Annotated in this window: 59 protein-coding genes (2 of these 59 running past the window's edge); 28 read left to right on the top strand and 31 right to left on the bottom strand. The window is 73.9% G+C overall.

Annotated elements, in window-relative coordinates; translation table 11 throughout:
- The 8 genes from ACIQ9P_RS23890 to ACIQ9P_RS23855 all read left to right on the top strand — a co-directional run.
- Positions 1–340: the 3' end of a cobalamin biosynthesis protein gene (locus tag ACIQ9P_RS23890; RefSeq protein WP_402359557.1), read on the top strand. Its footprint begins 632 nt before the window's first position; the window shows 340 of its 972 coding nt (coding positions 633–972); its start codon lies off the left edge, out of view; its stop codon occupies positions 338–340.
- Positions 337–1,851 (top strand): cobyric acid synthase, encoded by a 1,515-nt coding sequence (locus ACIQ9P_RS23885; RefSeq protein WP_402359555.1) that lies wholly within the window; start codon positions 337–339, stop codon positions 1,849–1,851. Before ACIQ9P_RS23890 ends, ACIQ9P_RS23885 begins: the two co-directional genes overlap by 4 nt.
- The gene (locus ACIQ9P_RS23880) at positions 1,848–4,001 is read left to right on the top strand and encodes a putative cobaltochelatase (protein WP_402359552.1); all 2,154 of its coding nucleotides are present in this window, start codon (positions 1,848–1,850) and stop codon (positions 3,999–4,001) included. The genes ACIQ9P_RS23885 and ACIQ9P_RS23880 overlap by 4 nt, the downstream gene beginning before the upstream one ends.
- A 6-nt stretch (positions 4,002–4,007) precedes the next feature.
- On the top strand, positions 4,008–4,613 hold the full coding sequence (gene cobO, locus ACIQ9P_RS23875; RefSeq protein WP_402359549.1) for a cob(I)yrinic acid a,c-diamide adenosyltransferase: 606 nt from the start codon (positions 4,008–4,010) through the stop codon (positions 4,611–4,613).
- A gap of 63 nt (positions 4,614–4,676) precedes the next feature.
- Positions 4,677–6,086, top strand: coding sequence for a cobyrinate a,c-diamide synthase (locus ACIQ9P_RS23870; protein WP_402359546.1), 1,410 nt, complete (start codon positions 4,677–4,679; stop codon positions 6,084–6,086).
- A 237-nt stretch (positions 6,087–6,323) separates the two neighbouring features.
- On the top strand, positions 6,324–7,829 hold the full coding sequence (locus tag ACIQ9P_RS23865) for a M6 family metalloprotease domain-containing protein (protein WP_402359543.1): 1,506 nt from the start codon (positions 6,324–6,326) through the stop codon (positions 7,827–7,829).
- 261 nt (positions 7,830–8,090) lie between these two features.
- Positions 8,091–8,654: a hypothetical protein gene (locus tag ACIQ9P_RS23860; RefSeq protein ID WP_402359540.1), complete on the top strand. Its 564-nt coding sequence runs from the start codon at positions 8,091–8,093 to the stop codon at positions 8,652–8,654.
- A gap of 41 nt (positions 8,655–8,695) precedes the next feature.
- Complete coding sequence (locus tag ACIQ9P_RS23855) at positions 8,696–9,565, top strand: TIR domain-containing protein (protein ID WP_402359538.1); 870 nt, start codon at positions 8,696–8,698, stop codon at positions 9,563–9,565.
- Positions 9,566–9,580: 15 nt separating this feature from the next.
- Here ACIQ9P_RS23855 and ACIQ9P_RS23850 read toward each other — a convergent pair whose 3' ends face one another.
- The 6 genes from ACIQ9P_RS23850 to ACIQ9P_RS23825 all read right to left on the bottom strand — a co-directional run bounded on the left by ACIQ9P_RS23850 (position 9,581) and on the right by ACIQ9P_RS23825 (position 15,080).
- Positions 9,581–10,462 carry a hypothetical protein gene (locus tag ACIQ9P_RS23850; protein ID WP_402359536.1) on the bottom strand — a complete coding sequence of 294 codons (882 nt, stop codon included), beginning with the start codon at positions 10,460–10,462 and terminating at the stop codon, positions 9,581–9,583.
- A gap of 113 nt (positions 10,463–10,575) precedes the next feature.
- Positions 10,576–11,835 carry a sensor histidine kinase gene (locus tag ACIQ9P_RS23845; protein WP_402359533.1) on the bottom strand — a complete coding sequence of 420 codons (1,260 nt, stop codon included), beginning with the start codon at positions 11,833–11,835 and terminating at the stop codon, positions 10,576–10,578.
- The gene (locus ACIQ9P_RS23840) at positions 11,832–12,665 is read right to left on the bottom strand and encodes a response regulator (RefSeq protein WP_402359530.1); all 834 of its coding nucleotides are present in this window, start codon (positions 12,663–12,665) and stop codon (positions 11,832–11,834) included. The genes ACIQ9P_RS23845 and ACIQ9P_RS23840 overlap by 4 nt, the downstream gene beginning before the upstream one ends.
- Positions 12,662–13,570: a hypothetical protein gene (locus tag ACIQ9P_RS23835; protein ID WP_402359527.1), complete on the bottom strand. Its 909-nt coding sequence runs from the start codon at positions 13,568–13,570 to the stop codon at positions 12,662–12,664. Before ACIQ9P_RS23835 ends, ACIQ9P_RS23840 begins: the two co-directional genes overlap by 4 nt.
- 147 nt (positions 13,571–13,717) lie before the next feature.
- Positions 13,718–14,563, bottom strand: coding sequence for a class F sortase (locus tag ACIQ9P_RS23830; protein WP_402359524.1), 846 nt, complete (start codon positions 14,561–14,563; stop codon positions 13,718–13,720).
- The gene (locus tag ACIQ9P_RS23825) at positions 14,550–15,080 is read right to left on the bottom strand and encodes a hypothetical protein (RefSeq protein ID WP_402359521.1); all 531 of its coding nucleotides are present in this window, start codon (positions 15,078–15,080) and stop codon (positions 14,550–14,552) included. The genes ACIQ9P_RS23830 and ACIQ9P_RS23825 overlap by 14 nt, the downstream gene beginning before the upstream one ends.
- Positions 15,081–15,303: 223 nt before the next feature.
- Between ACIQ9P_RS23825 and ACIQ9P_RS23820 the strand changes: the two genes are divergently transcribed.
- Positions 15,304–15,909: a GNAT family N-acetyltransferase gene (locus tag ACIQ9P_RS23820; protein ID WP_402359518.1), complete on the top strand. Its 606-nt coding sequence runs from the start codon at positions 15,304–15,306 to the stop codon at positions 15,907–15,909.
- Between the two features lie 57 nt (positions 15,910–15,966).
- On the opposite strand, the gene ACIQ9P_RS23815 is transcribed toward ACIQ9P_RS23820, so the two are convergent.
- Positions 15,967–16,329: an ArsR/SmtB family transcription factor gene (locus ACIQ9P_RS23815; protein WP_402359515.1), complete on the bottom strand. Its 363-nt coding sequence runs from the start codon at positions 16,327–16,329 to the stop codon at positions 15,967–15,969.
- A gap of 113 nt (positions 16,330–16,442) precedes the next feature.
- Here ACIQ9P_RS23815 and ACIQ9P_RS23810 point away from each other — a divergent pair, with 113 nt between their 5' ends.
- Together ACIQ9P_RS23810 and ACIQ9P_RS23805 are read left to right on the top strand one after the other, a co-directional pair.
- Entirely contained in the window at positions 16,443–17,438 is a 996-nt protein-coding gene (locus ACIQ9P_RS23810; protein ID WP_402359513.1) for a zinc-binding alcohol dehydrogenase family protein, read from the top strand.
- 163 nt (positions 17,439–17,601) lie between these two features.
- A complete protein-coding gene (locus ACIQ9P_RS23805; protein ID WP_402359510.1) occupies positions 17,602–18,429 on the top strand; it encodes an arylamine N-acetyltransferase in 828 nt (275 codons plus the stop codon).
- 87 nt (positions 18,430–18,516) lie between these two features.
- Here ACIQ9P_RS23805 and ACIQ9P_RS23800 read toward each other — a convergent pair whose 3' ends face one another.
- Positions 18,517–18,933, bottom strand: a complete 417-nt coding sequence (locus ACIQ9P_RS23800; protein WP_402359507.1) for a hypothetical protein — start codon at positions 18,931–18,933, stop codon at positions 18,517–18,519.
- A 243-nt stretch (positions 18,934–19,176) separates the two neighbouring features.
- On the opposite strand from ACIQ9P_RS23800, the gene sigJ reads away from it, so the two are divergent.
- Positions 19,177–19,992: an RNA polymerase sigma factor SigJ gene (gene sigJ / locus ACIQ9P_RS23795; RefSeq protein WP_402359784.1), complete on the top strand. Its 816-nt coding sequence runs from the start codon at positions 19,177–19,179 to the stop codon at positions 19,990–19,992.
- A 25-nt stretch (positions 19,993–20,017) separates the two neighbouring features.
- Here sigJ and ACIQ9P_RS23790 read toward each other — a convergent pair whose 3' ends face one another.
- Positions 20,018–21,514 (bottom strand): PQQ-binding-like beta-propeller repeat protein, encoded by a 1,497-nt coding sequence (locus ACIQ9P_RS23790; RefSeq protein ID WP_402359504.1) that lies wholly within the window; start codon positions 21,512–21,514, stop codon positions 20,018–20,020.
- Between the two features lie 190 nt (positions 21,515–21,704).
- Here ACIQ9P_RS23790 and ACIQ9P_RS23785 point away from each other — a divergent pair, with 190 nt between their 5' ends.
- A complete protein-coding gene (locus ACIQ9P_RS23785) occupies positions 21,705–22,241 on the top strand; it encodes an RICIN domain-containing protein (protein WP_402359501.1) in 537 nt (178 codons plus the stop codon).
- 72 nt (positions 22,242–22,313) lie between these two features.
- On the opposite strand, the gene ACIQ9P_RS23780 is transcribed toward ACIQ9P_RS23785, so the two are convergent.
- A complete protein-coding gene (locus ACIQ9P_RS23780; protein WP_402359498.1) occupies positions 22,314–23,309 on the bottom strand; it encodes a serine hydrolase domain-containing protein in 996 nt (331 codons plus the stop codon).
- A gap of 667 nt (positions 23,310–23,976) precedes the next feature.
- On the opposite strand from ACIQ9P_RS23780, the gene ACIQ9P_RS23775 reads away from it, so the two are divergent.
- Positions 23,977–25,872 (top strand): CocE/NonD family hydrolase, encoded by a 1,896-nt coding sequence (locus tag ACIQ9P_RS23775; RefSeq protein WP_402359495.1) that lies wholly within the window; start codon positions 23,977–23,979, stop codon positions 25,870–25,872.
- Positions 25,873–26,005: 133 nt separating this feature from the next.
- Here ACIQ9P_RS23775 and ACIQ9P_RS23770 read toward each other — a convergent pair whose 3' ends face one another.
- The 3 genes from ACIQ9P_RS23770 to ACIQ9P_RS23760 are packed head-to-tail and all read right to left on the bottom strand — an operon-like array spanning position 26,006 to position 26,908.
- Positions 26,006–26,452 carry an NUDIX domain-containing protein gene (locus ACIQ9P_RS23770; protein WP_402359492.1) on the bottom strand — a complete coding sequence of 149 codons (447 nt, stop codon included), beginning with the start codon at positions 26,450–26,452 and terminating at the stop codon, positions 26,006–26,008.
- Between the two features lie 19 nt (positions 26,453–26,471).
- On the bottom strand, positions 26,472–26,675 hold the full coding sequence (locus ACIQ9P_RS23765) for a hypothetical protein (RefSeq protein ID WP_402359489.1): 204 nt from the start codon (positions 26,673–26,675) through the stop codon (positions 26,472–26,474).
- A complete protein-coding gene (locus tag ACIQ9P_RS23760) occupies positions 26,672–26,908 on the bottom strand; it encodes a hypothetical protein (RefSeq protein WP_402359486.1) in 237 nt (78 codons plus the stop codon). The genes ACIQ9P_RS23765 and ACIQ9P_RS23760 overlap by 4 nt, the downstream gene beginning before the upstream one ends.
- A 123-nt stretch (positions 26,909–27,031) precedes the next feature.
- On the opposite strand from ACIQ9P_RS23760, the gene ACIQ9P_RS23755 reads away from it, so the two are divergent.
- Positions 27,032–27,865 carry a helix-turn-helix domain-containing protein gene (locus ACIQ9P_RS23755; protein WP_402359483.1) on the top strand — a complete coding sequence of 278 codons (834 nt, stop codon included), beginning with the start codon at positions 27,032–27,034 and terminating at the stop codon, positions 27,863–27,865.
- On the top strand, positions 27,855–28,061 hold the full coding sequence (locus tag ACIQ9P_RS23750; protein ID WP_402359781.1) for a DUF397 domain-containing protein: 207 nt from the start codon (positions 27,855–27,857) through the stop codon (positions 28,059–28,061). The genes ACIQ9P_RS23755 and ACIQ9P_RS23750 overlap by 11 nt, the downstream gene beginning before the upstream one ends.
- Before the next feature lie 45 nt (positions 28,062–28,106).
- Here ACIQ9P_RS23750 and ACIQ9P_RS23745 read toward each other — a convergent pair whose 3' ends face one another.
- The gene (locus ACIQ9P_RS23745; RefSeq protein WP_402359480.1) at positions 28,107–28,649 is read right to left on the bottom strand and encodes a hypothetical protein; all 543 of its coding nucleotides are present in this window, start codon (positions 28,647–28,649) and stop codon (positions 28,107–28,109) included.
- Between the two features lie 210 nt (positions 28,650–28,859).
- On the opposite strand from ACIQ9P_RS23745, the gene ACIQ9P_RS23740 reads away from it, so the two are divergent.
- Genes ACIQ9P_RS23740 through ACIQ9P_RS23730 form a run of 3 tightly spaced genes read left to right on the top strand, consistent with a single transcriptional unit; the run spans position 28,860 to position 30,767 of the window.
- Positions 28,860–29,045, top strand: a complete 186-nt coding sequence (locus ACIQ9P_RS23740) for a DUF397 domain-containing protein (RefSeq protein WP_402359477.1) — start codon at positions 28,860–28,862, stop codon at positions 29,043–29,045.
- A gap of 53 nt (positions 29,046–29,098) precedes the next feature.
- A complete protein-coding gene (locus ACIQ9P_RS23735) occupies positions 29,099–29,860 on the top strand; it encodes an NUDIX hydrolase (RefSeq protein ID WP_402359474.1) in 762 nt (253 codons plus the stop codon).
- Positions 29,861–29,915: 55 nt separating this feature from the next.
- The gene (locus ACIQ9P_RS23730) at positions 29,916–30,767 is read left to right on the top strand and encodes an NAD(P)H-binding protein (protein WP_402359471.1); all 852 of its coding nucleotides are present in this window, start codon (positions 29,916–29,918) and stop codon (positions 30,765–30,767) included.
- A 12-nt stretch (positions 30,768–30,779) separates the two neighbouring features.
- Here ACIQ9P_RS23730 and ACIQ9P_RS23725 read toward each other — a convergent pair whose 3' ends face one another.
- Entirely contained in the window at positions 30,780–31,118 is a 339-nt protein-coding gene (locus tag ACIQ9P_RS23725) for a winged helix-turn-helix transcriptional regulator (protein ID WP_402359778.1), read from the bottom strand.
- Between the two features lie 147 nt (positions 31,119–31,265).
- Here ACIQ9P_RS23725 and ACIQ9P_RS23720 point away from each other — a divergent pair, with 147 nt between their 5' ends.
- Together ACIQ9P_RS23720 and ACIQ9P_RS23715 are read left to right on the top strand one after the other, a co-directional pair.
- Positions 31,266–31,673 carry a RidA family protein gene (locus ACIQ9P_RS23720; RefSeq protein WP_402359468.1) on the top strand — a complete coding sequence of 136 codons (408 nt, stop codon included), beginning with the start codon at positions 31,266–31,268 and terminating at the stop codon, positions 31,671–31,673.
- A gap of 68 nt (positions 31,674–31,741) precedes the next feature.
- Entirely contained in the window at positions 31,742–32,854 is a 1,113-nt protein-coding gene (locus ACIQ9P_RS23715) for a hypothetical protein (RefSeq protein WP_402359465.1), read from the top strand.
- 31 nt (positions 32,855–32,885) lie between these two features.
- On the opposite strand, the gene ACIQ9P_RS23710 is transcribed toward ACIQ9P_RS23715, so the two are convergent.
- Positions 32,886–33,188 (bottom strand): hypothetical protein, encoded by a 303-nt coding sequence (locus ACIQ9P_RS23710; protein ID WP_402359462.1) that lies wholly within the window; start codon positions 33,186–33,188, stop codon positions 32,886–32,888.
- A 246-nt stretch (positions 33,189–33,434) separates the two neighbouring features.
- Between ACIQ9P_RS23710 and ACIQ9P_RS23705 the strand changes: the two genes are divergently transcribed.
- The 3 genes from ACIQ9P_RS23705 (at position 33,435) to ACIQ9P_RS23695 (ending at position 36,042) form a co-directional block, all read left to right on the top strand.
- Positions 33,435–33,740: a hypothetical protein gene (locus ACIQ9P_RS23705; protein ID WP_402359459.1), complete on the top strand. Its 306-nt coding sequence runs from the start codon at positions 33,435–33,437 to the stop codon at positions 33,738–33,740.
- Positions 33,741–33,871: 131 nt separating this feature from the next.
- Positions 33,872–34,555: a hypothetical protein gene (locus ACIQ9P_RS23700; RefSeq protein WP_402359456.1), complete on the top strand. Its 684-nt coding sequence runs from the start codon at positions 33,872–33,874 to the stop codon at positions 34,553–34,555.
- A gap of 869 nt (positions 34,556–35,424) precedes the next feature.
- Positions 35,425–36,042: a TOPRIM nucleotidyl transferase/hydrolase domain-containing protein gene (locus tag ACIQ9P_RS23695; protein ID WP_402359453.1), complete on the top strand. Its 618-nt coding sequence runs from the start codon at positions 35,425–35,427 to the stop codon at positions 36,040–36,042.
- Positions 36,043–36,092: 50 nt separating this feature from the next.
- On the opposite strand, the gene ACIQ9P_RS23690 is transcribed toward ACIQ9P_RS23695, so the two are convergent.
- From ACIQ9P_RS23690 to ACIQ9P_RS23655, 8 genes are all read right to left on the bottom strand, one after another.
- Complete coding sequence (locus ACIQ9P_RS23690) at positions 36,093–36,611, bottom strand: hypothetical protein (protein WP_402359450.1); 519 nt, start codon at positions 36,609–36,611, stop codon at positions 36,093–36,095.
- A 114-nt stretch (positions 36,612–36,725) separates the two neighbouring features.
- The gene (locus ACIQ9P_RS23685) at positions 36,726–37,613 is read right to left on the bottom strand and encodes a hypothetical protein (RefSeq protein WP_402359447.1); all 888 of its coding nucleotides are present in this window, start codon (positions 37,611–37,613) and stop codon (positions 36,726–36,728) included.
- Positions 37,614–37,661: 48 nt separating this feature from the next.
- Positions 37,662–37,817, bottom strand: coding sequence for a hypothetical protein (locus ACIQ9P_RS23680; protein WP_402359444.1), 156 nt, complete (start codon positions 37,815–37,817; stop codon positions 37,662–37,664).
- 76 nt (positions 37,818–37,893) lie between these two features.
- Entirely contained in the window at positions 37,894–38,232 is a 339-nt protein-coding gene (locus ACIQ9P_RS23675) for a Uma2 family endonuclease (RefSeq protein WP_402359441.1), read from the bottom strand.
- Positions 38,233–38,291: 59 nt separating this feature from the next.
- Positions 38,292–39,176 carry a hypothetical protein gene (locus tag ACIQ9P_RS23670; protein WP_402359438.1) on the bottom strand — a complete coding sequence of 295 codons (885 nt, stop codon included), beginning with the start codon at positions 39,174–39,176 and terminating at the stop codon, positions 38,292–38,294.
- Between the two features lie 123 nt (positions 39,177–39,299).
- Positions 39,300–40,322: a TolB family protein gene (locus ACIQ9P_RS23665; RefSeq protein ID WP_402359775.1), complete on the bottom strand. Its 1,023-nt coding sequence runs from the start codon at positions 40,320–40,322 to the stop codon at positions 39,300–39,302.
- 14 nt (positions 40,323–40,336) lie between these two features.
- Complete coding sequence (locus ACIQ9P_RS23660) at positions 40,337–41,761, bottom strand: MFS transporter (RefSeq protein WP_402359435.1); 1,425 nt, start codon at positions 41,759–41,761, stop codon at positions 40,337–40,339.
- 5 nt (positions 41,762–41,766) lie between these two features.
- Complete coding sequence (locus ACIQ9P_RS23655; RefSeq protein ID WP_402359432.1) at positions 41,767–42,678, bottom strand: alkaline phosphatase family protein; 912 nt, start codon at positions 42,676–42,678, stop codon at positions 41,767–41,769.
- Between the two features lie 776 nt (positions 42,679–43,454).
- On the opposite strand from ACIQ9P_RS23655, the gene cobC reads away from it, so the two are divergent.
- Positions 43,455–44,915 (top strand): Rv2231c family pyridoxal phosphate-dependent protein CobC, encoded by a 1,461-nt coding sequence (cobC, locus tag ACIQ9P_RS23650; RefSeq protein ID WP_402359429.1) that lies wholly within the window; start codon positions 43,455–43,457, stop codon positions 44,913–44,915.
- Positions 44,916–44,957: 42 nt separating this feature from the next.
- Here the strand turns inward: cobC and ACIQ9P_RS23645 are convergent, their stop codons facing one another.
- The 3 genes from ACIQ9P_RS23645 to ACIQ9P_RS23635 form a co-directional block, all read right to left on the bottom strand.
- Complete coding sequence (locus ACIQ9P_RS23645) at positions 44,958–45,305, bottom strand: hypothetical protein (RefSeq protein ID WP_402359426.1); 348 nt, start codon at positions 45,303–45,305, stop codon at positions 44,958–44,960.
- A gap of 134 nt (positions 45,306–45,439) precedes the next feature.
- A complete protein-coding gene (locus ACIQ9P_RS23640) occupies positions 45,440–46,288 on the bottom strand; it encodes an MOSC N-terminal beta barrel domain-containing protein (RefSeq protein ID WP_402359423.1) in 849 nt (282 codons plus the stop codon).
- Positions 46,261–46,803, bottom strand: coding sequence for a hypothetical protein (locus tag ACIQ9P_RS23635; protein ID WP_402359420.1), 543 nt, complete (start codon positions 46,801–46,803; stop codon positions 46,261–46,263). Before ACIQ9P_RS23635 ends, ACIQ9P_RS23640 begins: the two co-directional genes overlap by 28 nt.
- Before the next feature lie 178 nt (positions 46,804–46,981).
- Here ACIQ9P_RS23635 and ACIQ9P_RS23630 point away from each other — a divergent pair, with 178 nt between their 5' ends.
- On the top strand, positions 46,982–47,623 hold the full coding sequence (locus tag ACIQ9P_RS23630) for a hypothetical protein (RefSeq protein ID WP_402359417.1): 642 nt from the start codon (positions 46,982–46,984) through the stop codon (positions 47,621–47,623).
- Positions 47,624–47,895: 272 nt separating this feature from the next.
- Positions 47,896–48,327 carry a GNAT family N-acetyltransferase gene (locus ACIQ9P_RS23625; RefSeq protein WP_402359414.1) on the top strand — a complete coding sequence of 144 codons (432 nt, stop codon included), beginning with the start codon at positions 47,896–47,898 and terminating at the stop codon, positions 48,325–48,327.
- A 115-nt stretch (positions 48,328–48,442) separates the two neighbouring features.
- Here ACIQ9P_RS23625 and glnII read toward each other — a convergent pair whose 3' ends face one another.
- The 4 genes from glnII to ACIQ9P_RS23605 all read right to left on the bottom strand — a co-directional run bounded on the left by glnII (position 48,443) and on the right by ACIQ9P_RS23605 (position 52,887).
- Complete coding sequence (glnII, locus tag ACIQ9P_RS23620) at positions 48,443–49,465, bottom strand: glutamine synthetase GlnII (RefSeq protein ID WP_402359411.1); 1,023 nt, start codon at positions 49,463–49,465, stop codon at positions 48,443–48,445.
- Between the two features lie 169 nt (positions 49,466–49,634).
- The gene (locus ACIQ9P_RS23615) at positions 49,635–50,771 is read right to left on the bottom strand and encodes an SCO1860 family LAETG-anchored protein (RefSeq protein ID WP_402359408.1); all 1,137 of its coding nucleotides are present in this window, start codon (positions 50,769–50,771) and stop codon (positions 49,635–49,637) included.
- Positions 50,772–50,945: 174 nt separating this feature from the next.
- The gene (locus ACIQ9P_RS23610; protein ID WP_402359405.1) at positions 50,946–51,623 is read right to left on the bottom strand and encodes a uracil-DNA glycosylase; all 678 of its coding nucleotides are present in this window, start codon (positions 51,621–51,623) and stop codon (positions 50,946–50,948) included.
- A 142-nt stretch (positions 51,624–51,765) separates the two neighbouring features.
- Positions 51,766–52,887, bottom strand: a complete 1,122-nt coding sequence (locus ACIQ9P_RS23605) for an amidohydrolase family protein (RefSeq protein WP_402359402.1) — start codon at positions 52,885–52,887, stop codon at positions 51,766–51,768.
- 99 nt (positions 52,888–52,986) lie between these two features.
- Here ACIQ9P_RS23605 and ACIQ9P_RS23600 point away from each other — a divergent pair, with 99 nt between their 5' ends.
- Positions 52,987–53,676, top strand: partial view of a pyridoxal-phosphate-dependent aminotransferase family protein gene (locus ACIQ9P_RS23600; protein WP_402359399.1) — the 5' portion only. It continues 405 nt past the right edge of the window; 690 of the gene's 1,095 nt are visible here — the first part of the coding sequence; the start codon lies at positions 52,987–52,989; its stop codon lies off the right edge, out of view.

Raw genomic sequence — 53,676 nt, 5'->3', positions numbered from 1 at the left:
GCTGACCGCGCTGCTGACGGTGGCCGCCGCGCCCGAACCGCGCACCGCCTGGCGGGTCTGGCGGCGGGACGGCTCCGCGCACCCCAGCCCCAACGCCGGCCAGGCCGAGTCGGCCTTCGCCGGCGCGGTCGGCGTCCGGCTCGGCGGGACGCTCCGGTACGGCGAGCGCACCGAGCACCGGCCGGTCCTCGGCGAGGGCCTGCGGCCGGTCGGGGTGGACGACATCGAGCGGGCCTGCGTGCTGTCGCGGCGGGTGGGCGCGCTGGCCCTGGGTACGACCGTCGCCGGGCACCTGCTGCTGCGGGCGGCGCTGAACAGGAAGCGGAGGTACCGGGCATGAGCAAGGCACTGCTGGTCGCCGGGACGACCTCGGACGCCGGCAAGAGCGTGGTCACGGCGGGCATCTGCCGCTGGCTGGCGCGCCAGGGCGTCGCGGTCGCGCCGTTCAAGGCGCAGAACATGTCGCTGAACTCCTTCGTCACCGCCGACGGCGCCGAGATCGGCCGCGCCCAGGCGATGCAGGCGCAGGCCGCCCGGGTCGAGCCGGAGGCGGCGATGAACCCGGTGCTGCTCAAGCCCGGCGGGGACGGCCGCAGCCAGGTGGTGCTGCTGGGCCGCCCGGTCGCCGAGGTCGGCGCGCTGGACTACCGCGAGCGCAAGCCGCTGCTGCTGGAGCGGGCCCTGGAGTGCCTGGCGGACCTGCGCGGCCGGTTCGACGTGGTGGTCTGCGAGGGCGCCGGCTCGCCCGCCGAGATCAACCTGCGGGACCGGGACATCGCCAACATGGGCCTGGCCACCGCGGCCGGCCTGCCGGTCGTCGTGGTCGGGGACATCGACCGCGGCGGCGTGTTCGCGGCGATGTACGGGACGCTGGCGCTGCTGTCGGCGGAGGACCAGCGGCACGTGGCCGGCTGGTTCGTCAACAAGTTCCGCGGCGACGCCCGGCTGCTGGCCCCCGGGCTGGAGATGCTGCGGGAGCTGACCGGGCGTCCGGTGCTCGGCACCCTGCCGATGCTGCCGGACCTGTGGCTGGACGCCGAGGACTCGCTCGACCTGTCCACCGTCGTCGACCGGACCGCCGCGCGCGGCCCGCTGGGCGCCGAGGTGCTGCGGGTCGCGGTGCTCCGCTTCCCCCGGCTGTCCAACTTCACCGACCTGGACGCGCTCGCCCAGGAGCCCGGCGTGCTGGTCCGCTGGGCCACCCGGCCGGAGGAGCTGGCCGACGCCGACCTGGTGGTGCTGCCCGGCACCCGGGCCACCGTCGCCGACCTCGGCTGGCTGCGCGAGCGCGGCTTCGAACCGGTGCTGAGGGCCCGGGCGGCGGCCGGACTGCCGCTCCTGGGCGTCTGCGGCGGCTACCAGATGCTGGCCCGCACGATCGTGGACGAGGTCGAGTCGAAGGCGGGTGCGGTGGACGGCCTCGGGCTGCTGCCGACCCACGTCCGGTTCGGCCCGGAGAAGGTGCTCGGACGGCCCGTCGGCGAGGCGTTCGGGGAACGGGTCGAGGGCTACGAGATCCACCACGGCATCGTCGCCGTGGAGGGCGGCGAACCGTTCCTGGACGGGTGCCGGGCGGGTTCCGTCCTCGGCACCACCTGGCACGGCGCGCTGGAGAACGACGGCTTCCGGCGCGCGCTGCTGCGCGAGGTCGCGGCGGCGGCCGGCCGGGCGTTCGTCCCCGCGCCGGACGTCTCCTTCGCCGACGCGCGGGAGGCCCGGCTCGACCGGCTGGGCGAGCTGATCGAGGAACACGCCGACACCGACGCGCTGTGGAAGCTGATCGAGGGCGGGGTGCCGGCGGCCGGATCGCTGCCGTTCCTTCCGCCCGGAGCCCCTGGGGAGCATGCATGAGTGACGTCCGATACCCGTTCACCGCGATCGTCGGCATGGCCGACCTGCGGCTCGGCCTGCTGCTGAACGCGGTCTCCCCGGCGGTCGGCGGGGTGCTGGTGCGCGGCGAGAAGGGCACCGCCAAGTCGACCATGGTGCGCGCGCTGGCCGGGCTGCTGCCCTCCATCGCGACCGTCGACGGCTGCCGCTTCGCCTGCGACCCGGCCGCCCCGGACCCGCAGTGCCCGGACGGCGCGCACGGCGGCGCCCCGGCGTCCGAGCGCCCGGCCGAGCTGGTCGAGCTGCCGGTCGGCGTCTCCGAGGACCGGATCGTCGGCTCGCTCGACCTCGAACGCGCGCTGTCCGAGGGCGTCAAGGCGTACGAGCCGGGGCTGCTGGCCCGGGCGCACCGCGGCGTGCTCTACATCGACGAGGTCAACCTGCTCCAGGACCACGTGGTGGACCTGCTGCTGGACGCCGCCGCGATGGGCCGCTCGTACGTGGAGCGCGAGGGCGTGTCGGTGCGGCACGCGGCGCGGTTCCTGCTGGTCGGCACGATGAACCCGGAGGAGGGCGAGCTGCGGCCGCAGTTGCTCGACCGGTTCGGCCTGACCGTGGAGATCGCCGCCACCCGGGAACCGGTGGAGCGCGCCGAGGTGGTCCGCCGCCGGCTCTCCTACGACGCCGACCCGGCCGCCTTCGCCGACCGCTTCGCCACCGACGAGCGGGCGCTCGCCGACCGGATCACCGCCGCCCGCGAGCTGCTGCCGCGGGTGGAACTGACCGACGCGGCCCTGCGGCAGATCACCGCCGTCTGCGCGGCGTTCGAGGTGGACGGGCTGCGCGCGGACATCGTGATGGCCCGGGCCGCCGTCGCCCTGGCCGCCTGGGCGGGCCGCACCGAGGTGCTGGCCGAGGACGTCCGCAAGGCCGCCCAGCTCGCGCTGCCGCACCGGCGGCGGCGCAACCCCTTCGACGCCCCCGGGCTGGACGAGGACCAGCTGGACCAGGTGCTGGAGGAGCACGCCGAGCCCGAGCCCGAGCAGCCGCTGCCGCCGCAGGAGCCCGAGGAGGACCCGGACCCGGAGGGCGGCCCCGACGGCCCCGAGGGTGACGGCCCGCAGGACGGCGGTCCCGACGGCGGCGGTGGCGGCGCGCCCGAGCCGTCCGGCCAGGACGGCCCCGACGGCCCGCCCGCCGAGGCGGCGGACGCCCCGGCCCCGGACGACGCCCCCGCCCCGCAGCCGGTCCCGCTCCAGCAGCCGTCCCCCGCCCGGGAGACGGCCCCGGTCGCGGCCGGCGACCCGTACCGCACCCGGCTGTTCGCCGTCGACGGCACCGGGCGCGGCGCCCAGGGCCGCCGCTCCCCCGCCGAGACCGACAGCGGCCACACCATCAGGGCCCGCCGCCCGCGCGGCCGCCTCGCCCGGCTGCACCTGAGCGCCACCCTGCGCGCCGCCGCCCCGCACCAGCTGGCGCGCGGCCGGTCCTCGCGGTCCCTGGTCCTGCACAAGGACGACTTCCGCGAGCAGGTGCGCCAGGGACGGGAGTCCAACCTGGTGCTGTTCGTGGTGGACGCCTCCGGCTCGATGGCGGCCCGGCAGCGGATGACCGCCGTCAAGGGCGCCGTGTTGTCGCTGCTGATGGACGCCTACCAGCGCCGGGACAAGATCGGCATGATCACCTTCCGGGGCGCGGGCGCCGAGCTGGCGCTGCCGCCCACCTCCTCGGTGGAGGTGGGGGCGGCCCGGCTGGAGTCGCTGCCGACCGGCGGCCGCACCCCGCTGGCGGCCGGACTGCTGCGGGCGCACGAGGTGCTGCGGGTCGAGCGGCTGCGCGACCCGGACCGCCGCCCGCTGCTGGTCGTGGTGACCGACGGCCGGGCCACCGGCGCGCGGGACGCCGTCGCCCAGTCGCACCGGGCGGCCGGGCTGCTGGCCGGGCAGGGCGTGGCGAGCGTGGTGCTGGACTGCGAGTCGGGCCCGGTCCGGCTCGGCCTGGCCCGCACCCTGGCCGACCGGCTGCGCGCCACCGCCGTGACCCTGGACGAGCTGCGCGCCGACGGCGTCGCCTCGCTCGTCCGCGACAGCCGCGGCGGCGGCCGCGGTGAGTACCGTCCGACCGCCTCCGCTTCTGCCCCTGCTTCTCCTGCTTCGCGAAAGGCGGCCTGAGCCGACATGCCCAAGGGTGTCCCCGAGAGCGTCCCCGACGACGGCCTGACGACCCGTCAGCGTCGTACCCAGCCGATCACCGCCGTGCACACCGGGCCCGGCAAGGGCAAGTCCACCGCCGCGTTCGGCATGGCCCTGCGAGCCTGGAACCAGGGCTGGTCGGTCGGGGTGTTCCAGTTCGTGAAGTCCGCCAAGTGGAAGGTCGGCGAGGAGAACGCGCTGCGCGTGCTCGGCGCCTCCGGCGAGGGCGGCACCGTCGACTGGCACAAGATGGGCTCCGGCTGGTCCTGGATCCAGCGCACCGGCGAGATGGAGCTGGACAGCGAGGCGGCGGCCAAGGAGGGCTGGGAGCAGGTCAAGCGCGACCTCGCCGCCGAGACCTACCGCTTCTACGTGCTGGACGAGTTCACCTACCCGATGCACTGGGGCTGGATCGACCCGGCAGAGGTGGTGGCCGTGCTGAACGACCGCCCGGGAAGCCAGCACGTCGTCATCACCGGCCGGTACGCGCCGGAGCTGCTGACCGGAGCGGCCGACCTTGTCACCGAGATGACCAAGGTCAAGCACCCGATGGACGCCGGCCGCAAGGGCCAGCGCGGCATCGAGTGGTAGCGCGCCGGGCCCGTCGGGCCCGCCGAGCGTCCCGGTAGTACCAGCGAGAGAAGCAGCAGCACCGTGAACATCCCCCGTCTCGTCGTCGCGGCGCCCTCCTCGGGCGCCGGCAAGACCACGATCGCCACCGGCCTGATCGCCGCGCTCGCCGCCCGCGGGCTGGCGGTCTCGCCGCACAAGGTCGGCCCGGACTACATCGACCCGGGCTACCACGGCCTGGCCGCCGGCCGGCCGGGCCGCAACCTGGACGCGTTCATGTGCGGGCCGGAGCGGATCGCGCCGCTCTTCCTGCACGGCGCGGCCGGGGCGGACGTGGCGGTGGTCGAGGGCGTGATGGGGCTGTTCGACGGCGCGTCCGGGCGTGGCGAACTCGCCTCCACCGCCCATGTGTCGAAGCTGCTGCGGGCGCCGGTGGTGCTGGTGGTGGACGCCTCCTCGCAGTCCCGGTCGGTGGCGGCGCTGGTGCACGGCTTCGCCTCCTGGGACCCGGAGGTGCGGCTGGCCGGGGTGATCCTCAACCGGGTCGCCTCCGACCGGCACGAGCTACTGCTGCGCGAGGCCCTGGAGGAGGGCTCCGGGGTGCCGGTGCTGGGCTCCGTGCGGCGTTCGGCGGCCGTCGCCACGCCGTCCCGGCACCTGGGGCTGATCCCGGCCGCGGAGCGTTCGGCGGAGGCCCTGCGGGCGGTGGCCGACATGGGCGCGCTGGTCGCCGCCTCGGTGGACCTGGACGCGGTGCTGGCGCTGGCCCGCACCGCGCCGCCGCTGGCCGCCGAACCGTGGGACCCGGCCCGCGAGGTGGCCCGGCTCGACACCGCGGCCGGTGCGGCCCGGCCGAGGATCGCGGTGGCCGGCGGCGCGGCGTTCTCCTTCTCGTACGCCGAGAACACCGAGCTGCTGACCGCCGCCGGTGCCGAGGTGGTGCCCTTCGACCCGCTGCACGCCGACGCCCTGCCGGAGGGCACGGCGGGCCTGGTGATCGGCGGCGGCTTCCCCGAGCTGTACGTCCGGGAACTCAGCGCGAACGGGCAACTGCGGTCGGCGATCGCCGCGTTCGCCGCCTCGGGCGGACCGGTCTCGGCCGAGTGCGCCGGACTGCTCTACCTCGGGCGGGAACTGGACGGCCTGCCGATGTGCGGGGTGCTGGACACCTCGGCCCGGATGACGGAGCGGCTGACGCTCGGGTACCGGGAGGCGGTCGCGCTGCACGACTCGGTGCTGGCGCCGACCGGCACCCGGGTGCGCGGGCACGAGTTCCACCGCACGGTCTGCGAGCCGGGCGCCGGCGAACGGCCCGCCTGGGGCTGGCGGCTGCCGGACGGGCCGCGCACCGAGGGCTTCGCGGGAGCAGCGGGAGCGGCGGGAGCGGCGGGAGCGGTGAACATTCACGCTTCGTATCTGCATCTGCACTGGGCGGGATCCCCGCAGCTCGCCGCCTCCTTCACCGCGGCGGCCGCCGCGCACCGGGCCGGCTGAGCGGGCCGACGGCGGATCCGACGGCCCTCCGGGTCTGGTGCTTTGGCCGCCCGGAGCGTCAGAATGGTGGCAAACAACCGCATATCGCCCTTTTCACAACCGGTACCGGCCAGACCCGACCGCCTTTCGGCGAGCCGACCGATTGCCGGCGACCGCCTACTCGACGGGGCGCCGAACACGCCCCCGCGGCGCCGCACACGCCCCGGCGGGGTGCACAGGCTCGAAGGAGCCGTCACCATGCGTCACACCTTAACCACCCTGCATCGCCACCCCACCCCCGTCGACCTCCCGCACGGCCTCCCCCACGACCGTCCGCATCCGTGCCCTGTCCCGCTGTCACCGACCGCGCTGGACGAGCTGTATGACGAGTACCAGGACCTGATCGGGTCCCGGCGCCTCCCGGACGGCATCTCCTTCGCCCAGTACTACCGCGTGCTGCGCTCCCAGTGGCGCGGCGAGAACGTCGTCGGCCTCGACGACGGCGCCCTCCGCCCCGGTCCGCGCGGCGACGCCCAGCTCATCGACCACCCGTCGGAGAAGCTCAAGGGAGTCGTCCCCACCAAGGTGCTCCTGGTGGACTTCCCCGACCGGCCGCACGACTCCTCCCACACCGTCGAGCACTTCGAACAGTTGCTGTTCAGCTCCGGAACGTTCCCGACCGGCTCGATGCGCGACTACTACCGCGGCGTCAGCGGCTTCGACCCCGCCGCTCCCGCCGACGGCGGCATCGACGTCCAGGGCGAGGTGCACGGCTGGTTCCGGCTGCCGAACCCACTCTCCTTCTACGCCAACCACATGTCCGGCCAGGACACCCACGTCCCGCACCGGAACGAGGTGGGCATGGCGGCCGACGCCGTGAAGCTCGCCCTCCAGCAGGGCGTGAAGTTCCCCGAGGAGCTCGACGTACTGGGCGAGGGCGCCGTCACCGCCCTGTTCGTCGTCCACGCCGGCCCCGGCGCCGAGGCCGTCCCGAAGGTCGAGCGGCCGGACGCCCTGTGGAGCGCCAAGTGGGCCTTCAGCCCCGGCTTCCCGACCGATTCGACCCTGACGATCCCCACCTTCCTCACCGTCCCCGAGGACTGCCGGGTCGGCGTCTGCTGCCACGAGTGGGGTCATCTGGCGGGCCGCTGGGCCGACTTCTACGACACCGGGGACCCGAGGGTGGAGGCCATCTCCAACGGCCTCGGCGACTACTGCCTGATGGCCTCCGGCTCCTGGGGCGGCCCGGACCGGGCGCACGCCGGTGACCGGCCGGTGTACCCGAACGGCATGCTCCGGATGTTCCACGACTGGACCAGGCCGCAGAAGATCACCAGCACCACCAAGGACGTCGTACTGCGCCCCGTCTCCGAGGGCGGCGACATCCTGCTCGTCCGCGGCCCGCGGATGGGCCCCGAACAGTACCTCGTGGTCGAGTACCGCCGGCAGAGCGGCCAGGACGCGTTCCTCCCGGACCAGGGCATCGCCGTCTACGTGGTGGACGAGTCCGTCGACAACGTCAACGACGAGAACCGCCTGGCCATCGAGCTGATGCAGGCCGACGGCCGCCGCGACCTGGCGGACGCGATCGTGCCCAACCGCGGCGACGCGGACGACCTCTACCCGTCCCTCGGCAACAACCTCCTCGGCGAGCACAGCACTCCGGCGCTGAACGAACCGGGCGGCGCCTGGAGCGGCGTCACCATCGAGGTCGCCGGCACCCCGGGCGACGACCGCATGGAGGTGAGTGTCACCGTGGAGTGAGCGTCACCGTCGAGTGACCCACCCCGTCCCGCCGGGGGCACGGCCCGCGACCGGCCCCGGAGCGCGCGGCGGCACCGCCGGTGGCTCCGGCGGGGCCGCCTCCTCGGACAACATCCCGATGCCCGGACACCCGGACTCCGCAAGCGAATTCGATAATTTTGTATGCGGATACTCCGTAGACCTACGAGCTTTCGCCGGAGAGTGGAAATGCCCCGGCGCGCCGTGCTTCAATACCGCACAAGCGGCGCCCTGGGGAGTCCGATGAACGCAGCGATGGTAACGGCCTGCGCCGGTGCCGTGATCGCCGTCCTGGCCCACTGGCTGAACCATCACGGAGAGACCCGCAGGTCTCGGCAACAAGCCCGAACCGACCGGGTCAGTAACCAGATCAAGGAGTTCTACGCCCCTCTTCTCGTACTGGCCGAGACCAACGAGAAGGCATGGGCCGAGTACCGCCGCCGATTCATGCCGCACCCCGGTCCGGAGCTGTGCGGTCGTCCGCTGCCGGAGCCGGACGAAGCGCGGTGGCGCACCTGGGTGGAGACCGTGTTCGCCCCGAACGCCCGGAAGATGCGGGAGATCATCACCGCACGGGGCGACCTGATCATCGGGGACGAGATGCCGACCGTCGTCCTCGACTTCTGCGCGCACGCCGCGACTTACGACGTCCTATTGTCCGACTGGGACGGCGCGGGCCCGGACAAGTCCGTCCTGATCCGCCACCCCGGCAGCCCGTTCCTCTTGTACGTCCGCGAGTCGCACGGCTCCCTCAAGGAGGAGCAGGCACTGCTGCTCAACACCGGGCGCGGCTGCGACCGGACCTGACCGCAATGGGCAGCGCATCGAACACTACGAGGGGAGACCCGATGAAACTGTTCCTGAGCTGGTCCGGGCAGCGCGCCAGGATGACTGCGGAGGCATTGCGATCCTGGTTGCCGGACGTCCTCCAGCACGTCGACCCCTGGCTCTCCAGCCAGGACATCGCCGTCGGCGGCAGGGCAACACAGGAGATCGCCACGAAGCTCTCCGAGGCGAACTTCGGGATCATCTGCACGACTCCGGAGAACCAGGGGTCCCCTTGGCTCAACTACGAGGCCGGAGCCGTTTCCAATCAGGTCGGGGGCTCTGTCGTGCCGTTCCTCATCGGTATGAGAGTCGCCGAACTCACCAGTCCGCTCAGCCAGTTCCAGGCCGTCCTCGGCGACAACGAGGACGAGGTACTGAAGTTCCTCGCCGACCTCAACAGCACCGCGGGTAGTCCGGCGATCCCCCGCGACCGGCTGGATCGCGCTTTCCGGAGAAGCTGGCCAGAATTCGAGAGCAGGATGCGCGACATTCACACGCTTCACCCGCAGAGTGGCTCCTCCGACGCCGTGGAGCGGTCAGAGGCCGACATGACCGAGGAGACCCTTCTCATCGTCCGCTCCCTCGACCACCGGCTGGCGGAACTCGAGAGGTCCGTACTTCAGGCCGAAGGGACATCCTTACGGCCGACACGAGAGGTCCGCCGGATCAGCGAGGAGAAGTTCATCGCCTCCTCGTTCGCCAAACTCGGCTGGGAGGTCGTTCGGTCCTCCTGGGAGGGCGCGCGCGTGATCATCGTCGCACAGAGTACGGGTGATTCCTCGACGCCGATCTACCGCGAATTCGCCGAGCGGATCGCCAAGTCCCTGGGCAGGGATGTGGTTGTGCGCGGGGAGTCAGGGACAGTGATCGTCCGCGGCAACCTTCCCTGACTCCCTGGCGCGGCGCTAACGCGTGAACCGCTCCTTGACAGGCGTCGGCATCTTCTCCTTCTTGCGCAGACGCCGGAGGACCAATTCGCTGTCCGCATCCGGACGGACCCAAGCGTTCCACGCTTTAATGTACATCGACAGCTGATCCCGCATGTCCAGCCTGCGCTTCGATCCCCGCCTGTGCGTTTCCTTCGGCACTTCCCTCAACACCAACCGCGCGTCGCCCGGGTCCAGGTTCGCCCCCGACTTAAGCCCGGTGGTCCAGTCGTCGATGTCCGCCGCCGGCGCGGCCTCCGTAGTCAGGAAGTAGCCCACCGCCAGGGCCGTCTGACTTGCGAAGATATGCTTGGCCAACTCACGGCCAACGGACACAGCCACCCGGTAGCTGTCCACATCCGCCTTGTACTCGGCAAGGATGCGGTCGTTCGACATCCTGGATCGAACACCGACCCAGGGCTCGTTCGGCATCGTCCTGAAAAGCAGTACGTGGCGGATAGTGGAGGACAGCAGAGTCAAATACTTCTCGCCTGTCGACGACAGTGCGTCGGCTGCACTCCGGCGCTTGACGGTATCGAGAACTGGGAAAACATCCTCCGAGAGCCCTCCCCAGACAAACATCTCCACGGGAACGCCCGCCTCGACGATCGCGTGGAGGCGATGCTGGCCGTCGAGCAACCGACCGCTTCTGTCGAACCCGATTCCCTGGTGCGTCAGCTGCCACTCGCCGCGAAGGATCGCCTCCACCAAAGCCTGTACATGGCTCTTGTCCAGACGCCGGTTGACCGAATTTCGGGAAAGAAAGATCTCGGCAATCTCTGGCGTGACTTTGAGCTTCTGCGGAACGGCATCCTCATCCGGCTCTTCCGGATCCTCCGGCATGTCAATCGTAACTGTCATTTTCTAATACTAGAACCTCGACATTAGGAATACCTGCCGATGATCTATATTGATAATTTCTGATCGAGATAGATCATATTCAGATATCCGAAGCCTGACCCGCCGCCCGGTGGTCACGGGGGCGGGTCTTTGCCGGAATCGGGGCTGGCCGCTCCGACATCCGGGAGGTGGAGGGTGGCGACGGCGCCGCCGGTGGGGTGGTTGGTGAAGGTGAGGGTGGCGCCGATGACGCGGGTGTGGCCCTGGGCGATGGTGAGGCCGAGGCCGTGGCCGCGGCCGCGTTCGCGCACGCTGGTGCGGAAGCGCTGCGGGCCGTCGCGGAGCAGTTCGGCCGGGAAGCCGGGGCCGTGGTCGCGGACGGTGATCCGATGGGCGTCGACGTGCAGGTGGATGGCGCCGCCGCCGTGGCGGTCGGCGTTGAGGAGCAGGTTGCCGAGGATGCGGTCCAGGCGGCGCAGGTCGGTGCGGACCGAGGCGTCCGCCGCCATCTCCACCTCGACCTCCAGCCCGGTCAGCGCCACCGTGCGGCGCACCGCGCGTTCCAGCGGCACCGCAGAGAGGTCCGGCTGCTCGACGTCGGCGTCCAGCCGGGAGACCTCCAGGAGGTCCTCGACCAGGGCGCGCAGGGCCTGCACCCGGTTCTGCACCAGCTGGGTGGGCCGGCCGGGCGGCAGCAGTTCGGCGGCGGTGACCAGACCGGTCAGCGGGGTGCGCAGCTCGTGCGCGACGTCCGCGGTGAACCGCTGCTCGTCCTCCAGCCGGCGGTGCAGCTCCCGTGACATGAGGTCGACCGCCGCCGCCAGGTCGGCCACCTCGTCCCGCCCGTCGACGAGTTCGCCGATCCGGGTGTCGGTGCGGCCGGCGGCGATCCCCCGGGCGGCGGTCGCCGCCGTCCGCAGCCGGCGGCTGATCCGGTCCGCGACCAGCACCCCCGCCAGCACCGTGATGAAGACCGAGGCGACGACGGCGAGCAGGATGATCCGGTCCAGGTCGGCGATGGCCTGCCGGTCCTGGGTGAAGCCCACCCGGACGGACAGCACCTCGCCGCCGCTGCGGACCGGGGCCGCCGCCCACACCGACTCCCCCTCGGGGCCCGGGGCCAGCAGCGACCCGCGCCGCCCCTCGGCGGCCAGGGCGCGCAGCCGGGCCGGCAGCGCCGGATCGTCCACGGCGGCCTGCCGACGGCCGCCGCCGGTGAGTTCCTCGTTGCGCTCGAAGGAACCGAGCGCCGCGTCCAGGGCGGTGAGCGCGGAGCCCCGGGCCTGGTCGACGTGCTGGCGGACCATCGCCTGGTGGACCAGCAGCCCGACGGCCACCGCGACCAGGACGGAGATGGCGGCGACGGCGGTGGCGATCTGGCGGCGCAGGGTCATTCGGCCCGCCTGAGCTTGTAGCCGAAGCCGCGGACGGTCTCGATCCGGCCGCCGCCGATCTTGGCGCGCAGCCGCTGGACGTGGACGTCGACCACGCGGGTGTCGGCGCCCCACTCGTAGTCCCAGACGCGTTCCAGCAGGACGGCGCGCTCCAGCACGATGCCGGGGGCGGCCGTGAACTCCAGCAGCAGGCGCAGTTCGGTCGGGGTGAGCGGGACGAGGGTGCCGTGGACCCGGACCTCCATGGAGTCGGTGTCGACCTCCAGGCCGTCGAAGCTGCGGACCGGGGTGCGGGGGGCCGGGGGTGCGGGCGTCAGCGGTGCGGGCGTGAGGGCTTCGGACGTGAGGGTTCCGGGGGCGGGGACGGGGGCGGGAGCAGGGGCGGGGACGGCCGCGGGGACCGGAGCGGCCGCAGGCTCGGGCACGGCCCCGGGCTCGGCCGGGACGACGCGGACGCGGCGCAGCACCGTGCGGATCCGCGCCACCAGCACGGCGCTCTCGAACGGCTTGACCACGTAGTCGTCCGCTCCCGCCTCCAGCCCGGACACCACGTCCACCGGATCCGTGCGGGCCGACATCATCAGGATCGGCAGCTGGCTCTCCTCCCGGATCCGGCGGCACAGCCCGACCCCGTCGAGCAGCGGCAGCATCACGTCCAGCAGGACCAGGTCGGGCTTCACGGCGTGGAACATCTCCAGCCCCTCCAGGCCGTCGGCGGCCGTGGCGACCGGGAAGCCGTAACGTTCCAGCGCCATCCTGGTCGCCTCCCGGATCACCTCGTCGTCCTCGACGATCAGGATGCTGGGGTGGCCGGCGGCCGTGGGGCTCATGGCTTCGTCTCCGGGAGCGGCGTGGCGGTGGGCGGGGCCGGGCGGGCGGGGGTGGGCTGCGGCTGCTTGCCGACCGCCGCGTCCGGGACGGAGGTCGCGACGCCGGAGGGCCGGGACGGGGGCGCGGTCTTGAGCGAGACGTCCCCGCTGCCCGCGCTGGGGCGGGGCGCGGGCGGCTTCTCCACCACCGGCTTCTCGACGGCCGACGACGTCGGCTCGGGCTCCGGGGTCGGCCCGATGCCCTCCACCTTCTGGTCGGCCAGGACCAGCCGCACGCCGTCCCAGCGGTAGAGGCGGCCGGTCCGGAAGGAGCCCGTCGGCTCGTACAGCCAGAGGTCGGTGCCGACGGTCTCGGCGCCGAACACCTTCAGCAGGGAGACCCGGTGGATCGGCAGCAGCCGGTCGCCGGAGGCGGTGTAGACGTGCAGCACGACGGTGTCGGCGAGGCCGACCGCGAGCAGCAGCTCGGGCCGTCCGTCCCCGGTGAGGTCGCGGTACTCGGGGGCGCGCAACTCGCAGCCCGCGCAGGGTTCGAGGACCCGCCGTTCGTCCTGGGTGACGCCGGGGTCCTTGGCCACCAGGGCCCGGACGTCCACGGCGGTGATGTCCTGCCCGGGGACGGTGAGGTCGGGGACCGGTTGCGGCGGCGGCTCCGGGCTGCGGCTCCCGGTGGGCTCCTGCGGCGTCGGCGACGGGGCGGTGGGCGCACCCGGCCAGAGCGGCACGCGGGCCGGGGAGGGCGTGACGGGGGTGACCGCGCCGTGGTCGCGCAGTTCGCCGGGAGCGGCGCAGCCGACCGGGAGCGCGAGGGCTGCGAGGAGGACGGGGAGCACGGGGAGCAGGCGGGCCGCGCGGGGCCCGACGGCGGTGCGACGGGCGGCGGTACGGCGGGGGGCGGTGCTCATCGTCCGGGGCCCTCTCTGGTCCTGTGCGCTGTGCGTGTTCGGCGCGTTCTCGGCGCGTGTTCGGCGCGTTCTCGGCGCGTGTTCGGCGCGCCCCGGCCGACGTGGCGGGCGCCCGGCGGGGACACCACCGGGCGCCGTTCGGCCCCGTCAGCCTACGGGCGCCGCCGGATCGGCCAGGACGACGATGTTGTCCGTCCAGTGGCCGTCGGCCCCGATCCGGCCGCCACAGGTGATCAGACGCAGTTCGGGCCCCTTCGTGTTGCCGTACACGGCGTCGGTGGGGAAGGCGCCCTTCGAGATCTGGAGCAGGCTCCGGACCGTGAAGTCCACCCTGCCGCCGTCCTCCCGGGTGATCCGGATCAGGTCGCCCGGCTTCAGCTTCGGCACCTTGTGGAACACCGCCGGGCCGTGCGCGGTGTCGTAGTGCCCGATCAGGACGGCGGGCCCGGTCTCGCCCGGCGTGGGGCCGTTGCGGTACCAGCCGACCTCGTCGGCGCGGTCTGCGGTCGGCACCTCGACCGTGCCGTCGGCGTTCAGGCCGAGGCCGGTGACGGGGGCGTCGACGCCGGCCGCGGGGATCAGCAGCCGGGTCGGCTTCGAGGCCGCCAGCGGGCGGGGGGCGGTGCCGGCGGCGGAGGCACCGCCGGCGGAAGCAGTGCCGGCGGAGGTGGCGCCGGTCCCCGTCGTGGAGGCGGGCGCCGCCGGTGCGGTGGCGTCGGGAGCCTGTCGGGCCGAGGTCTCCACCCGGACCACCGGCGGCTCCGCGCGGCCGGAGACCGCCACGGTCGCACCGATCGCCAGGCAGAGCAGTCCGGCCGCGCCGAAGACACTCCGGTTCAGCCCCGTCCCGCGTCCGGCGCGCCGCCCGTGGCGACCGTGCTGCGAACTGTCCCGGGCCCGGCGGCCCCGCGTCGCCCGCGCCCCGTCGCCGCCGTCCGGAGCGGCGGCGACGGGGTGCGGGGAGGACCCGGGAGCGTTGTCAGCCCCGCGCACCGGAACGCCGGCGCAGCACGGCGAAGCCCAGCGCACCGGCGCCGACGGCGGCGACGGCGCCGCCGCCGATCAGCTTGAGGCCGGAGGAGTCTCCGGCCCCGGAGCCGTCGCCGGCCTGGGCGGCGCCCTTGGGCACCTCACGGACCTGCGGCTTGGCGTCGGTGGGCGGCTGGGGCTTCGGCTGGACGCCCTCGGGCAGCGGGGTCGCCGTGGCGGTCTTCGCCTGCTCCTTCGCCTGCTCGGGCGTGAGCGGGGTCGGCTGGGCGGTCGCGGGCCGCGACGGGGTCTGGGGCGGCGCGACGGCGGGGCCGCCGCCGGCCCCGGCGGAGGGCGCGGCCGGCGCGGGGGCGACGGCGGAGGGGGCCTTCGGAGCCGCGGACGGCGCGCCGCCGTCGGCCCACGCCTGTCCGCCGGTGACGGTCGCCAGCAGGGCGGCGCCGGTCAGGGCGCAGACGGCCGTCAGCCGGGAGACGGCGGCCGACCGCCGGGCGCGGTTCGTGGTCGTACGCAGAGCCATGCGAGCTCTCCTTCATGGTGGTGACGCGGGCTCCGGCACCCTGTGGCCGGTGCGTCGGGACTGACGTTAGGAAGCCCGTGTCGCGGTCCCCGGCCGGTCGTGTCACAACGGCCCATCGGCTGCGTAACGGTCTCCCGGCGGTCCGGCGGGGGGATCGTGACACCCCTCCCGGCGACGGGAAATTCGCTGGTGGCGGCCGGTTCGGGCCTCGTAGCATCCACACGTGACGGACAGTGGGAACGCACCCGGGACCGAGGACGGCGTCGAGGCGGTGGACCGGGAGGTGTGCTGGCGGGGCCGCGGCGTCGGGTTGACGGTCGTCGACGTCGACGACGCCGAGCTGCTGCAGCGCTGGCGCTGCGACCCCGTGGCCGTGCACCGGATCGGCTACTGGCCGCGCGCCCTCTCCTCCCTGCGCGAGCGGGTGGAGCGCCAGCGGGACGACAACGACCGGGACGACTTCCTGGTCCTGCTCCCCGACGGCACGCCGATCGGCCACATCGCCCTCTTCGACCAGGACCTCGCCGACGGCACGGCGGAGATCTCGCTGCTGATGGACGAGCGGCACCGGGGCGGGGGCCACGGCTCGGCCGCGCTGGACGCCCTGGTCGACCTCGCCTTCGGCGAACTGCCCCTGCACCGCCTGCAGGCCGTCACCCACACCGACAACGCCCCGGCCCTCGCCGTCCTGGCCGGGGCGGGCTTCACCCCGGAGGGCGTGCGCCGCTCGGCCTGCCTGCACCGGGGCCGCCGGTACGACGCCGCGGTGCTGTCCCTGCTCCGGCCCGAGTGGGAGGCCCTGACCCGGCCCCGGTCCTGGGAGCTCTGACCGTCGCCGGGGCGTGCGGGGCGGACCGTCCCCGGGGCGTGGGGGTTTGACCCGTCCCTAGGCGGTGGGGGTCGGCTCCGCGGCCGGGGCGGCGGTGCGGGCGTGGGCGGCGAGGACGGTGTCCAGGAGTCCGGGGAACCGGTGCTCCAGGTCGGCCGCGCGGAGGGCGGAGAAGCGGCGGTTGGCCTCCTCGCGCTGGGTGATCAGGCCGGACTCGCGCAGCACCTTGAAGTGGTGGCTGAGGGTGGAGGGCGCGACGTCCACGGGGAAGGTGCCGCAGGCGCGTTCCGGTTCGGCGCGCAGCACCCGGACGATGGTCATCCGGGTGGGGTCGGCGAGCGCGCGCAGGATGTCGAGGAGGTCGATGTCCTCGGTCGCGGGGTGGGTGGGCGTCGGTCGGCGGCGGGTGTTGCGGGGCATGGTGGACCTCCCTGATCTGCGATGTTCGACATCTATCGAAACTGCGTGGTACCACTGTCCCGCGTTCAATTTCGTAGTTCGTCGAACATCGTAGTCGAGGGGGAACGACAGACATGCGCGCACTCGTGATGACCGCACCCGGCGGGGCCGCGAACTCGCTGGTCCAGGAGGTCGGGGAGCCCGAGCCCGGGCCCGGTCAGGTGACGGTCGACGTCGCCTACGCCGGACTGAACTTCGTCGACGTGATGACCCGCCGGGGCGACGCCGCGTACGCCACCGACTGGCCCCACCGGCCCGGCAAGGAGGTGTCCGGCACCGTCCGGGCGCTCGGCGAGGGTGTCACCGGGCTCGCCGTCGGCGACCGGGTGGTCGCCGCGCCCGTCGGTGCCGGACTCGCCGAGGCGGTGGTCGCCGAGGCGGCGCTCACCGTGCCGCTCCCCGACGCGGTGGGGCTGCGCGAGGCCGCCGCCGTCCCGCTGGGCCTGGCCACCGCGCTGCTGCTGCTGACCGACGCCGGCCACTTCACCGCCGGGGACACCGTCCTGGTGCACTCGGCCGGCGGCGGGATCGGCCACGCCCTCGCCCAGCTCGTCCCGTTGCTCGGCGGCGGCCGGCTGATCGGCACCGTCGGCCGCCCGGACAAGGCTTCCGCCGTGCTCGCCTCCGGCTACCGGCACGCCTTCGCCCGCGACGAGGACGACGAGAAGCTCGCGGAGGCCGTCCGGACCGCCACCGGCGGCCGGGGCGTGGACCTCGTGCTCGACCCGCTGGGCACCGAGACCCTGGACCTGGACCTCGCCGTGGCGGCACCCGGCGCGCGGATCGTCCTGTTCGGCAACGCGGGCGGCGGCGCCGTCGCCGACCTGCCCCCGCTCGCCCGGCTGATGGCGGGCAACCTGAGCGTCACGGGCTTCAGCCACCGCGGCCTCGCCGCCACGGCCCCCGACCGGCTCGCCCGCGCCGTCCGCCGGGTCGTCGGCCTGCTCGCCGACGGCGGACTGGAGCTGCCCGTGACGGAGTTGCCCGGCCTGGCCGCCGTCCCGGCCGCCCACGACGCGATGGAGGAGCGGCGGGCGACGGGCAAGTACGTGGTGCGGGTCGGCGGCTGAGCCGGGGACGGGGGCGGGCTTCGCGGCCCTGCGGCCCGGACCAGGTACGACGGCTTCCGACCGGTTCTGATCGAGGTCGCGGAAAGGACCTAGGTCCGAGGGTCGAGAGCGACCCGAACCGCAGCCGGAGGCCCCGTCGGCACCCGGTCCGTACGGTGGCGGTATGAGCGTCGATCTCGGCAAGTACTTCGCACGCATCGGATGGGACGGCGACCGCGCCCCCACCCTCGACACGCTCCGATCACTGCAACACGCGCACGTGCTGGCCATCCCGTTCGAGAACATCGACGTGGTGGTCGGCACCGTGCCGTCGCTGGACCTCACCGATCTGGAGGCCAAACTCGTCGCCGGCTCGCGCGGCGGGTACTGCTTCGAGCACAACACCCTGTTCGCCGACGTGCTGGAGCAACTCGGCTACGGCGTCACCCGGTACACCGGGCGGGTGCGGGTCGGCGCCCGCCCCGGGGAGATCCGGCCCCGCACCCACCTGGTGCTGGGCGTCGAGGTGCCCGGGGGCGGGGCGGCCGGCGACGGCGGGGCGCCGCACCTGGTCGACGTCGGCTTCGGGTCGATCGACGCCCTGCTGGAGCCGCTGCCGATGATCCCCGGACTGGTCCGGGAGGGCCGGGGCCGCCGGCACCGGCTGGTGCTGGAGGAGGCCGACGGCCCGGCGCCGGTGTGGGTGCTCCAGGCCCGGTCCGGGGACACCTGGATCGAGCTGGTGTCCTTCACCCTGGACGCCGCGCCGCCGCCCGACATCGGCGTCGCCAACTGGCACGTGGCCACCCACCCGCGCTCGCCGTTCCGCCGTCTGTTCGTGCAGCGGACGCACACCGCCGGACACCTGTCCCTGGACGGCACCACCCTCACCCGCACCGCGCCGGACGGCACGGCGACGGTGGAGCCGGTCGACGGACCGGAGGCGCTGCGGGAGGTGCTGGAGTCGGAGTTCGGCATCGCCCCGCCGCCCGGCGTCCGCCCGGAGCGCTGAGGTCGGCGTCCGCCCGGAGCGCTGAGACCGGCGGCCCGGGCGGCCCGCTCCGCCGTCGCCGCGCCGTCCGTCGGATCCGACGGTCCGTCACCGGCCGTCGGGGCGCCCGGCGAGCAGGGCGCGGACCAGGTCCACCAGGCTCAGCCCGAACATCAGCACGCCCAACGGCACGTGCAGCGCCGGGTGGTGGGTGACGCCCAGCACCACCTGGGCGGAGGCGAGGACCAGGAAGCCGGTGGCGTACAGGACCGGCCGGGCCGGGCCGCCGCCGGGACGCCAGGCCAGGACGGCGGCGAGCAGGTAGAGCATCGAGGCGCCGTACATCACCCGGGCGCCGACGCTGTGCAGCGTCTCGCCGTAGGAGGTGGAGAGCAGCAGGCCGGCGGTGGTCGCCTGGTAGAAGATCGCCAGGGTCTGCAGGGCGACCGAGGTCTGCAGCAGGGTGGGGCGGCGGCGGCGCGCGGTCGGAGCGGCGGGGGCGGTGCGGGCGGTCGTGGTGGCCATCGTGCGGTCCCTCTTCCTGCCTTGCGGCGGCGGCTGGGTAGTGTCCAGCTGGTTCGACGAAACAGGCCCGCGAAGTGTGAGGCGGGCGGCGAGGAACGGGGGCGGCGGATGGACACGGGCGGCAGACACGGGCAGGGCACGGACACCGGGTACGGACAGGACACCGGCACCGGGAGCGGGCACGCGCAGGGCACGGACCCGGCCGTCGGTGAGCGCCGCCACCTGGTCGGCCTCGCCTACCGGATGCTCGGCTCGGTCGCCGAGGCGGAGGACGCCGTGCAGGAGGCGTACGCCCGCTGGTACGCGCAGGCGCCCGGGCGGCGCGCGGCGATCGCCTCGCCCGGCGCCTGGCTGACGACCGTGCTCAGCCGGATCTGCCTGGACGTGCTCGGCTCGGCGCGGGTCCGGCGCGAGCGCTACGTCGGCGAGTGGCTGCCGGAGCCGTTGCCGGACACGGCGGAGTGGACGGCCTGGGCCGGCGATCCCGCCGAACGGATCGCCCTGGACGAGTCCGTGGGCATGGCGTTCCTGGTGGTGCTGGAGTCGATGACCCCGGCCGAGCGGGTGGTGTTCGTACTGCACGACGTGTTCCGCTACCCGTTCCCCGAGATCGCCGCGATCGTCGGCCGGTCCCCCGCCGCCTGCCGCCAGCTGGCCACCTCGGCCCGCCGCCGGGTCGGCCCCGCACCCGCCCCGGCGGCGGCCGGCGCCGTCGTGGTGCGGGACTTCAGGCGGGCCTGGGAGGCCCAGGACATCGGCGCCCTGGTCGGCCTGCTCGACCCGTCGGCCGTGATGGTCGCCGACGGCGGCGGACTGGTCAGCGCGGTGCTCCGGCCGGTGGAGGGCGGCGAGCGGATCGCCCAGTACCTGGCGCTGATGGCGGAGAAGGCCCCGGGCCTGGTCCTGCTGGAGCGCACCGTCAACGGCCGCCCCGGCCTGGTCGCCCGGCGCGACGGCGCCACGGCCACGGTGGCGGCCCTGGACGTGGTGGACGGCCGGATCACCCGGATCTGGGCGGTCCGCAACCCGGAGAAGCTGGGGCGGTGGGCGGCGGCCTAGGGTCCGGGCGGTCCGAAGCCTCGATTCAGCGGCGCGGGACGCCCAGCGCGGGCCGGGAGTACGTGGTGCCGTCCTCGTTCACGAACACGTACCGGTCGTCGGTGCGCCCCAGCCAGGGCGTGGAGTACAGGAAGGCCCGGCGGAGGTCGGTCCGCTCGACGGTGCGGCCGTCCGTCCCGTCCAGACGATGGACGGCGTTGAGGTTGCGGCCGCGCTCGGTGACCACCAGCGGTCCGTCCGGCGCGGCGGCGACGGCCAGCACCTTGCCGTCCGGCACCCGCGCCCAGGCCCGTGAGCCGTCCGTCAGCGAGTGGGCGAGGACGAACCTGCTGTCCCGGTCGCCGGGCCGGGTGGCGGCGGCCACGAACAGGTCACCGACCACCGCCGCCGGGCGGACCGGCCGGAGCCGGAACGGGGCGTAGAGCTCCCGGAGGGACGTCAGCTCGTAGTCGGCGGAGGAGACCGGGATCGTCGCCCGGGGCGCGCCGTCGGCGGCCGCGAAGGAGAGGACCGCGTTGATGCCCCGGTCGCCGCGTTCGGTCAGGCGGACGGTGGGCGGGTCGGCGGCGAGCACGGCCAGGGTGGTGGGCTCGTTCGCCGCGCCGAGGTCCGTCCGCCACAGGGCCGCGCCGGTCGGCCCGAAGGCGCGCAGCCAGGTGGTTCCGGTCCCCGCCGCCGGATCCGCGGTCGCGCAGTACTCGGCGGCGACGACCCGGGCGGCGGAGGCGGACAGCGCGCGGAAGCCGCACCCCGCGGTCGGCGACGCCGTCCAGGCCGGGGCGCCGTCCCGCAGGCCGAAGGCGGCGATCCGCTCCCCGTCCAGGGCCACCAGGGTTTCAGGACCGGCGAGTTCGAGGACCGAGGGCCGCACACCGTCCTTGCGCCACAGCTCGCGCCCGGTGCGCAGGTCGACGGCGGCGAGCTGGTCGCACGGCGCGGGGTCGGTGCCGTAGCCGACGGCGGCCAGGCCGTCGACGGCCTGCGAGGCGGCGCAGACCGACTTCCGGGGCGGCGCCTCCAGCGTCCAGGCCGCCTCGCCCGTCCGCGCGCGGTAGGCGTCGAAGCGGTCGGCGCGCACCCGGACGACGGTCCCGCCGTCCTGCCAGACGGCGAGCGCCTTGGTGAGAGTCGGCCGGTCGGCCGGCGCCGACCACGCCGGGCTCACCGACGGCGGGCCCTGCAGGCGGTCGAACCCCAGCAGGCTGACGGGCAGCGCGAGGGCGCAGCAGACGACCGTCGTGACGAGGCGGCCCATCTTCGGGCCGTCGGACAGGAAGACGACGATGAAGAGGACGATCGCGACGACGAGGCCGACGAAGCCGGTCGCCAGCATCGCCGCCGTCCCCGGCGGGCAGGGCCCCGAGGCGGAGCCGCAGGCGCCACCGGCCTCGGCGAGCGCCGAGCCGCCCATGACGAACCCGGTGCCCGCCGCGGCGACCACCGCCCCTTCGAGGCCCGCGAAGACCAGCCGCCATCTCGACCCGCGCCGCTCCATGAGCCCGCCCCCGCCATGATCGTCCACTGAAGTCCGGGCACTCTACCGACGCCGGGTGGCAGCGGCACCGCGAGGGGTGGGCCCGTCCCGGGCGCCACCCCCCGGGGGGCGACGGCGCCCGGCCGTGATCACGAACGGCCGGTACTCGTCTGTGCACGGACATCGGCACGGTCCTAGCGTCGGGGGACCGATACCGTCCGACCACGGGAGTCCACGTATGAACGTTTCCGAGCGACTCGGCCCGATCCTCGGGGCAGCCGCGGCCGCGCTGGTGCTGTGTGCCGGGCCCGCCGTCGCGGACGGGCAGCCCGCGGCGGCCGCCCCGGCGGGAGCGGCCGTGCAGCCCGGCTCGCCCTCCACGATCACCAGCGCGAGCCCCGAGGCCGCCGGCAAGTGTCTGGACGCCTACGACTTCGGCCGAGGGCCGTGGGTCCAGATGTGGCAGTGCCACGGCGGCAGCAACCAGTCCTGGACCGTCTCCTGGAACAGCGTCAGCGGGGGCTGGAACATCCGCAACGAAGCCAGCCAGTACTGCGCCGACGGCTCCCCGGGCCACGGGGAGCAGCTCGTCCAGAACGTCTGCGGCGACGGCCTGGGGCAGTCCTGGAGGATCGACTCCGCCTCCGGCCCGACCCACCTGGAGAGCATCGCCTTCCCCGGCCAGTGCGCGGACATCTACAACTGGGGGCGCAGCTCGGTGGTCATGCTGTGGGACTGCGGGGGCCAGGCCAACCAGTACTGGCTGTTCAACTGAACCGGCTGTTCGACCGACCGGCGGGAACGGGCGCAACCGTTCCCGCTCGGCGGCCGTGGGATCCCGTCGGGGTCAGCCGCAGAACTCGGCCTCGGCGAGCTTGAGTTTGCCGGTGAACCAGTCGGCGTTGGTGTTGAACGCGACGGCGTGCCGCCCGTCCCGGGTGGTCAGCGCCAGCGTCGACGAACCGTGGATGCCGCCGTCATGGCCCCAGACGGCGACCCCGCAGGACAGCGTCCCGCCGCCGATGCCGAGCCCGCCGGGGCCCTCCGTGGTGAGCATCTCGTCCAGCTCGGCCTGCGGGAGCAGCCGTCCGCGCATCAGCGCGGAGAGGAACCGGGTGAGGTCGTCGGTCGTGGAGACGATCTCCCCGGCCGCGCCGGCCATCGACGGGTTGAGCTCGGTGGTGTCCAGCGGTGTCGGCGACCCGCCGAACAGCTTCGAGTAGCCGCGCGCGTGCGGCCGGGGCACGGCGGTGGCGGTGCCGGGCACGCTGGTGCCGCCCAGGCTCAGTGGGCGGATGATCCGCCGCTCGATCTCCGCGCCGTACGGGTGTCCGGTCACCTCGGCCACGATCATCCCGGCCAGGATGTAGTTGGTGTTGGAGTACTCGCGCTTCGCGCCGGGCGTGAAGACCGGCGGGTGCGACACGGCGATCCGCACCAACTGCTCCGGCGTGTAGGTGTCGTAGCGACGGCTCAGGAACCGCGGCGTGAACAGTACGGACGCCATTCCGGGGTCGTCGTCGTAGGCGAACAGCCCGCTGGTGTGGTTGAGCAGCTGCCGGACGGTGATCGCCGAGCCGTCGTTCCCGTTCCCGCTCACCACGCCCGGCAGCCACCTGTCCACCGTTTCGTCGAGGTCGAGGCGCCCCTCGGCCTGGAGCTGGAGGACCACCGTCGCGACGAACATCTTGGTCACACTGCCGATCCGGAACCGTTCCCGGACCGACCGGGGCTGCCCGGTCGTGGTGTCGGCGGTGCCGATCGCCGTCGTCCGACTGCCCTGCCCCGAGCGGGCGGTGGCGATCATCCCGGGCAGCCCCTCGGTCCGCACGGCCGCGTCCATCGCCGCCCGCGTCCCACCGTGACCGCTCCCGCCGCTCCCGCCGCTCCCACCCGGCCCCCCGGTCGCACCGGCCGTCGCCGGGAGTGCCGCCCCCACCAGCAGTGCCGACGCCACCGCCGTCACGCCGACCCCGCGCCGAAGAGCCCGCCGCCCCGCCTGTTGCCGTGCCCGTTGCCGTGTCATGCAGATCTCCCGAGGTCCGTTGTCCTCGCCCCCCGTCCCCGCGCAGGTCGACGGGCCGGAGGGCCGCGGAGTTCCGGCAGCCCGGCCATCGACGCGCAAACCGTCCGCGTGGACGAACGGCCCCGGAGTTCAGGAACCCGGGGTACCCCTAATGGGCCGATTCACCCCCCAGGAGCATGGGATGTCGCCCTGCCGACCGGCGTTGCGAGGATTCGGCATGCGGCCTCGACTCCGGCCACCGGGGAGGGCGTTGCACACCGCACGCCGCACGCCGGTGCCCGTACGGCCCCGGACCGACAGATCCGTCCCGCTCCCGCAGCAACGGCCCGGGAGCGCCGGACGTTCACCGATGAGCATCAAGTCCCTTGCACAGTGCGCACGTTGGCGGACGCTCCGGCTCCGGCGCACTGACGCCCGACGTTCCGGCACGCCGTCCCCGCGCGGAACGGGATCCCGGCACGTCGCCACCAGAAGGAGGACCCCCGTGCCACCGTCACGTTTCGTCCGCCGTCCGCTGACCGCAGTGCTGGCGGCGGTCGCCGCGCTCACGTGCGCGATCGCCCCGGCTGCCGCCGCCGCCCCCGGACCGACCACCGCAGCCACCGAACTGCCGCGGCTGCGCTCGCTGTACGTCGCGATGCCGGACGGTGTCCGGATCGCCGTCGACGTCTGGCTGCCGGCCGGCACCACCCCCGGCCGACGGCTGCCCACCGTCCTGGAGACCGAACGGTACTGGCGCTCCCGGGAGCACCCCGGCGGGCCCGAGAACGACCCCCGGGCCGGGACGGCGAGCGGCTGGAACGACCGCGGCTACGCCTACGTCGTGACCGATCTGCGCGGCACCGGCGCCTCGTTCGGCACCCTCGAAGCCGAACTCGGCACCGCCCTGATCAACGACAGCGGCGCGCTCGCCGACTGGATCGCCGCCCAGCCGTGGTCCAACGGCCGGGTCGGGACGACGGGCGTCTCCTACGGCGGCGACACCGCGATGCTCGCCCTCGGCCTGCGCAACCACCACATCACCGCCGCAGCGCCCAACTCCTACGACTTCGACCCCTACGAGGACCTGATCCGCCCCGGCGGGCTGCTGATCGAGCCGCGGGTCGCCGTCTACAGCATGCTGCTGCGGATCCTCGACCAGGCCGGCGGTACCACCTGCACGACGAGCGACGAGACCCGGCGGCTCTGCGACGAGTACGGGCTCACCGGCACCGCGCCGAAGCCCGTCGACGGTCCGGACGGCCCCGCGCTGCGCGCCGCCGCCCGCGCCGAGCACGTCGGGAACGCCAACCTCGTCGACTTCGCCCGCGACGGCGCGCACCGGGACTACGCCAGCGGCCCGCAGAGCTGGGCGGCCACCAGCGTGGCGACCCGGAGCCGCGCCGTCCGAGCCGGCGGCGTCCCGGTCCTGACCGACGCCGGCTGGCTGGACGCGGGCACGCCCAACGGCGTGCTGTCCCAGTTCACCGGCCTGTCGAACACCCAGGACAGCTGGATCGGGCCCTGGAACCACGGTCAGGGGTACCTCGCCGACCCGTTCCTGCCCAGCCGCCCGCTCACCGGAGCCGAACGCCGGGAGATCGGCGAGCGCACCGTCGCGTTCTTCGACCGCTACGTCAGGCGCGGCGAACGCCCCGACGGCGAGCGGCTGGTGCACTACTACACCCTCAACGAAGGCATCTGGCGCACCACCGACAGCTGGCCGGTCCCCGGCACCTCGAACCGGCGGCTCTACCTCGCCGACGGCAACACCCTCGCCCCCAAGCCGCAGCCACCGACCCCCGGCCTGCCCGACACCGACCCGCTGACCCTCGCCCCCACCGCCGGCACCGGCCCGCTCGACCGCTGGAACACCAACCTCAGCGGCGACCCGGTCAGTTACCCCGACCGGGCCGCCGTCGACCGCGACCTGCTCAGCTACACCAGCCCGCCCGTCCCGCAGGACACCAGGGTGACCGGCCTCGGCCGGGTGACCCTCGACGTGACGGGCGTCAGCGGCGCCAGCGACGGCGCGTTGCACGTCTACCTGGAGGACGTCGCCCCGGACGGCCGCGTCACCTACATCACCGAGGGCCAACTCGCCCTCGCCGACCGGGCCGTGGCCTCCCGCTGGAACAACCCCGACTGGCGCCGGCTGCGCACCCCGCGCACCTTCGCGGCCGCCGACTCCACCCCGTTCCCGCAGGGCACGCCCCAGCGCGTCACCCTCGACCTCCAGCCGACCTCGGTCCTCTTCAGGGCCGGTGACCGGATCCGGCTCACCGTCGCCGCCGCCAACCCCGACTCCTTCGAACTGCGGCCCGCCGACGGCAAGGCCGCCTACACCATCGGCCACGGCACCGTCCGGCCCTCCTACCTCGACCTGCCGGTGGTCGGCTGAGGAACCGCGCCCCGGTCCGGATCGAGGTCGGCCTGCCCGGCGCGTTCGAGGTGCGGGACGACGGCCGAGTCGGATCGGTCCCTGCGCGCGGGAAGCCCCGGGTGTCGACCCGGGGCTTTCTCGCGCTCCGGGGTCATTCGGCGGGGGTGCCGTGGTGGAGGAGGGGGAGGTGGGCGCCTCGGGCGAGGGCGTGGAGGGCGTGGGTGGTGCGGCGGTGGTGGTCGGGGTGCATGGTGTCGGCGAGGTGGGTGTGGTGGATCCAGTGGACGGCGGTGACGGTGGGCGGGGGTCGGTGGCGGGTGGTGGTGGATTCCTGGGCGAGCGTGAGGCGGCCGCCCCAGTGGACGAGGTGGAGGGTTTCGGGGTGGGGGTGGGTGTCGGTGTGGTCGGTGGCAAGGATGCGCAGGAGGGGGAGGACGAGGCCGGTCTGGGTCTCGGTGTGGCGGCGGGCGGCGTGGTGGGGGAGTTCGTCGGTCTCGGCGGGGCCGCCGGGGAGGGTGAGGCCGGGGGTGCGGGTGGTCGCGATCAGGAGGACGGCGCCGTCGCGGTTGAGGATCAGGGCGTGGTGGTGGTGCTGCACGGTGGGGCTCCTGGGGCTGTCAGTCGTCCGGCTTGTCGGGGGTGAGCCAGTGGAGGCAGGCGGGGAGTCCGGCGCTGATGCCGGTGGCGAGGATCAGTCCGAGGATGAGGAGTCGGGGCGCGAGGGGTCCGTGGCGGATGGGCCAGCAGACGGCGGTGGCGGCGAGGGCGCTGAGGGCGGGGACGCCCAGGGCCGCGAGGACGAGCTTGGCGGAGCGGTTCACGCCGGGTCGGTAGTGCGGGGCCGGCTGGGGTGCTGGACGGTGAGGAAGCGGGGGCTGGGGAGGGCCTGGACGTGGGCGGGCTTGGTGGTCCACTCGCAGCCCCCGGCCTCGTGGCGCAGGTAGACGAGCCCCGCGAGGGTGTCCATGTACACGGCTTCGAGGGGCTTGCCGGAGGTGTCGCGGTGCGCGAGGTCACGGACGACCTCGCCGACGGCAGGGGTGTAGACGGGCATGGGGGCTCCAGTGGTTGCGCTGTGCATTGGGATCACTACGACCCGTGTCCATGGTGGAGCCGGAGGCGCTACGCTCGGAAGGTCTTCAGTTCTCTAGTTCACACTGCTTTAAGTGGGGCGATCTTGAAGCGCATCACACTTGACCCGACGTCATCTCCACTCGCCGCCTTTGCGGTTCAACTTCGCAGGCTGCGCGAGGCACGAGGACTGACGCAGGTCGGACTCGGCACGCTAGTTCGATACTCCAGCGTCTACATCTCGAACGTGGAGACGGCAAAGCAGGCTCCGAGCTTAAAGTTCGTCCAGCGGGCCGACGAGGCGCTGACAGCAGGCGGCGCACTGGAGCTGCTGTGGTGGAGTTGGAAGAACGGAGCACTCATCCCGGGCTTCCCGGAGTACGCCACCAAGGAGCGCGAGGCGATCTGCATACGGCTCTTCGAGACGAGCATGGTGCCGGGCGTCCTGCAACACCCGGACTACTCCTCTGCCTACGAGGCTGCCATCGTGCGCCGAGGTGAGGCCACTCGCACTCAAGCGGATGAACGACTTCAACTCCTCACAGCTCGACAGAAGTTGCTGGAGCGAACGCTGACCATCCATGTCGTCCTGGATCAGGCTGTCCTCCACCGACCGATCGGCGGCGCAGGTGTCATGGTGCAGCAGATGACTCACCTGGAGAGATTGTCCACCCAGTCGAACGTTGTCCTCCAAGTAGCGCCGTTCAGCCTGGGCGAGGAACGCCCCTTCTCCCACTCGGTAACACTGCTCACCATGCCCAATCGGGCGATGGTCGGATACACCGAGACGCTTCAACGCGGCTACCTGGAGCAAGATGCCGAGATCGTCGCAGGCTGGGCGAGAAAGTACGATCGGCTCCAGGTGGACGCACTTCCCCGGGCGGACAGCCTGACCATGATTCATGAGGCACGGAAGGAACTTGAACGCCATGCACGTTGATCTATCGGGCGCCAGGTGGCGCAAGAGTTCACACAGCAACGGCGGAGGCGGATGCATCGAGGTTGCCGATGGCTACACCGGCGTCATGCCTGTTCGCGACTCCAAAGACCCGCAAGGCCCCTCCCTCCTCTTCCCTGTCGACGCTTGGCGCGCCTTCGTCACTGCCGTCCAGGGCGGCGAGTTCGGCACCGTCTGAACACTGGAACCACCGATGAGCCCCGACCGCCGGACCGGTCGGGGCTCATCCCGCTCTCCACCCGTGCGCGTACTCGATGTTCAGAACGCCGGGCCCCTTCACCGGACCCTTCGCCGTCAGATCCCCCGCGTGATGCAGCATCACGCTGTCGTACGGCGACCACGGAGTCCCCGCCAGCGCGCGAGCCGGACCCTCCCGCACCAGCGAGTGCACCTGCGCCCCCGTCCACCGGAACGCCTCCGCACTCCCGGTCAGGAACAACGTCTCGGCCGCGAACCCGAACCTCAACTCGTCCCGCCGCCAGTCCTCCGGCTCCTTCTCCCCCGCGAAGTCCGTCTCCGGAATCTCCATCACCTGCGACCGGCCCGCCCCCAACCCCGCCCGCACCGCCTTCCACCGCGACACCGGAAACCCCAAGCCGCCCTGCACCAGCAGCAGGTCCACCACCGGCGCACGGAACCACCCCGGCAGCCCGCCCGGCCCCTCCCGCTCCGCCCGCAGCGGCACGTACACCAGCGACCGCCGCGAGCGCGCCGCCAACCCCCACGCCACCGAAAGACTCCGCGCGCCCTCCAGGTCCACGAACATGTCCAGCGACCTTTCGTTCCGGAACAGCACAGCCCGCCCCGACCTCGGGACGGCCTTCACCACCCGGTACTCCTCGCCACCGTGTCGCACCCGGTGGACCGTCGTCCTCAACTCCACTCGGCAGTCCTACCCCGCCCGGAGGCCCTCTGTCCCCTGGGTTTTCCTTCACCTACCGTGGATCTCAGACCTACAGAAGGGAACTCCTGGACCATGTCGTGGCGGAAGAGCAGCTACAGCGGCCAAGGCGGCGAGTGTGTCGAGATCGCCGACCACCACCCCGGCCTCGTCCCGGTCCGACACTCCAAGGACCCCGCCGGCCCCGCCCTCCTCTTCCCGCCGGACGCCTGGCGCGCCTTCGTCATCGCCGTCAAGCACGACGAGTTCGACATCCTCTGACCCCTCGCCGCGTCCGGCTGACCCGCACCCGCCGGTCCTGCTTCGATAGGCGGATGCCCGCCGCAGCCACGCCGCCGCCCCCGCCCCCACCGCTCGCCGAAGTCCTCGGCGTGCGCCGGATCCGGCTCGCCGAGGTCGCCGTTCCTCGCCTCACCGCCGAGGAACGGCACGCCCGGGACCAGGTCTGGGCGACCATGGTCCTCGCCAATCCCACCCTCTTCGACGGCCCCGCCGTCGCCTGCGCCGACACCTCGTGGCCAAGACCCGGCGAACTCCACATCTCCTGGTCCCGCATCACCTACCGCCACTACGCCCTGCGCCGCGTCCCCTCCACCACCGCCCCCACCGCGTCCCTCGCCGTCAGCATCGTCCAGACCACCGACGACGGCCGCCTGCTCGTCGGCCGGATGTCGCCCACCACGGCCGCCCCCGGGCGCTGGCAGTTCCCCGGCGGCTCCGTCGAACCCCCACCGGACGGTGAGCGCCTCGACCTCGCCGCGCTCCGCCGCAACGCCGTCCGCGAACTGACCGAGGAGACCGGAGTCACCACCGCCCCGGCCGAGTTGGAACTCTGGGCCGTCGCCCGCGGCCAGTACGGCAGCGTGTGCGTGCTCTTCCTTGCCCCGCCCCTCCCCGAGGCCGCGCTGCGCGAACGCTTCACCGCGCTCGCGCCCCCGGAACGGGAACTGGTCGAGCTGGCCTTCGTCCGCTCCCCCGCCGACCTCCCGGGCCTCCCCGGCCCGCACGCCGACTACCTGACCCCGGTCCTCCGCCTCCTCACCCGCCGGCGGGCGGGCGGCCACCGCTTGACCTGAACCTCGGTTGATGTACGAGGGTTTCGCCATCGAACGGCGAGACGAGGAGAGTCCGATGACACAGCCCACGATCCTGGTGACCGGCGCGACCGGACGGGTCGGCGGTTCGGTGGTGGCCCAACTGCACGCGGCGGGCGTACCCGTGCGGGCACTGGTGAGGGGGGAGGCGAACTTCCCGGAGGGCGTGCGGGCGGTGCGCGGCGATCTCGGTGATCCCACGTCACTGCGCGCGGCTCTGGAGGGTGTCGACGCGGTGTTCCTGGTGTGGCCCTTCCTGCGCGCCGAGGGCGCCGCTGAGGTGATCGACGTGATCGGGAAGCACACCCGGCGAGTGGTCTACTTGTCGTCCGCCGGGGTCGGGGACGGGGAGGACGCGCCAGGTGACCCGATCACCGCGTTCCACACCGAACTGGAGCGGCTGATCGGGACGTCGGGCCTCGAATGGACGGCGCTGCGGCCCACCGGCTTCGCGAGCAACACGCTGGGCTGGGCGGACGAGCTCCGCGCGACCGGCGCGGTCCGGGCGCCGTTGGCGAAGCTGGCCCGCCCGTTGATCCACGAGGCCGACATCGCCGCCGTCGCCGTTCGGGCACTGACGACGGACACCCTGCTCGGCGCCCGCCCCCTGCTCACCGGCCCCGAACCGGTCACCCAGGAACAGCAGGTGGCGCTGATCGGCGAGGCGGTCGGACGGCCGCTGCGGTTCGAGGAGATCACACCGGCCGAGGCCGCCGAGCAGATGAGGGCCGCAGGCTGGCCGACGGAACTGGTGGCGGCCGTGCTCCCGGCCCAGGCGGCCATGCTCGACCGCCCGGAGCCCGTCAACGACGCGGTGGAGCGGATCACGGGAATCCCGGCGCGGTCCTTCCGGGAGTGGGCGGTGGACCACGCGGCGGACTTCCGCTGAGCTGGATGCCGTTCAGACGGCGTCGAAGCGTTCGCGCGCCGACTCGATTGCGGCGAGGTGCCGGTGCGTCCAGTCGCACATGGCGTCCACCGTGGCGCGCAGGGCCCGGCCGGGCTCGGTGAGGGTGTACTCGACGCGCGGCGGCACCGTCGGGTGCACCGTGCGCTCGACCAGGCCGTTGCGCTCCAGCAGGCGCAGGTTCTGCGTCAGCATCTTGTGGCTGATGCCCTCGACCTCCCTGCGCAGCTCGGTGAAGCGCAGGGTGCCGTCCCCGACCGCCTCGACGATCAGCAGCGCCCACTTGTTGGCGATGTCCGAGAAGATCTCCCGCGCGAGGGAGTCCGCCCGCATCGCGTCGGCCCGGTCCTGCGCCGAGCCGTTGACCTGCTTGCTCACCTTGAGGTTCCCCAGTCACCGAAAAGTGCGTTCTTCCACGTCAACGGCCACTCTCCTACGGTGATCGAGTCACCGCAAGAGAGCACGAGGAGAGAACGCGCCATGACCGTCACCCTGCTGAACCCCGAGGGACTGCCCGCGATCGACGTCTACCACCAGGTGGCCGTGGCCTCCGGCACGAGGACGGTGTACGTCGCCGGGCAGGTCTCCTGGGACGCCGACGGCACGAACGTCGGCGTCGGCGACCTCGCCGCCCAGGTCGAGCAGTCCTACCTCAACGTCGCCACCGCCCTGGCCGGCACCGGGGCCACCTTCGCGGACGTCGTGAAGCTGAACGTCCACGTCGTCGACTGGACGCCCGAGAAGATGCCGCTGCTCCTCGACGGCATCGCGCGGGCGACGGCGAAGCTCGGGACCGCCGCCGCCCCACCGGCCACCCTGCTCGGCGTGGCGGCCCTGGACGTGCCCGAGCACCTGGTGGAGGTCGAGGCCGTCGCCGTCCTCGACTGAGCCGGGACCACCGCTCCCCGCGCAGGAAGTCGGACGCGCCGACTTCCCGCGCGCACTACCCTGCGGGAATGGATCATCAGCAGGGCCCCTGGGCGGCGCTCCTCGAAGCGCCCGCGCTGTCGGCGCAGCTCGGGAAGGCATGGCTGCGCGGACTCGGCCGCAACCCGGCCGCGCCGGAGGACGTCCTCGTCCGGCTCCTGGACGCCGGTCGGCCGGAATTCCTCCTCCGCGCCGACCTGCCGCCCGCCGTCCTGGACGCGGCGGTGGACCACCCCGACCGCCAGGTGTGGGGCCGGGCGGCCGACAGCGGACGGCTCTCGGCAGCCCAGTGGGACCGCCTGCTCACCGCTCGGGCCGGCGGGCCGGAGCACGCCCTGCTGACGGAACTCGCGGCAGACGCGGCCGCGCTCCGCGAACGCCAACCCCGGCAGTGGCGGGGCATCGCACCCGCGCCGGACGCCGACGCCCGGCCGCCCGCGACCCCGGAGGAGATCGCCGAACTGGCCGCCGCCGTACCGGACATCGATCCCCGCGACCGTACCTACGGCCTGTGGTGGGTCGCCGCCCTGTTCGACGACCCCGACGCCATGCGGCAGTTGGCCTCCTCATCGCGCCTCTGGATCCGCCGCAGCGTCGCCCGGGCGCCCTGCCTCCCCGCCGACGTCGTCGAACTCCTCGCCCGTGACGAGGACTTCGCCGTCCGACTGTTCCTCACTGAGTCCTGCGGCGACGCCCCGCCCTGGCTGCTGCTCGACCTCTGGGCGGACGGCTGGAACGGCACCTTCTCCTTCCCTGGCCGCCCGCGCAACCACCCCAACTTCCCGCGCGCCGACCTGCTGCGCTTCGCCGAAGACCCCCACCCTCGCCTGCGCATGCTCGCCCTGGACGACCCGGCAGCCCCCGCCGCCCTCGCCGAACGCCTCGCCCACGACCCCGACCCCGAGGTCCGCACCCGAGCCGCCCAGGACCCCCGCCTCTCCCCCACCACCCTCGGCGCCCTCACCACCGACCCGTCCGCCACCGTCCGCCGCGCCGCCCACCGCAACCCGGTTCTGCCGACGACCCTGCTGGCCGCGCTGCTCCAGGACCCGGCGACGGCCGAGGACGCCGCCACCAACCCGGCGATCCCGGCGGCCGTCATGCACCGGCTCATCACGGCGGGCACGGCCCGGTCGGAGTAGGAAGTCGGCGGCTCCGACTTCCCACTCCCGGTCACTCGAACTCGGGACACCCCGTGTCGATGTCGACCTCCGCACCTGCCGAGGTCCACGCCGTCATCCAGCCCGACCCTGCGCTGACCGAGACGTAGTCGTCCTTGCGCCCGAGGCCGTACCCCTCCTCCGGCCGCACCCGGAAGCGGACCGTCAGACTCTCACCGGGCGGCAGCTCGTAGAGGCTGCCCATGGGCTCGAAGACCACCCACAACGGCTCCTCCGTCGGCGCCTCCAGGACGACGGACTCCTCCACGAACCGCGCCTCCCGCGCGGCGGCCCTGCCCTCGCGCCATCTCTTCACCCGACCGATCACAGGACCCATCATCCCCGCCGACCATCGGCCGGCAGCAGTTCGTCCCGCACCCGGTGGGGGCGCACGGCGATCCAGAAGGATCTTCGCGTACGTGGAAGTGCCGTCCGCCGCCCTCCGGCCGACTTGAAAAACATCTTCCCAATCCCTTTGCTGTGGAAGCCTTCTGGGCTGCATCCCGCACGGGCGGTACGCTGCCGTGAACCGGCTGGACTGCCGCCGACGCGGGGCGCACACATGTCGTACCTCATTCTCCTGGGCCTCGCCGTCGGCCTGCCCGTCCTGGTCCTGGTGGCGCTTGCCGACCGGCGGAAACGGTCGTTCAACGACTCCTATGCCGGGGAAGTCATCGATCGGTGGGCCAGTACGGGGATCGGTACCCACGGCCCGATCACCAGTCACAGGATGCGAATCCGCACCGACGACGGATGCGAGCTCACCGTCCACGTGGACGGAGTGACGTACGGCAGGCTCAGCATCGGCGACCGGGTCATGCGGACACCCGCCACCCGCCGGCCCGTACGACTGAAGCGGGCGCCTTGACCGCCCGGGCCCGGCCGGACCGACTTCCCGTTGTCCGTGCGAACTCCACCCACGACAGCCGCCTCGGAGCGAGTGATAGCGTCGTCCCCTTCTCCGGCAGGCCGGATGAGGTCCCCCGGCAGGTGCCCCGCATGACCACACCCTCCGAGCAGCTCGACGCCGCTCTCGACGCGCTCGACGCCGCCTTCGCACCGCCCCCCGAGGCTCCGTTCGCTGTCGGCGGCTGCACCTACTGCTACACCGACAGCGACCTCGAAGCCCTCGCGGGGCCCACGCACCTGGTGCCGGACGGCCTGGTGTGGTCCGTCTCCGTCGAAGCCACCGACCACTGGGCCGACTTCGCTGCCCTGTACCACCGGATGACACCCCGGATCGTCCGCCTCCTGACCACGGGCCAGCTGCACAGCGGCTACGGAATGATCGCCTCCCGGCTGCTCGCGGCGGGCTGGCGGAACTGGGCGGCAGCCGAGCAGCAGGCACTGGAACACGTCTGGGACGCCTGGTGGCGCTCGACCCTGCACGAGTACCTCGGCAACGAACGCGCGACCGATGTCCTGGAGACCGTCGCCGTCAGCACCGGAAGCCTCTCCCCCTGGCTCGCCGTCTGGGGCGGGACCCGCACCGAAGCGGCCGACCACCACTTCGACGACGCGCTCGACCACTGGCTCGCGCCCCCGGGACTCGCCGACCTCCGGCTCGGCTTCCGCGACGAACTGCACGCCGGACCAGAGCTTCTGGACTGGCTGCTCTCCCTGGAGGAGGGCCGGATCGGCGCCGCCCAGCTCTTCGAGATCGAACGCCTCGCATACAGCTGACGGCCACCCGGCGCACCACCGCCGACCCGGCGGTCCCGGTGGCCCCTGTGTCCGTGGCGCACCGCACGGTCACGGCACGAGTGACCTCCGTGGAGCAGGAAGTCGGACTCACCGACTTCCTGCTCCACCTCGAAGCGGTCCTCTCCTCCGGGCGCGCTCCCGAGGCGAAGACAGATCAGCACGGCCGGGTGACCATCGGGGTGCTCGCCATATCGCCATCGCCGTCGTCGTCATGGCCGCCCAACACCCCTCCCTTCGCCCGCCTACCCGCCGCGAGCACTTTGCAGAGCACTTTGCAAAGTCATCGGTGACTTTGCAAAGTGAGTCAGGGGCGGGGGTCGGGGACTTTGCAAAGTGGGTTCCGGAGGAAGGTTGATGGCTTTGCAAAGGTGCCGACGCCTTTGCAAAGTGCCGCTGGAACGAGGTCGGCCGGGGTGTGGGGGCTCACGGCGCAGGAGGCCGTTACCGGAGCGGGGGCGCCGGCGGCAGCAGCGGCGACGGCACCGGGAGCTGGGGCTGCGCGGCTCAGGCGCGGGCGCGGGCGCGGGCAGCCGCTGGGCCTCGGCAGCTTCAGGTGCTCCCGCCGTGGCCGCGCGGCGCGGCCACGGCGGGTGACCACAGCGGACGGCAGCGGCAGCGGCACGGTGGGGGTCGAACCGGGCGGCCGGGCTGCTCCGGCTCCTCACCTCGGTCGGAGCGTACGGCCGATAGTCGCCCAGGACGGTACTGGGTCCGGGTGGCTCCGGGCGCGCCAGGGCACAGCTTCCGGGCCGGGGCCACCCCTTTCTTCCGTGCCACCGGGGGAACACCCATCGGCGAGGGCGAAAATGGCGGGCCCGGTGCGGGGCGGCAGGAGCAGAATGCGCGGTATGGCGGACATGCAGGCGTTCCGGGACGCGGTCGGCGAGTGGGCGGGGGGCGGTTCCGGGCGGGAGGCCGGGGAACTGGCCGAGCGGGTGGGGGTGCGGACGGCGGTCCTGGTGGAGGGGCCGAGCGATCTCGCGGCCGTGGAGACGCTGGCCGCAGGCCGCGACCGGGACCTGGCCGGGGACGGCGTGTGCGTCGTTTCGATGGGCGGGGCGATGAACGTCGCCCGCTACGCCGACCTGCTCGGGCCGCCCGGGCTGGGGCTCCGGCTCACCGGGTTGTGCGACGCGAACGAACAGGGCTACTACGAGCGCGGGCTCGACCGGGCGGGCGCGCCGCGTGAGGGGTTCTTCGTGTGTGTGGCGGACCTGGAGGAGGAGTTGATCCGCGCTCTGGGCGTGGCCCGGGTCGTGGAGATCGTCCGGGCCGAGGGCGACCTCCCGGCCTGGCAGATCTTCGGCCGCCAGCCCGCCCACCAGGGCCGTCCGGCCGAGGGGCAGTTGCGGCGCTTCCTCGGCACCAAGAAGGGCCGCAAGATCCGTTACGGGCACCTGTTGGTGCGGGCGTTGGAGCCCGGACAGGAGCCGGCTCCGTTGCGCGACCTGCTCGCCGCCGTGTGAGGCAGGGCGGGGCCGGAGCAGGAAGTCGGGGCGGCCGACTTCCTGTCCCGTCAGAAGTCGACGGCGTCCAGGTGGTACGTGGTGTCGACCGAGAACTCGCCGGCCCTCGCCTTGATGGAGAGCACGTACTGGCCGGGGGCCAGCGGGTCCAGGGCGCACCACTTGCCCCAGGCGACGCGCGGAATGCCCATCGCCAGGAAGCGCCTGGACGCGAACTCCTGCACCCGCAGCGGGACTCCGTTCAACGTCGCCTCGGCCCTGGCGGTCTCGACCCGCCACGGCGCGGAGGACAGACCGAAGGCGAAGCGCTGGGTGTTGAAGACCGGGAAGAAGACCGGCCTCCCGGCGGCGATGGGGCAGCGGCGCACCACCCGGCCGCCGTAGGTGCCGGCCAGGAACCAGACGTCGTCGGGCTGCCGCCAGCCGGCGAACTCGCCGGTGGTGTCACCGACCGGGCTGCGCTCCGCCGGGGCCGACAGAGCCCACTTCCACCAGCGCGCCGCGAGCTCCGCGCCCCGGCGGGGGTCCACGGTGTCGGCACCGGTCTCGGGGGAGACGGCCTCGCCCACGGTCTGCTCCTTCGGCTCCACGCGCGCACCGCAGATCGGTTCGCCCCGCGACTTTATCCCGTGTCCGCCGGGCCCTCCCGTCCGGGAGGGCCGGGGCGGGCGGCTGGGATCCGCTCAGGCGTCCAGGCGTCGGACCGTGATCTCGAACTGGTCCACGGCGCCGTCCCAGCGGACGACGACGGTGCCGCCGTCCGTCTCGTCGTAACCGTCCTCGTCCTCGTCGTCCTCGTACTCGTACTCCTCTGCGTCGTCGTCATCGTCATCGCCCTCGGCGTCGTGGGCGAACAACACCAGGGCCAGGTCGTGGGACTCCTGGTCGCAGAAAGCGGCCAGGTAGTCCCGCAGGGCGGGGTCGGCCACACCGGCCACCTGCTCGTGGGCCTCATCCTCCACCTCGTCGCGGGAGTCGCCGAGGCCGGCCGGCAGCAGGTCCGGCGAGGTGGCGGCGGTCAGGCCGGTGGCGGCGCAGAGGGCGTCGAGCAGGGTGTCGGCGGAGGCGATCCGGCCCTGCCAGAGCGTCCACAACTCCCGGGGCAGGTCGGCCGAGGCGAGGTCGACGCCGTGGCGCCCGGCTATCCGGCCGAGGTCGGCGCCGAGCAGGGCACCGCGCCACTGGCCGCTCTCGGACGCCGCGACGGCGTCGGCAAGGTCGGCGCCGAACGCGGCCAGGGCGTCCGGCAGTTCGCGCGGGTCGACCCAGAACAGCGAGCGGCTCGCGTCGAACACCAACTCGGTCTCGGCGGTGTCACCGGGCGGGGTGAGCAGCAGGTCGCCGGTGCCGACCGTCTCCTCCCCCGCGAGCGCGGCCGGGCCGACCCACACCGGGTCGTGGTCGAGTTCGGCCTCGTCGAGGAAATTGCCGCCGTAGTAGGCGCCGTAGCGGGCGTCCCGGTCCCCGTACTCGTCCAACGGCCGGCCGAGGATCTCTCCGAAGGCCCCGGCCAGGGTGGCCGCCCACTCCGCGGAACGGCCGGGCAGCGGCGTGCTGTTCTCAAGCGTCATGGCGGGAGTACAGCACGGCCAACCGACAACACCGGCAACAGGGTTGGTTCAGCGGCTGTAGTCCTTGAGTTCCTCGGTGTCCAGGGTGACGTCGAGACCGGGCAGCTCGACCCGCTCGCCGTAGTCGTAGCTCCGGATCTCCCGGCAGCGGCCCTTGACCGGCTCGCTGTGGACGGTGACCGTGTCACTCCCCCGGTCGACCAACAGGTAGATCGGGATGCCGCTCTCCGCGTACGCGCGGGTTCTTGACCCGGTCCCGCTCGTCGGCGCGCCGGTCGAACTAGGTGACCTCCGCGACCAGCAGGACACCCCGGGAATCGGCCCACTCCCCCTGGCCGGCGAAATACTCGGCGGGCGCGAGGGCGCCGTCCGGGCGGGCGTCGCCGTTCTCGTAGGACGGGATACGCAGTCCCTGCTCGGCGAAGAGCCAGAGGTCCGGGCGGTGCCGCAGGCAGATCCGCTGCAGCCACGCGACGATCTGGCCGTGGTCGCCGTCGGGCGCGGGCTTGACGCCGATTTCACCGTCGATGAATTCGAGTGCGATGTCCTGGAGCGCGGCGGCCTCGGCGATCGCTTCTAAGGCTCCGAGCCTCATCTGCGGACGGTCGTGGGTGATCACGTCGGTCTCCCCCTGGACGCTCCTCCGGGACGCAGCTGAAACCGTACCGCCCGGCTCCGTCAGCCGGTGGCGCGGACGTAGATGTCGGCGGCGCCCGGGAGGCCGGCCGGGTCGGGGGCGACGTAGATCCGGCGGGCCCGGGTGCGGGTGGGGTCGGGGGCGGGTTCCTCGGTGTCCTCGGGCGTCGGGGAGGGGGTGGCGGTCGAGTCGGCGGCGGGGTCGGCGGCCGGGGCGAGGTGCTCCGCGGGCTCCGGGCCAGGGGCCTCGGCGGCGGGCCCGTCGGTGTCCGCCGGGTCGGCGGCGGGGGCCGGATCCTCGGTGGGCGGTTCGTCGGGCATCGCGGAGGGCGACCCGGCGGACGACTCGGAGGGCGCCCCGGAGGACGGCTCGGAGGGCAGTTCGGACGGCGCCCCGGAGCCCGAGGGCACCGCAGACGGCGACGCCGAAGCAGAAGCCGACGCCGCAGGCATCGGCGCCCCCACCTCCGGGGCCGAGGCGGGCTCGTCTCCGCCCAGGGCCTCGGTGAGGTCGGTGGGCAGCGGCGCGGCCGCGCCGGGGGCGGGGAGGTCGTAGGTGCGCAGGAAGTCCCCGATGCCGACCTCGCGCCCGCCCGCGAGCCGGTAGTGCAGGTAGGCGACGGGCAGGCCGTCCGCCCCGCGGGTGTAGACGGCGCCGACGGGCACGTAGTAGCGGCCGGCGCCCGGGTGCTGGGAGGGGTGGAGCCCGGCCAGCAGTTCGGCGCGGTCGCGGTCGGTCTCGATGGCGCCCCGGCCGACGGTGAGCGCGTTGACGCCCCGGACGGCCAGCGCGGCCAGGACCGACACGAAGACCACCAGGCCGATCGCGACGGTACGGCGCAGTACCGGCCGGCCGTGCAGGGCGGGCCAGGAGTCGCTGGTCGCACGCTCGGGCGGCGATCCGCCGTCGGGCCCTCGTTGCCTCACTGTTCCCGCTCCCCCGGTCCGTCGTTCTGGCGGCCCGGTCGGGGGCACGGCCACTCGTAGTGCTCGACGTGGACCCTACGCTCCGAGTTCCGAATGGGACCAACCACCCCGATCAGCCCGCGCTCAGCCGAGGTAGGCGGGGGCCACGGCGGCCTCCAGCAGCCGCCCGGCGGTGCCGCCGCCGTCGGCGGGGACGGTCCACAGGTCGGCGCCGAAGTCACCGGGCATGGCGTAGAGCAGGGTGTGCGGGTCGGACCAGACGGCCTGGTCGTCGATGCTGCGCTGCTCGGCGGTGGCGGTCTCGGTCATGGTGGCGAGGTCGAGGACGTACAGCCGCCAGGGGGCGTCCGCGGAGGCGCCGGGGACGCGCTTCTTGTAGGCGATCCGGGTGCCGTCGGGGGAGAGCGACGGGCACTCGACGTTCTGGTGCAGGGTGGTGAGGGTGCGGGCGGCGAGGTCGCCGCGGACCAGGTAGGTCTGGCCGCCGGTGGCGGCGGTGGCGTAGAAGGTGTTGTCGTCGGCGAAGGTCACGCCCCAGATGTTGATGTCCGGGGCCCGGTACGGCTTGCCGTCCTTGACCAGGTCGAAGTCCTCCAGGTTCTCGCGGAGGTTCCAGTCGCGGACGTCGACGATCGAGGTGCGGGTGGAGAAGTCGGTGCCCGCGTAGGAGTCGCCGCTGACGAAGACCGTCCAGGCGGCGAGGTGGCCGGAGGGGGAGACCCGGGAGCGGGTGGGGATGCCGGCGGCGGGGAAGGAGCGCAGTTCGCGCAGGTGGTCGTCGAGCACGACGGCCCGGTAGGTGTCCTGGAGCGGGCCGCGGTCGGCGCGCAGGCAGATGCCGGTGCCGGCGGCGGCGTAGAAGCGCAGGCACTGGACGCCGGAGGAGGTGCGCGGGCCGTCGGGGTGGTCGGCGGGGACGGTGACGACCTCGTCGCGGTGCGGGCCCCAGGCCATGTTGCGGAAGACGAGCTGCCGGGCGGCCGGGTCCCCGAGGGTGACCTCGCCCCGGGTGACGACGGGGCCGCCGGCCTGGGCGCGGTCGCGTTCGGCGGAGCGGTCGGAGGCCCACAGGACGGCGCCGGTGCCGACCCCGCCGAGCAGGACGACGGCGACCAGCAGGATCAGCACCCGGGTGCGGTTGGACAGGGTGGCGGCGGTGGTCACGAGGGCACCTCGGAGTCGTCGTTCTCGGGAGCAGCGGCGGCGGTGGTGGCGGCGGTAGCGGCGGCGGGTTCGCGCAGCACGAACGCCGCCCCGGCGACGCAGCCGGCCAGCGCCAGCGCCGACCAGGTCAGCGCGGTGGTGCCGCCGACCGCGCTCCACAGCGCGCCGAACACCAGCGAGCAGGCGAACCGGGCCAGCGCCTGCCCGGTGCCGACCAGGGCGAGTCCGGCGCCGCGCTGTGCGGCGGGGACGGTGTCGGCCGCGGCGGCGGCGAGCACGCCGTCCGTGGCGGCGTAGAAGGTGCCGTGCAGCAGCAGGACGCAGAGCACGGTGGCGGGGCCGTCCAGCGGCGACAGCAGGAGGCCGTAGGCGAGCAGCAGGACGGCGTGCCCGGCGAGGAACAGCCGGCGGCGGCCGATCCGGTCGGCGAGGGCGCCGAGCGGGACGGCGAGCAGCAGGAACGCGCCGGCGGTGCCGAGCGGCAGGAGGGGGAAGTACTCGACGGAGAGGCCGAGCCGGCGCTGCACCAGCAGGTAGAGGAAGGAATCGCTGACGGTGGTGAGGCCGAGCAGGACGGCGCACACGGTGAGCCGGCGCAGGCCGGGGAGGCGCAGCAGTGCGATGCCGTCCCGCAGCCGGGGGCGGGTGTCGGACGGTTCGGCGCCGTCGAGCCGGTTGGGCACGAAGAGCAGCAGGACGAGGACGCCGAGCACGGCGACGCAGGCGCTGACCGCGAACACCGCGTGGTAGCCCTGCTGTTGGCCGCCGTCGGCGAGCAGTGGGCCGCCGGCGAGCCGCAGGACGAGGAAGGCGGTGAGCGGGCCGAGCAGCGCGCCCGCGGTGTCCATCGCCCGGTGCACGCCGAACGCCCGGCCGCGGTGGGCGGGTTCGGTGGCGAGCGAGATCATGGCGTCGCGCGGGGCGGTGCGCAGGCCCTTGCCGGTGCGGTCGGCGGCGATCACGGCGCCGATCAGCGGCACGGTGTGGGCGAGCAGCAGCAGTGGCTTGCAGAGTGCGGACAGGCCGTAGCCGACGGCGGCGACGGTCTTGTGCCGGGAGGCGCCGTCGCGTCCCCGGCGGTCGGCGAGGTGGCCGCCGAGCAGGCGGACGACGGCGCTGAAGCCGTTCTGGATGCCGTCGAGGAGGCCGAAGCCGAGCGGGGACAGGCCGAGGCCGGTGAGCAGGTAGAGCGGCAGGACGGCGCTGACCATCTCGGACGAGATGTCGGTGACCAGGCTGACCACGCCCAGGGCCACCACGGTGCCGGGGACGGCCGCCCGGGCGGCGGTGCGGCGGCCGGCGGCGGTGCCGTCGCCGGTGCCGATGCCCTCGCCGGTGCCATCGGCGGCCTCCCGCCGCCCCGGCCGGGTCTCGGCCGGGGCGACGGGGGCCTTGGAGCTGCGGGAGTCCGCGACGTACACGGGCGTCAGTTCCAGATGCCGGTGATGGTGGCGGCGGTGGCGGCGTTGCCCGCGTGGCTGGTCAGGCCGGCGAGGTCCTCCAGGGTGCGCAGCACGTTGTAGTGGTTGTACGTGGTGGCGGTGGTGGAGCCCGGGGTGACGTGGGCGCCGTAGAAGACGGTGGGGATGCGGTTGCCGGAGAGGCGGTTGTCCTCGTCGAAGGTGACGACGAGGATGCTGTTGTTGGCCTTGGCCCAGCTGGCGTAGGCGCCGAGCTTGTTCTTGATCCAGGTGTCGCCGGTGCCGACCGAGCAGTCGTGCATGTCGTTGCACAGGTCCGGGACGACGAAGGAGACCTTGGGCAGCGTCGCGTAGTTCGTCGGGAACTGCGTCATGGTGTAGGCGGTGTTGGTCGGCACGTTGGAGAAGCCGAACCACGGGTTGTGCTTCTGCGCGTACTTGCCGCTGGAGCAGACGGTCGAGCCCTGGCTCGGCAGGCCCTCGTTGTAGCTGCCCCAGGTCTTGCCGGCGGCGATCAGCTCGGAGGCGAGGTTCGGCTTGTTGATGGAGCCGACGGAGACGCAGCCGTCGTCGGTGCGGCCCTGGTTGGAGCCGGAGAACAGCTGGTAGTAGTTGGGCTCGCTGGGGTGGGTGAGCCCGAAGGACTGGGTGAGGGTGGCGCCGCCGGCCTTGAGGGTGTTGTTGATGTACGGCGCGCTGGAGCTGCCGATGACCTGGGTGTAGGCGTGGTTCTCCAGGACGACGACGACCACGTGGTCGGGGGTCGGCAGGGCGGCGGCCTGCGCGGTGGTGCCGGTGGCGGCCCAGAGGCCGAGCGAGCCGGCGACGAGGCCGAGCCCGGCGGCCGAGGCGGTCAGCGTGCGGCGGCGGGGGCGGCTCGGGGCGGCACCCCCGGCGCTCGGGGTAGTGGCGCTCATGTCAACAGTGTCCGGAGTTTCGGGCATGGTGTCCTCCGTGCGTCGGGAACGGCGGCGGGCAGGGCAGGCTTTCCCGGCCGCCGGGTACTGCCGGGTGGGAGAGGACCGCCGATCGGGGCAGTGGCGGTTTCGGAGCGCCGCAAACAGTAGGAGTGGTGGGGTGGCGCGGGCCTCGGCGGAGAGGTGAAGAACTGGCGAACAGGGATCGGTGGCCGAGCTTCGCCGTCGGCCGGAGCCGGGGGAACGTCACATTCGGCCCGATTGACCCGTCCGTCGCGGGCGTGGTGGGATTTCCGGCAGTCCCGGACGCCCGGTATCGCCCTGACCTGCGGCATTCCGCCCGGGCGGGGAGCGGCGGATTTCGGCCGCCCCCGGTGGCCGCCGGGCCGCGCCGGCCGGCGTCCGGCCTTCGGGCGGGTGTCGGGCGGGTGACGTGGAGGAGCGGGACGTGAGCGGGCGGTGAGTGCGGCGTGAGGGATCCGGACCGGAACGGGCCCGGCCGGCCCGACGGCCGGGGCGGCCGGGCACCGCGAGGGGTCGGGGGCACTCCGGGGGCGCGGGCTCCGCGGGGCGCGCGGGGCATCCGCGACGCGCGCGGGTCCACGGACGGAGGACCGTTCGACGGAGGACCGTTCGAGGGCGGGCCCCTCGGCGGAGAGCCGTTCGCCGAGAGGCCCGCCACCGGAACGTCCGCCGCCGAAGAACTCACCACCGAAGAACTCACCACCGAAGAGCTCACCGCCGGAGGGCTCGCCACCGAAGGGCTCGTCGTCGGCGTGGGCCTGCGCGCGACCGCCACCGGGCCGGAGCTACTGGCGCTGGTCCGGCGGACGCTCGCCGGAGCGGGACTGCCCGCCGACGCCGTCCGCGCGCTCGCGACCCTCACCGGCAAGGGCGGCCACCCCGCCGTCCGGGCGGCCGCGACGGCGCTCGGCGTCCCCGTGATCGAGTACCCGGCCGAGGCGCTGGCCGCCGTCCGGGTACCGAACCCGTCCGGCACCGTCGGCGCGGCGGTCGGCACCGTCAGCGTCGCCGAGGCGGCGGCGCTGGCGGCGACGGGCGGCGGCGAACTCCTCGCCCCCAAACGGAAGACCGCGTCGGCGACGGCCGCCGTCGCCGGCACCCCCCCACCCCCGGAACGCAGGAGAGCGCCCGTGACCCCCCACTCCCCCGCCGGACCCGAGGCGCACGAGCCGGACCTGCGCCACCACGGGGACGCCGAGGTCCGCGCCGACGGCGCCGATCTGGTCGACCTCGCCGTCAACGTCCGCACCGGCACGCCCCCGGCCTGGCTGCGCGCCCGCCTCGCCGCCACCCTCGCCGACCTCGCCGCCTACCCCGACGGGGCCGCCGCCCGGGCCGCCGTCGCCGCCCGGCACGGCCGCCCGGTGGACGAGGTGCTGCTCACCGCCGGCGCCGCCGAAGCGTTCGTGCTGCTCGCCCGCACTCTGACGCCACGTCACATCACGGTGGTCCACCCCCAGTTCACCGAGCCCGAAGCCGCACTGCGGGACGCCGGGCACCCGGTGCACCGCGCCCTGCTCTCCCCCGCCGAGGGCTTCCGGCTGACCGCCGGGGCCGTCCCGGAGGAGTCCGACCTGGTCGTGCTCGGCAACCCCACCAATCCCACCTCCGTCCTCCACCCGGCCGCCGTCGTCGCCGCCCTGGCCCGGCCCGGCCGCACCCTGGTGATCGACGAGGCGTTCATGGACACCGTGCCCGGCGAGCGCGAATCTCTCGCCTCCGAACGGGACTTGCCGGGCCGGGTGGTGGTCCTGCGCAGCCTCACCAAGACCTGGGGACTGGCCGGACTGCGGATCGGCTACGTCCTCGGCCCGGCCCCGCTGATCGCCGCCCTCGCCGCCGCCCAGCCGCTCTGGCCGGTCTCCACCCCGGCCCTGGTCGCCGCCGAGGCGTGCTCGGCCCCGGCCGCGCTCGACGAGGCCGAGCGGGCCGCCCAGGAACTCGGACTCCGCCGCGACCATCTGCTGAAGGGTCTGGCCGCCCTCCCCGACGTCCGGGTCCACGGCGAACCGGCGGCCTCGTTCGTGCTGGTGGAACTGCCCGGCGCCGACACCGTGCGCGACCGGCTGCGCGACCGCGGCTTCGCCGTCCGCCGGGGCGACACCTTCCCCGGCCTCGGCCCGGACTGGCTCCGCATCGCCGTCCGGGCCGAGGGAACCACGGACGCGTTCCTCGCCGCCCTCACGGCCGCGCTCGCCGAGGACCGGGGGTAGACCCGGCCCCACGGCCGGGGGCCGCCGGTCAGGGGAAGTCGGTCAGGGGAAGTCGGGACCGACGAGGGCGGCGGACGTCGTGACCGGCCCCGGGTCCGGGTTCGGAACCGGGCCCGGGAGGGTGAGCGTCGGTGTGCCCGAGGGCGTCGTCACGGTCACCGTGACCGGCGCCGAGTGCCCGCCCGACCCGCCGTCCCCCGAGGTCAGGAGCACCACCGTCAGGGTCGCCCCGGCCATCCCGACCACCGCCCAGCGCGCCCACCGCGCCGCCCGTCGGCCCGCGCTCCCGTCCGTGCCCACGCCCGCCGCGCCCTCACCTGCCGTGCCCTCGAACTGCCGGTTCCCGCCGCCCATCCCGGTCGCCTCCCCGGAGTCGGTTCTGGTACTCATGGGACCTCCTGGCGCGGCAACCGGTTCCCTCCCGCCGGGAACACTGCCCGGACGGCCGCCCGGCCCGCCCGGACGGCCGGGGCGGGCCGGGGACAGTCGGGGCGGCCCGGACAGCGCTCGGGACACCGGCCCGCTCAGGACACCGGCCCGACCCGGTCCCCGACCCGCACCCGCCCGGGCCGCACCACCCGGGCGTACACACCGAGACAGGGCAGTGCCCCCATGCCCGGCAGCGGCACCACCCGGTTGCGCTCCGCGAGCACCCGCAACGCCGCCGCCGAACGCGGCAGCCGCGGCCCGTGCGCCAGGGTGGGGACGGCGCAGCGCGGCGTCGCCGCCACGACGTGCAGCCGCAGCTCCGGCCCGACCGCCAGCTCCCCTTCCACCCAGCCGTTCTCGACGAAGCCGGAGGCACCGCCGGGGGTCCGCAGCACCAGGTTGGGGCGGTACCGCGCGGCCGCCCCGGCGGGGGCGTCGGCGGCGGCGAGGGCCGCCGTGGTGAGCAGGTGGAGCGGCGCGAAGTCGAAGAAGGTGCCCGGCGGCGCGCCGCGCCCCAACTCGCTGACGGTGAAGCCGACCTCGGCGCGCGCACCGCGCGCCAGCACCTCCTCCGGGACGGACCGTTCGACGCTCGCGCCCGGCGGCGGCACGTCCACCAGTCGGACCTTGCGACCCAGCCGCTCCGAGATCCCGGCCTCGTCGACGTCCTCGCCGTCCGGGCCGAGGACGGTCACCCTGCCGCCCGGCCCGGTGACCGCCGTGAACCCGAGGACGCCCGCCCACAGCCGCGGGTTCTTGGCGCTCACCACCCGTCCGGTGTCGGCGTCCAGCAGCGCGAACGCGCGGTCGCCGGTGATGCCGCGCTCCGAGACGTCCGCCGCCCCGAGGTCCTCGCCGAGCATCGACTTCACCGGGTAGCGGCACAGCCGCTCCACCGTGGCCAGCAGCACCGCGCTCAGTCCCCCAGCTCGGTCCGCGCCCATTCCCGCAGGGTGTCGAAGTCCTCCGCCCGCAGGCCGATCCCGGGGTGGATCCGGAACGTCGCCGCCGGGCCGGGGTGGTTGGCGGCTATCCACTCGGTGTCCAGCGGGCCCAGTTCGTCGTCCACCCAGACGAAGGGCCGCCCGGCGGCCCACTCGACCAGGACCCTGGTCTTCCAGTGCAGGCCGTCCGGGTCCTGGTGGAACATCTGCGGCCAGACGATGACGGGGAGTTCGGGCAGGCCGACGAGCGGGCCGATCCAGGTGTTGGCCTCGCTCTTCCAGGCCGTCGCCCAGACAAGTTCGAAGGGCAGGTCGAGGAGTCGGGGGCCGTGGTCGGGGTTGATCCAGAGCCGGATCGGCTCGACCTCCTCGGTCGGGCGCCCGGGGAAGCGCGCCAGCAGGAATTCCGGGCGGACGTGGTGGGTCCCGTATCCGGCGGGCTGTTCCGCCGGCTGGGCGGCGAACGGGTTCAGCGGGCCGTCGACGTCGAGGAGGAGCAGCGGGAGGGTGGTCATGGGCCGAATCGTCCCGCGTGCCGGTCCACTTGACCATCCTTTTTGCGGTGGGCCGAAGGCACGGGGCGGTCCGGAACAGAATCGGGATATTTCCCGCACCGGACTGTGAACGACTCCGGCGTACGGTCGTCCTGCGCCGGTGAGCGACACCGGCGGTCACAGTTCTGGGGGATCCGCCATGCGCCCGCGCCGTCTCGTTCTCACCGCCGCCGCCGTCGCGGCGCTCGCCGCCGCCACCACCGCGTGCGGTCCGGAGAACAGCGACCCCGCCCCCGCCGCGTCCGCTCCGGCCACCACGGCCACCGCCCCGGCCACGGCCCCGCCGGCCGCCACGCCCGCCCCGGCCACCACTCCGGCCCCGGCCTCCGCTCCCGCGAGCACCACCGCGACCGCCACCGGCAAGCCCTCGACCCCGGCCCAGGCCGCCGGCGGCTGCGGCGCCAAGGACCTCGTCCTCACCGCCAAGGTCGAGTCCCAGGCGGGCGGTTACGTCCTGATCACCGCCAAGGCGAAGCCCGGCGTCACCTGCACCCTGCCCGCCCGCCCCGTGATCGCCTTCGGCTCGGGCGGCATCGAGGCGGCCAAGGCCGAGCAGGCCGCCGCCCAGCCGATCAGGCTCAGCGGCTCGGACGCCGCCTACGCGGGCGTCATGACCAAGACCACCAAGGACAACCAGGCGATCCAGTTCAACGACGTGATCGTCGGTATCAGCACCCCGGACCCGGACCCGGTCAGCCTGCCGATCGGGCCGACCAACGTGGACAAGCCGATCGTCACCAACTGGCACAGCAAGCCGACGGACGCCGTCCCGATCCACTGACCGAACCGGGGTGGGGGGGGGGCGGGGGGGGGCCCCCCCCCCCCCCCCCGCCCCACCCCCCCCCCGCGGCCCCCCCCCCCCCCCCCCCCCCCCCCCCCCCCCCCCAACCCCCCGTTCGCCACCCCCGCCCCCCCCCCCCCCCCCCCCGCCCCCCCCAACCCCCACCCCGGACGTCGCCGCCCCGGACCTCGCCGCCCCGGACCTCGCCGCCCCGGTAATCGCTGGTCCGGTAATCGCTGGTCCGGCGCGGGCGCCTCTGCTTGGATCCGGCCATGACCACGGAACTGCCGGACGGCTACGAGATCTCCACCGACCCCGCGCGCCTCGACGCCGCCCTGATCCACCGGTGGCTGTCCGAGGACGCCTACTGGGCTCTCGGCCGCACCCGCGAGAAGCAGGACCTCGCCATCGCCGGCTCGCTCAACTTCGGCGTCCACGACCGCGCTTCCGGCGCCCAGGTCGGCTACGCCCGGGTCGTCACCGACCGCGCCACCTTCGCCTGGCTCTGCGACGTCTACATCGCCCCGGCCGTCCGCGGCCTCGGCCTCGGCACCGCCCTCGCCGCCGCCGTCCGCGACCACCTCGCCCCGTACGGCCTGCGCCGCCTCCTGCTCGCCACCGCCGACGCCCACCCCGTCTACGCCAAGGCGGGCTTCGAGCCCCTGGCGAAGCCGGAGAAGTGGATGGTCCTCGGCCAGCAGTGACGCCCGCGGCGAGCACGGCGCCGGGCGGGCCGGACGCCGGAAACGCCCGCAGGGCCTCCCCGTCGACGGGGAGGCCCTGCGGGCGTGCGTGGTGCTCCCGGCGGAGCGCCGTGGATCAGACCTGGCCGGCCTTCTCCAGGGCGGCGCAGCAGGTGTTGATCAGCAGGCGGGTGACCACGTAGGGGTCGACGTTGGCGTTCGGCCGACGGTCCTCGATGTAGCCCTTCTGGTCGACCTCGACCTGCCACGGGATGCGGACCGAGGCACCGCGGTCGGAGACGCCGTAGGAGTAGACGTTCCACGGGGCGGTCTCGTGCTTGCCGGTCAGGCGGGACTCGATGTCGGCGCCGTACTGGGTGACGTGCTCCAGGACCAGCTCCTGCGAGGCGCCGAGCGACTCGCAGGCGGTGATGATCGCGTCGTAGCCCTCGCGCATCGCCTTGGTGGAGAAGTTGGTGTGCGCGCCCGCGCCGTTCCAGTCGCCGCGGGCCGGCTTCGCGTCGAGGGTGGCGTCGATGCCGAACTCCTCGGCGGTGCGGTAGAGCAGGTAGCGGGCGATCCACATGTCGTCGGAGACGGTCAGGGCGTCGACCGGGCCGATCTGGAACTCCCACTGGCCGGGCATGACCTCGGCGTTGATGCCGCAGATGGCGAGGCCGGCGTCGATGCAGCGGTCCAGGTGCAGCTCGACGATCTCGCGGCCGAAGACCTCCTCGGCGCCGACACCGCAGTAGTAGCCGCCCTGCGGGGCCGGGAAGCCGCCCTCGGGGAAGCCGAGCGGGCGGGAGCCCTTGAAGAAGGTGTACTCCTGCTCGATGCCGAAGATCGACTCCTGCGCCTCGTACTGCTCGGCGACACCGCGCAGCAGGGCACGGGTGTTGGACTCGTGCGGGGTGCCGTCGGTCTCGTTGACCTCGCAGAGGACGAGGATGTGGTCGCCGCCGCGGATCGGGTCCTTGACGACCCGGACCGGCGCCAGCACGCGGTCCGAGGCGTGACCCTCGGCCTGGTTGGTCGAGGAACCGTCGAAGCCCCAGGTGGGGATCTTCTCCGCGTTCGGCAGGACACGAGTCTTGGAGCGGAGCTTGGCGGTCGGCTTGGTGCCGTCGATCCAGATGTACTCGGCCTTGATTGCCACGGCGGTGTACCTCGCAAACTGGGTGGTGGGTGCCCGCGTAGCGTTGCAAGGCGCCGTTTCCCGGTTGTTCCTCTCATGTAACGCGCATGTGAACCAACCGTCCGCATTGGCACGGTCACGGTGCGGGAGTGCCGCGAGTGGCACTCCCGCACCGACGGGGGACCCGGTGTCAGTGGCGGCGGGCGTGGGCCGCGACCGCGCCGCGACGGCGGCGGGTGCCCCAGAGGGCGAAGGCGCCGCCGGCCACCAGCGCGGCGGCGCCGGCGGCGAGCGGGCCGGTGGCGTCGTTGCCGCCGGTGGACGCCAGGTGGTCGGGCGCCGCGGAGGAGGTACCGGTGCCGGTCCGGCGGGCGGAGGGGGTCGTGGTGGCCGTGTGCGGGGCGGCGGCGCGGGCGGTGCCGGGGGCGGCGGACGGGGTGGCGTCCACGACCGGCTGGGCGGCGGGGGTCACCACCGGCGCGGCGTCCGACGGTGTCGGCGCCGGGGTGGGTGCGGCGGTGGGCGCGGCCGGCACCGGCTTCTCGCAGCTCACCGAGGCGACCGTGATGGTGCCGGTCACCTTGGCGACGTTGAGGTTGAGCGGGTCCACCGCCACCTGCACCTCCAGCGCCGAGGCGGCGGCGGTGGTCGAGGTGGTGCTCTTCCTGGAGAACTCCACCGACACGCTGCCGACCAGTGGCACGTCCACCTTGGTCGGTCCGTAGAGGTTGACGGTGACGGACTTGCCGAGCACGGTGAGCTTGGCCGGGGCCACCACGTCGGCGGTCGGCTGCCCGTCGACCGGACAGGTGGCGGTGGCGGTGAGCGCCTCCAGGCCCAGCAGGGTGGTCCCGGGCAGGCCGGGCGCGTGCACCTCGGCGTCGGCCAGGGTGACGGAGGCGGCGGCACCCTTGGCGTCCGTCCTGGTCACCGACTTGCCGACGTCGGCCTTGACCAGGGTGACCGGGCCGGACTGGTCGACGCCGTCGACCCTGGCGGTGAGAACGGTGCCGTCGCGCTGCGCCGGGGACTCCACCTTGTTCAGCGAGACGTTCACCGGGATGTCCACGGCGTTGTTCAACAGGCGGACGTCCAGGTCGAGTTCGGCGGTGACGGCGCGCGCCTTGCCCGGCGACCCGGCGGTGGGGGCGGCCCCGGCGGCCGGAGCGCCCGGGGCGCCCGCACCGCCCGGAGCACCCGGAGCCGCGGTGGCGACAGGAACGGTGAGCAGTGTGCAGACCGCCGCGGCGGCGGTTGCGGAAACGATTCGGCGCGAGGAGCGGGAGGAACGGACGGAGTGGGAAGAACGGACGGAGCGAGAAGACATGGCGGTACCCCACGACCAACGGCAGGAACTGGATGAACCGCCAGTCTTCTCAAACGATCCGTCATACGAGTCATACAGAGAGTCATTTCACCCGTTGGGGTGATGTTGACGCTCCGAGGTGACGTCGGTCTGCTAGAGGGACGCCAGGGGCTACGGCAGGGGTTACGGCAGGGGTTACGGCAGGCGCCAGTCGACCGGCTGCGCGCCCTGCTGGACCAGCATGTCGTTGGCCCGACTGAACGGGCGGGAGCCGAAGAAGCCGCCGCTCGCCGAGTACGGGCTCGGGTGCGCGGACTCGATCGCCGGCATCTCCCCCAGCAGCGGACGCAGATTGCGCGCGTCCCGGCCCCAGAGGATCGCCACCAGCGGGCCGCCGCGCGCCGTCAGGGCGCGGATCGCCTGCTCGGTGACCTCCTCCCAGCCCTTGCCCCGGTGCGCGGCGGGCTTGCGCGGAGCGGTGGTCAGGGCGCGGTTCAGCAGCAGCACGCCCTGCCGCGTCCACGGGGTGAGGTCGCCGTTGGACGGCTGCGGCAGGCCGAGGTCGCTGCCGTACTCCTGGAAGATGTTGATCAGACTGGCCGGGATCGGGCGGACGTCCTCCCCCACCGAGAAGCTGAGGCCGACGGCGTGACCGGGCGTCGGGTAGGGGTCCTGGCCGACGATCAGCACCCGGACGTCGGCGAAGGGCTGCTGGAAGGCGCGCAGCACATTCGGTCCGGAGGGCAGATAGGTGCGGCCGGCGGCCAGTTCGGCGCGGAGGAAGTCGCCCATCGCGGCGACCCTCCCGGCCACCGGCTCCAGCGCGGTGGCCCACCCGGGCTCGACGATCTCGTTCAGTGGACGCGGTGCCATGGGCGTAACCCTATCGGCCCATTCGGACAGTCCGTCCACCACGACCGGCCGCCCCGGCGCGGGCCCCGCCCGGGCCGCCGGAAGCCGCTCCGGCCCCCGCCCTCGCCCCCGCCCTCGCCTCCGGCCCCCGCCCTCGCTCCGCTCAGGCCACCGGGCGGCCGCGCAGCACCACCGAGCGGGGATCGGCCAGCACCCGGACATCGGCGCGCGGGTCCTCCCCGTACACCACGAAGTCCGCCGGAGCGCCCTCCTCCAGCCCGGGCCGCCCCAGCCAGGCCCGCGCTCCCCAGCTCGCCGCCGAGAGCGCCTCGGCCGGGTCGAGTCCGGCCTTCACCAGCTCGGCGACCTCCTCCGCGACCAGACCGTGGGCCAGCGAGCCGCCGGCGTCCGTGCCCACGTAGATCGGGATGCCGGCGTCGTGCGCGGCGCCCACCGTGTCGTAGCGGCGCTCGTGCAGCCGGCGCATATGGGCCGCCCAGGCCGGGAACTTGGCCTCGCCCCCGGCCGCCAGCTGCGGGAAGGTGGCGATGTTGACGAGGGTCGGGACGATCGCGACCCCGCGCTCGGCGAACACCGGGATCAGCTCCTCGGTCAGCCCGGTCGCGTGCTCGACGCAGTCGATCCCGGCCGCCAGCAGGTCCGGCAGCGACTCGGCGGCGAAGCAGTGCGCGGTGACCCGCGCGCCCTCCTCGTGCGCCGCCGCGATCGCCTCGGCGAGCGCGTCGCCGGGCCAGCAGGCGGTGAGGTCGCCGTGCTCCCGGTCGATCCAGTCGCCGACCAGCTTGACCCAGCCGTCGCCGCGCCGGGCCTCCGCCCGGACGTAGGCGGCGAGGTCGCCGGGCTCGATCTCGTGCGCGTAGTTGCGGATGTAGCGGCGGGTGCGGGCGATGTGCCGCCCGGCCCGGACGATCCGCGGCAGGTCCTCCCGGTCGTCGACCCAGCGGGTGTCCGCGGCCGATCCCGCGTCGCGGATCAGCAGGGTCCCGGCGTCGCGGTCGGTGATCGCCTGCTTCTCGCTGGTGGCGGCGTCGACCGCGCCGTGCGCGTCCAGGCCGACGTGACAGTGGGCGTCCACCAGACCCGGCAGCACCCAGCCCTCGACCGTCCGGACGTCCCGGGACCCGGACCCGCCGGCCGCACCGGCACCGACGGCGGTGGGCCGGGAGAAGGTCACCCGGCCGTCGACCACCCAGAGTTCGTCCCGGACGTCCTCCGGCCCCACCAGCACCCGACCACGGACGTGCAGCACCGCGCCATCGCTCATGGCGGCACTCTACCGACGGCGCCGTTCCCCGGGAGCGGAGAAGGTGAGGCAGACTCGTTCGGGCCAGCACCGCCCCTCCCCGCGAAAGGTCCCGAGACCGTGAGTCCCTTCCTCGACCTGCCCCCGCTCACCGCCGCCGAGTTCGCGGCGATCGAGGACAAGGTGGCCGCCCTGTTGCACACCGGGGCCGACGTCATCGTGACCCAGGGCGAGGCGCTGCTTCCGCTGGAGGCCGCGATCCGCGGCGCCGCGCACCCGGGCTCGACCGCGCTCAACATCGTCACCGGCCCCTACGGGCAGACCTTCGGCAACTGGCTGCGCGACTGCGGCGCCGAGGTGGTCGACCTCGCCGTGCCGTTCGAGACCGCGGTGAGCGCCGAGCAGGTCGCCGGGGCACTGGCCGCCGCGCCCTCCGTCGACTTCGTCTCGCTGGTGCACGCCGAGGCCGCCACCGGCAACACCAACCCGGTCGCGGAGATCGGCGCCGTGGTGCGCGAGCACGGCGCGCTGCTGATGCTCGACGCGGTCGCCTCGGTGGCCGCCGAGCCGCTGCTGACCGACGCCTGGGGCGTGGACCTGTGCGTGATCGGCGGACAGAAGGCGATGGGCGGCCCGGCCGGCGTCTCGGCCGTCTCGGTCTCCGGCCGGGCCTGGGAGCGGATCGCCGCCAACCCGGCCGCCCCGCGCCGCTCCTACCTCTCGCTGCTGGACTGGAAGGAGCGCTGGACCGACGCCGGGCGCACCGCCCTCCCGCACGCGCCCGCGCAGTTGGAGATGCTGGCGCTCGGC

The organism is Kitasatospora sp. NPDC094019, assembly GCF_044764505.1.
GTDB lineage: Bacteria > Actinomycetota > Actinomycetes > Streptomycetales > Streptomycetaceae > Kitasatospora.
The sequence above is the reverse complement of the archived record's forward strand: the minus strand, read 5'-3'. Positions and strand labels throughout refer to the sequence as shown.

What these genes read in the sequence shown, in the direction of transcription:
- cobO (WP_402359549.1), top strand. Translation starts at nt 4,008, where the DNA reads ATGCCCAAGGGTGTCCCCGAGAGCGTCCCCGACGACGGCCTGACGACC.
- ACIQ9P_RS23640 (WP_402359423.1), bottom strand. Translation starts at nt 46,288, where the DNA reads ATGGGCGCGGACCGAGCTGGGGGACTGAGCGCGGTGCTGCTGGCCACG.
- ACIQ9P_RS23815 (WP_402359515.1), bottom strand. Translation starts at nt 16,329, where the DNA reads ATGCCCCGCAACACCCGCCGCCGACCGACGCCCACCCACCCCGCGACC.
- ACIQ9P_RS23685 (WP_402359447.1), bottom strand. Translation starts at nt 37,613, where the DNA reads ATGACGCTTGAGAACAGCACGCCGCTGCCCGGCCGTTCCGCGGAGTGG.
- ACIQ9P_RS23610 (WP_402359405.1), bottom strand. Translation starts at nt 51,623, where the DNA reads ATGGCACCGCGTCCACTGAACGAGATCGTCGAGCCCGGGTGGGCCACC.
- ACIQ9P_RS23745 (WP_402359480.1), bottom strand. Translation starts at nt 28,649, where the DNA reads ATGTTCGTGGACCTGGAGGGCGCGCGGAGTCTTTCGGTGGCGTGGGGG.
- ACIQ9P_RS23715 (WP_402359465.1), top strand. Translation starts at nt 31,742, where the DNA reads ATGGATCATCAGCAGGGCCCCTGGGCGGCGCTCCTCGAAGCGCCCGCG.
- ACIQ9P_RS23705 (WP_402359459.1), top strand. Translation starts at nt 33,435, where the DNA reads ATGTCGTACCTCATTCTCCTGGGCCTCGCCGTCGGCCTGCCCGTCCTG.
- ACIQ9P_RS23835 (WP_402359527.1), bottom strand. Translation starts at nt 13,570, where the DNA reads ATGAGCACCGCCCCCCGCCGTACCGCCGCCCGTCGCACCGCCGTCGGG.
- ACIQ9P_RS23760 (WP_402359486.1), bottom strand. Translation starts at nt 26,908, where the DNA reads ATGCCCGTCTACACCCCTGCCGTCGGCGAGGTCGTCCGTGACCTCGCG.
- ACIQ9P_RS23850 (WP_402359536.1), bottom strand. Translation starts at nt 10,462, where the DNA reads ATGACAGTTACGATTGACATGCCGGAGGATCCGGAAGAGCCGGATGAG.
- ACIQ9P_RS23860 (WP_402359540.1), top strand. Translation starts at nt 8,091, where the DNA reads ATGAACGCAGCGATGGTAACGGCCTGCGCCGGTGCCGTGATCGCCGTC.
- ACIQ9P_RS23780 (WP_402359498.1), bottom strand. Translation starts at nt 23,309, where the DNA reads ATGGACGCGGCCGTGCGGACCGAGGGGCTGCCCGGGATGATCGCCACC.
- ACIQ9P_RS23865 (WP_402359543.1), top strand. Translation starts at nt 6,324, where the DNA reads ATGCGTCACACCTTAACCACCCTGCATCGCCACCCCACCCCCGTCGAC.
- ACIQ9P_RS23800 (WP_402359507.1), bottom strand. Translation starts at nt 18,933, where the DNA reads ATGGCCACCACGACCGCCCGCACCGCCCCCGCCGCTCCGACCGCGCGC.
- ACIQ9P_RS23605 (WP_402359402.1), bottom strand. Translation starts at nt 52,887, where the DNA reads ATGAGCGATGGCGCGGTGCTGCACGTCCGTGGTCGGGTGCTGGTGGGG.
- ACIQ9P_RS23695 (WP_402359453.1), top strand. Translation starts at nt 35,425, where the DNA reads ATGGCGGACATGCAGGCGTTCCGGGACGCGGTCGGCGAGTGGGCGGGG.
- ACIQ9P_RS23625 (WP_402359414.1), top strand. Translation starts at nt 47,896, where the DNA reads ATGACCACGGAACTGCCGGACGGCTACGAGATCTCCACCGACCCCGCG.
- ACIQ9P_RS23880 (WP_402359552.1), top strand. Translation starts at nt 1,848, where the DNA reads ATGAGTGACGTCCGATACCCGTTCACCGCGATCGTCGGCATGGCCGAC.
- ACIQ9P_RS23805 (WP_402359510.1), top strand. Translation starts at nt 17,602, where the DNA reads ATGAGCGTCGATCTCGGCAAGTACTTCGCACGCATCGGATGGGACGGC.
- ACIQ9P_RS23655 (WP_402359432.1), bottom strand. Translation starts at nt 42,678, where the DNA reads ATGAGCGCCACTACCCCGAGCGCCGGGGGTGCCGCCCCGAGCCGCCCC.
- ACIQ9P_RS23735 (WP_402359474.1), top strand. Translation starts at nt 29,099, where the DNA reads ATGCCCGCCGCAGCCACGCCGCCGCCCCCGCCCCCACCGCTCGCCGAA.
- ACIQ9P_RS23810 (WP_402359513.1), top strand. Translation starts at nt 16,443, where the DNA reads ATGCGCGCACTCGTGATGACCGCACCCGGCGGGGCCGCGAACTCGCTG.
- ACIQ9P_RS23615 (WP_402359408.1), bottom strand. Translation starts at nt 50,771, where the DNA reads ATGTCTTCTCGCTCCGTCCGTTCTTCCCACTCCGTCCGTTCCTCCCGC.
- ACIQ9P_RS23840 (WP_402359530.1), bottom strand. Translation starts at nt 12,665, where the DNA reads ATGAGCCCCACGGCCGCCGGCCACCCCAGCATCCTGATCGTCGAGGAC.
- sigJ (WP_402359784.1), top strand. Translation starts at nt 19,177, where the DNA reads ATGCTCGGCTCGGTCGCCGAGGCGGAGGACGCCGTGCAGGAGGCGTAC.
- ACIQ9P_RS23720 (WP_402359468.1), top strand. Translation starts at nt 31,266, where the DNA reads ATGACCGTCACCCTGCTGAACCCCGAGGGACTGCCCGCGATCGACGTC.
- ACIQ9P_RS23740 (WP_402359477.1), top strand. Translation starts at nt 28,860, where the DNA reads ATGTCGTGGCGGAAGAGCAGCTACAGCGGCCAAGGCGGCGAGTGTGTC.
- ACIQ9P_RS23785 (WP_402359501.1), top strand. Translation starts at nt 21,705, where the DNA reads ATGAACGTTTCCGAGCGACTCGGCCCGATCCTCGGGGCAGCCGCGGCC.
- ACIQ9P_RS23845 (WP_402359533.1), bottom strand. Translation starts at nt 11,835, where the DNA reads ATGACCCTGCGCCGCCAGATCGCCACCGCCGTCGCCGCCATCTCCGTC.
- ACIQ9P_RS23725 (WP_402359778.1), bottom strand. Translation starts at nt 31,118, where the DNA reads ATGCGGGCGGACTCCCTCGCGCGGGAGATCTTCTCGGACATCGCCAAC.
- ACIQ9P_RS23630 (WP_402359417.1), top strand. Translation starts at nt 46,982, where the DNA reads ATGCGCCCGCGCCGTCTCGTTCTCACCGCCGCCGCCGTCGCGGCGCTC.
- ACIQ9P_RS23730 (WP_402359471.1), top strand. Translation starts at nt 29,916, where the DNA reads ATGACACAGCCCACGATCCTGGTGACCGGCGCGACCGGACGGGTCGGC.
- ACIQ9P_RS23645 (WP_402359426.1), bottom strand. Translation starts at nt 45,305, where the DNA reads ATGAGTACCAGAACCGACTCCGGGGAGGCGACCGGGATGGGCGGCGGG.
- ACIQ9P_RS23855 (WP_402359538.1), top strand. Translation starts at nt 8,696, where the DNA reads ATGAAACTGTTCCTGAGCTGGTCCGGGCAGCGCGCCAGGATGACTGCG.
- ACIQ9P_RS23635 (WP_402359420.1), bottom strand. Translation starts at nt 46,803, where the DNA reads ATGACCACCCTCCCGCTGCTCCTCCTCGACGTCGACGGCCCGCTGAAC.
- ACIQ9P_RS23885 (WP_402359555.1), top strand. Translation starts at nt 337, where the DNA reads ATGAGCAAGGCACTGCTGGTCGCCGGGACGACCTCGGACGCCGGCAAG.
- ACIQ9P_RS23825 (WP_402359521.1), bottom strand. Translation starts at nt 15,080, where the DNA reads ATGGCTCTGCGTACGACCACGAACCGCGCCCGGCGGTCGGCCGCCGTC.
- ACIQ9P_RS23750 (WP_402359781.1), top strand. Translation starts at nt 27,855, where the DNA reads ATGCACGTTGATCTATCGGGCGCCAGGTGGCGCAAGAGTTCACACAGC.
- ACIQ9P_RS23700 (WP_402359456.1), top strand. Translation starts at nt 33,872, where the DNA reads ATGACCACACCCTCCGAGCAGCTCGACGCCGCTCTCGACGCGCTCGAC.